Annotated in this window: 42 protein-coding genes and 1 pseudogene; 34 read left to right on the forward strand and 9 right to left on the reverse strand. The window is 71.6% G+C overall.

What is annotated here, in order from left to right; all coding sequences use genetic code 11:
- The first annotated feature begins 286 nt into the window (after positions 1-286).
- The 3 genes and pseudogenes from CRP51_RS27060 to CRP51_RS27070 form a co-directional block, all read left to right on the forward strand.
- Positions 287-2251 carry a DUF4158 domain-containing protein gene (locus CRP51_RS27060; protein ID WP_097233997.1) on the forward strand — a complete coding sequence of 655 codons (1965 nt, stop codon included), beginning with the start codon at positions 287-289 and terminating at the stop codon, positions 2249-2251.
- Positions 2252-2267: 16 nt separating this feature from the next.
- Entirely contained in the window at positions 2268-2753 is a 486-nt protein-coding gene (locus CRP51_RS27065; RefSeq protein WP_097234031.1) for a hypothetical protein, read from the forward strand.
- Between the two features lie 133 nt (positions 2754-2886).
- Positions 2887-3138 (forward strand): annotated as a pseudogene (locus CRP51_RS27070) (Tn3 family transposase); the annotation flags it as partial.
- A gap of 3 nt (positions 3139-3141) precedes the next feature.
- On the opposite strand, the gene CRP51_RS29835 reads toward CRP51_RS27070, so the two are convergent.
- Both CRP51_RS29835 and CRP51_RS27080 read right to left on the reverse strand, forming a co-directional pair.
- On the reverse strand, positions 3142-3690 hold the full coding sequence (locus tag CRP51_RS29835) for a DUF3072 domain-containing protein (RefSeq protein WP_245880834.1): 549 nt from the start codon (positions 3688-3690) through the stop codon (positions 3142-3144).
- A gap of 168 nt (positions 3691-3858) precedes the next feature.
- Positions 3859-5646 carry a protein kinase domain-containing protein gene (locus CRP51_RS27080; RefSeq protein WP_097233999.1) on the reverse strand — a complete coding sequence of 596 codons (1788 nt, stop codon included), beginning with the start codon at positions 5644-5646 and terminating at the stop codon, positions 3859-3861.
- A gap of 528 nt (positions 5647-6174) precedes the next feature.
- Here CRP51_RS27080 and CRP51_RS27085 point away from each other — a divergent pair.
- Positions 6175-7182 carry a recombinase family protein gene (locus CRP51_RS27085; RefSeq protein WP_097234000.1) on the forward strand — a complete coding sequence of 336 codons (1008 nt, stop codon included), beginning with the start codon at positions 6175-6177 and terminating at the stop codon, positions 7180-7182.
- 199 nt (positions 7183-7381) lie between these two features.
- Entirely contained in the window at positions 7382-7693 is a 312-nt protein-coding gene (locus tag CRP51_RS27090; RefSeq protein WP_245880835.1) for an endonuclease domain-containing protein, read from the forward strand.
- 13 nt (positions 7694-7706) lie between these two features.
- On the opposite strand, the gene CRP51_RS27095 is transcribed toward CRP51_RS27090, so the two are convergent.
- The gene (locus CRP51_RS27095) at positions 7707-8174 is read right to left on the reverse strand and encodes a hypothetical protein (RefSeq protein ID WP_097234002.1); all 468 of its coding nucleotides are present in this window, start codon (positions 8172-8174) and stop codon (positions 7707-7709) included.
- 107 nt (positions 8175-8281) lie between these two features.
- On the opposite strand from CRP51_RS27095, the gene CRP51_RS27100 reads away from it, so the two are divergent.
- Positions 8282-8518, forward strand: coding sequence for a hypothetical protein (locus CRP51_RS27100; RefSeq protein ID WP_245880836.1), 237 nt, complete (start codon positions 8282-8284; stop codon positions 8516-8518).
- 102 nt (positions 8519-8620) lie between these two features.
- Here the strand turns inward: CRP51_RS27100 and CRP51_RS27105 are convergent, their stop codons facing one another.
- Positions 8621-8965, reverse strand: coding sequence for a hypothetical protein (locus CRP51_RS27105; RefSeq protein ID WP_141514680.1), 345 nt, complete (start codon positions 8963-8965; stop codon positions 8621-8623).
- A gap of 32 nt (positions 8966-8997) precedes the next feature.
- Here CRP51_RS27105 and CRP51_RS28595 point away from each other — a divergent pair, with 32 nt between their 5' ends.
- The gene (locus tag CRP51_RS28595; RefSeq protein WP_141514681.1) at positions 8998-9207 is read left to right on the forward strand and encodes a hypothetical protein; all 210 of its coding nucleotides are present in this window, start codon (positions 8998-9000) and stop codon (positions 9205-9207) included.
- A gap of 364 nt (positions 9208-9571) precedes the next feature.
- On the opposite strand, the gene CRP51_RS27110 is transcribed toward CRP51_RS28595, so the two are convergent.
- Positions 9572-10597, reverse strand: coding sequence for a C40 family peptidase (locus CRP51_RS27110; protein WP_245880837.1), 1026 nt, complete (start codon positions 10595-10597; stop codon positions 9572-9574).
- Between the two features lie 364 nt (positions 10598-10961).
- On the opposite strand from CRP51_RS27110, the gene CRP51_RS27115 reads away from it, so the two are divergent.
- The 11 genes from CRP51_RS27115 (at position 10962) to CRP51_RS27165 (ending at position 21416) form a co-directional block, all read left to right on the forward strand.
- Positions 10962-11333 carry a hypothetical protein gene (locus CRP51_RS27115; protein WP_141514682.1) on the forward strand — a complete coding sequence of 124 codons (372 nt, stop codon included), beginning with the start codon at positions 10962-10964 and terminating at the stop codon, positions 11331-11333.
- An 11-nt stretch (positions 11334-11344) separates the two neighbouring features.
- Positions 11345-11650: a hypothetical protein gene (locus CRP51_RS27120; RefSeq protein ID WP_245880838.1), complete on the forward strand. Its 306-nt coding sequence runs from the start codon at positions 11345-11347 to the stop codon at positions 11648-11650.
- A 10-nt stretch (positions 11651-11660) separates the two neighbouring features.
- Entirely contained in the window at positions 11661-12464 is an 804-nt protein-coding gene (locus CRP51_RS27125) for a hypothetical protein (RefSeq protein ID WP_097234005.1), read from the forward strand.
- A gap of 257 nt (positions 12465-12721) precedes the next feature.
- Positions 12722-14041: a hypothetical protein gene (locus CRP51_RS27130; RefSeq protein ID WP_097234006.1), complete on the forward strand. Its 1320-nt coding sequence runs from the start codon at positions 12722-12724 to the stop codon at positions 14039-14041.
- Complete coding sequence (locus tag CRP51_RS27135; RefSeq protein WP_097234007.1) at positions 14031-15473, forward strand: SCO6880 family protein; 1443 nt, start codon at positions 14031-14033, stop codon at positions 15471-15473. The genes CRP51_RS27130 and CRP51_RS27135 overlap by 11 nt, the downstream gene beginning before the upstream one ends.
- A 24-nt stretch (positions 15474-15497) precedes the next feature.
- On the forward strand, positions 15498-16967 hold the full coding sequence (locus CRP51_RS27140) for a putative type IV secretion/conjugal transfer ATPase (protein ID WP_097234008.1): 1470 nt from the start codon (positions 15498-15500) through the stop codon (positions 16965-16967).
- A complete protein-coding gene (locus CRP51_RS27145) occupies positions 16964-18709 on the forward strand; it encodes a type IV secretory system conjugative DNA transfer family protein (RefSeq protein WP_097234009.1) in 1746 nt (581 codons plus the stop codon). Before CRP51_RS27140 ends, CRP51_RS27145 begins: the two co-directional genes overlap by 4 nt.
- Positions 18706-19404 (forward strand): DUF4913 domain-containing protein, encoded by a 699-nt coding sequence (locus CRP51_RS27150; RefSeq protein ID WP_097234010.1) that lies wholly within the window; start codon positions 18706-18708, stop codon positions 19402-19404. Before CRP51_RS27145 ends, CRP51_RS27150 begins: the two co-directional genes overlap by 4 nt.
- Positions 19401-19961 carry a DUF4913 domain-containing protein gene (locus CRP51_RS27155; protein WP_097234011.1) on the forward strand — a complete coding sequence of 187 codons (561 nt, stop codon included), beginning with the start codon at positions 19401-19403 and terminating at the stop codon, positions 19959-19961. The genes CRP51_RS27150 and CRP51_RS27155 overlap by 4 nt, the downstream gene beginning before the upstream one ends.
- A gap of 112 nt (positions 19962-20073) precedes the next feature.
- Positions 20074-20379: a hypothetical protein gene (locus CRP51_RS27160; protein WP_097234035.1), complete on the forward strand. Its 306-nt coding sequence runs from the start codon at positions 20074-20076 to the stop codon at positions 20377-20379.
- A complete protein-coding gene (locus CRP51_RS27165; RefSeq protein ID WP_097234012.1) occupies positions 20376-21416 on the forward strand; it encodes a zeta toxin family protein in 1041 nt (346 codons plus the stop codon). Before CRP51_RS27160 ends, CRP51_RS27165 begins: the two co-directional genes overlap by 4 nt.
- 223 nt (positions 21417-21639) lie before the next feature.
- On the opposite strand, the gene mobF is transcribed toward CRP51_RS27165, so the two are convergent.
- The 4 genes from mobF to CRP51_RS27185 form a co-directional block, all read right to left on the reverse strand.
- The gene (gene mobF / locus CRP51_RS30065; protein WP_170970702.1) at positions 21640-25656 is read right to left on the reverse strand and encodes a MobF family relaxase; all 4017 of its coding nucleotides are present in this window, start codon (positions 25654-25656) and stop codon (positions 21640-21642) included.
- Positions 25657-27040: 1384 nt separating this feature from the next.
- Positions 27041-28453, reverse strand: coding sequence for a replicative DNA helicase (locus CRP51_RS27175; RefSeq protein WP_097234014.1), 1413 nt, complete (start codon positions 28451-28453; stop codon positions 27041-27043).
- A gap of 94 nt (positions 28454-28547) precedes the next feature.
- The gene (locus CRP51_RS27180) at positions 28548-29819 is read right to left on the reverse strand and encodes a hypothetical protein (RefSeq protein WP_097234015.1); all 1272 of its coding nucleotides are present in this window, start codon (positions 29817-29819) and stop codon (positions 28548-28550) included.
- A 334-nt stretch (positions 29820-30153) separates the two neighbouring features.
- Positions 30154-30876, reverse strand: a complete 723-nt coding sequence (locus tag CRP51_RS27185) for a GntR family transcriptional regulator (protein ID WP_097234016.1) — start codon at positions 30874-30876, stop codon at positions 30154-30156.
- Between the two features lie 343 nt (positions 30877-31219).
- Between CRP51_RS27185 and CRP51_RS27190 the strand changes: the two genes are divergently transcribed.
- The 16 genes from CRP51_RS27190 (at position 31220) to CRP51_RS29055 (ending at position 43112) form a co-directional block, all read left to right on the forward strand.
- Positions 31220-31408, forward strand: a complete 189-nt coding sequence (locus tag CRP51_RS27190) for a hypothetical protein (protein ID WP_097234017.1) — start codon at positions 31220-31222, stop codon at positions 31406-31408.
- 174 nt (positions 31409-31582) lie between these two features.
- Positions 31583-32119, forward strand: a complete 537-nt coding sequence (locus tag CRP51_RS27195; protein WP_097234018.1) for a hypothetical protein — start codon at positions 31583-31585, stop codon at positions 32117-32119.
- An 81-nt stretch (positions 32120-32200) separates the two neighbouring features.
- Positions 32201-32965, forward strand: a complete 765-nt coding sequence (locus tag CRP51_RS30070) for a hypothetical protein (protein WP_097234019.1) — start codon at positions 32201-32203, stop codon at positions 32963-32965.
- 88 nt (positions 32966-33053) lie between these two features.
- Entirely contained in the window at positions 33054-34790 is a 1737-nt protein-coding gene (locus tag CRP51_RS29050) for a DUF2637 domain-containing protein (protein ID WP_097234020.1), read from the forward strand.
- A complete protein-coding gene (locus CRP51_RS27210; RefSeq protein WP_097234021.1) occupies positions 34790-34993 on the forward strand; it encodes a hypothetical protein in 204 nt (67 codons plus the stop codon). Before CRP51_RS29050 ends, CRP51_RS27210 begins: the two co-directional genes overlap by 1 nt.
- 124 nt (positions 34994-35117) lie before the next feature.
- The gene (locus CRP51_RS27215) at positions 35118-35591 is read left to right on the forward strand and encodes a hypothetical protein (RefSeq protein WP_141514683.1); all 474 of its coding nucleotides are present in this window, start codon (positions 35118-35120) and stop codon (positions 35589-35591) included.
- Positions 35588-35812 carry a hypothetical protein gene (locus CRP51_RS27220; protein WP_097234023.1) on the forward strand — a complete coding sequence of 75 codons (225 nt, stop codon included), beginning with the start codon at positions 35588-35590 and terminating at the stop codon, positions 35810-35812. Before CRP51_RS27215 ends, CRP51_RS27220 begins: the two co-directional genes overlap by 4 nt.
- 1202 nt (positions 35813-37014) lie before the next feature.
- Positions 37015-38229, forward strand: a complete 1215-nt coding sequence (locus tag CRP51_RS30075) for a hypothetical protein (protein ID WP_141514684.1) — start codon at positions 37015-37017, stop codon at positions 38227-38229.
- 14 nt (positions 38230-38243) lie between these two features.
- Positions 38244-38711 carry a hypothetical protein gene (locus tag CRP51_RS27235; protein WP_097234026.1) on the forward strand — a complete coding sequence of 156 codons (468 nt, stop codon included), beginning with the start codon at positions 38244-38246 and terminating at the stop codon, positions 38709-38711.
- A gap of 78 nt (positions 38712-38789) precedes the next feature.
- Positions 38790-39611 carry a hypothetical protein gene (locus CRP51_RS29250; protein WP_097234027.1) on the forward strand — a complete coding sequence of 274 codons (822 nt, stop codon included), beginning with the start codon at positions 38790-38792 and terminating at the stop codon, positions 39609-39611.
- Entirely contained in the window at positions 39608-41101 is a 1494-nt protein-coding gene (locus CRP51_RS27245; protein ID WP_141514685.1) for an ATP-binding protein, read from the forward strand. The genes CRP51_RS29250 and CRP51_RS27245 overlap by 4 nt, the downstream gene beginning before the upstream one ends.
- 5 nt (positions 41102-41106) lie before the next feature.
- The gene (locus CRP51_RS27250) at positions 41107-41538 is read left to right on the forward strand and encodes an NUDIX domain-containing protein (RefSeq protein ID WP_342749125.1); all 432 of its coding nucleotides are present in this window, start codon (positions 41107-41109) and stop codon (positions 41536-41538) included.
- Positions 41538-41780, forward strand: coding sequence for a hypothetical protein (locus CRP51_RS27255; protein WP_097234028.1), 243 nt, complete (start codon positions 41538-41540; stop codon positions 41778-41780). The genes CRP51_RS27250 and CRP51_RS27255 overlap by 1 nt, the downstream gene beginning before the upstream one ends.
- Before the next feature lie 68 nt (positions 41781-41848).
- Positions 41849-42412 (forward strand): DUF6197 family protein, encoded by a 564-nt coding sequence (locus CRP51_RS27260; protein ID WP_097234029.1) that lies wholly within the window; start codon positions 41849-41851, stop codon positions 42410-42412.
- A 24-nt stretch (positions 42413-42436) separates the two neighbouring features.
- Positions 42437-42916: a Pycsar system effector family protein gene (locus CRP51_RS27265; protein WP_097234030.1), complete on the forward strand. Its 480-nt coding sequence runs from the start codon at positions 42437-42439 to the stop codon at positions 42914-42916.
- A gap of 22 nt (positions 42917-42938) precedes the next feature.
- Positions 42939-43112, forward strand: a complete 174-nt coding sequence (locus tag CRP51_RS29055) for a hypothetical protein (protein WP_170970703.1) — start codon at positions 42939-42941, stop codon at positions 43110-43112.
- Positions 43113-43238 lie beyond the last annotated feature (126 nt).

Here is a 43238-nt window from a genome sequence, read left to right on the forward strand (position 1 = left end):
GAAACTGCGAGACCGAGTTCACCCTACATAGCCTCCCTCAATGCCGTCACTCTGTGTATCCGCAAGCGGAGGGGACCTACCCAACAACACCCCCATGAGGGCTTTGGAGGAGATACGCGCGGTAGCGCCCGAGGCATGCCTCGGGCGCTACCGCGCGTATCTCCTCCAAAGCCCTACCAGGCCCTCGGGGAGTATCGGAACGGGTTTTAGCGGTAGCGGGACGATCTTGATTCCGGTTCAGTGACGGGCCTGTTTTGGCTGGTCAGCGGGCCGTACGGTCCTCGCCATGCCTGTCGAGTACCTGTCTGCTGAGCAAGAGGCCCGCTACTGCCGGTTCGCCACGGAACCGTCGCCCGGCGAGCTGGAGCAGTTCTTCCGCCTGGACGCCAAGGCGCTGGAGCTGGCGCGGGTGAAGCGCCGTCCTGCGACGAAACTCGGGTGGGCGGTGCAGTGGGGCACGGTGCGGATGCTGGGCACCTTCGTGACCGAGGAACCCGCGGCGGTGCCGGCTTCGGTGGTGCGGTTCGTCGCCGAGCAACTCGACGTCGAGGAGGAGCGCTTCGCCGAGTACGGGACGCGCCCGCAGACCGTCTACGAGCACACGTGGGAGATCCGCGACGTCTACGGCTACCGGGACTTCGCCGCGGGCGAGGAGGAGCTGCGGGCGTTCCTGGCGGCGCGGGTGTGGTCGTCGTTGGAGGGGCCGCGGGCGTTGTTCGACCGGGCGGTGGTGTGGCTGGTGAACAACCGGGTGCTGCTGCCCGGGGTCACGACGCTGGCCCGGATGGTGGCCACGGTGCGGCAGGAGGAGAACGACCGGCTGCACGCCGCGCTGTATGAGGCGGTGCCGTCCGGGCTGCGGACCGAGATGGTCAGGCTGCTGGAGGTGCCGGAGAAGAAGCGGGTCTCGGAGCTGGAGCGGTTGCGGTTGGGCCCGATGCGGGTGTCGGGCAAGGCGATGGAGGCGGCGCTGGAGCGCACTCGCGAGGTGCGCGAGCTGGGCGCTGGCGCGGTCGACGTCGAGCCGGTCCCGGCCGCGCGGATGACTGGGCTGGCGCGGTACGGGCTGACGTCGAAGGCGCCGACGCTCAAGCGGCTGGAGGTCACGCGGCAGACCGCGACCCTGCTGGCCACGGTGCGGCACCTGGAGACCGCGACGGTGGACGACGCGCTGGACCTGCTGCACGCGCTGATGGCCACCAGGCTGCTGGCGAAGGCCGAGCGGCTGGGCAACGACGCCAAGCTCAAGGCGCTGCCTCAGCTTCGCCGGGCGGCGAAGAAGGTCGCCGCGGCGGTCGATGTGCTGATGACCACGCCGCCGGCGACGGAGAGCGGCGAGATGGTCTCGGTGGTGGACGCGTGGTCGGCGATCGAGCGGGTGGTGCCGCGCGAGCAGCTCGCTGCCGCGCTGGCCACGATCGCCGCGGTGGTGCCGGAGGAGGGCGGCGACGACGAGGCGGAGTGGCGGGCCGAGTTGGTCGCCCGCTACGGCACGGTGCGCGGCTTCATCCGCCTGCTGGTCGAGGTCATCGACTTCCAGCGCCGCTGCGGCCCGGAGGACCGGGCCATCCCGCGCAACTACATCTACACCTGCCTCAACGAAGCCCTCGCCGCGAGCGGGCTGACCGGGCCTGGCAACGAGCAGCTGCGATACACGCCCCACGACTTCCGAAGAATCTTCGTGACCGACGCCCTTCGCTCCGGCCTGCCCCCGCACATCGCCGCCCGCATCTGCGGCCACCGGACGGTCGACACGACCCTCGGCTATGCCGCGATTTATCCCGAGGACGTCATCAACCACCACCGGTCTTTCATCGCCCGCCGCCGGGCGCTGCGACCCGGGGAGGAGTACCGCGAGCCCACCGCCCAGGAGTGGCAGGACTTCCTCGCCCACTTCGAGCTGCGGAAGGTCGCCCTCGGCGTCTGCGCCCGTGACTTCGGCACCCCCTGCGTCCATGAACACGCCTGCATCCGCTGCCCTGTCCTGCGGCCCGATCCCGAGCAGATGCCCCGCCTGGAGGAGATCCACGCGAACCTGCTCGACCGGCTCCAGGAGGCAAAGGAACAGGGATGGCTCGGTGAGGTCGCCGCGATCGAGGCCAGCCTCGCCGCCGCCGAGCAGAAGCTCGCCGCCATGCGCGACCTCGCGGCCCGGGACACCACCGTCCACCTGGGCATGCCCGATCTCCGTGGCGTCGTCGCGCGCATCGACTCCGAGCAGCGAAACGAAGATGCGAAGCAGCAGCCCTGAGCACTACAACGAGGGGATGACCGTCTTCCTCTGTTCCAAGTGCGGCACCGCGATCACGCCGGAGCTGGCCGAGCTTGCCGCCGTCCCTGGCGTCTCAGACGACGAGCGCGACCGGGACAAGGAGACGCGCCGGGCGCCTTCCACCGTTCCGCAGGGCCACTACGCGATCGATCCCGAGCCCTGGGGACCTCCCTACGTGGTGCAGGACGATCAGGAGGACCCGAAGCCGGCTCAGTCGCGCGGACCTGTGGTCTGCCGCGAAGAAGGCTTCGTCATCTCGGCCGGCAGCCGACACACAGTGCTGGTGCACCCTGATGACGCCGCCGGTCTTCAGCCACTGCCCAACTGGGAGAACAGCAGTGGGTGCTGCGGACCGACAGGCGACGAGGGACTCAACCGAGCCTGCCCCTGCGGCGCTCCGGTCGCGACCCTCGCGGCCGACTGTTTCGGGCCCTTCGAACTGCACCTCGACCCCGTCCGGACCTACGCGTTCTCCCAGTAGGACCGCAAAGCGCGCGGACGACGTCCACGACACGCCCGACGGAACCCGTCCACCCAACTTCTTCACGACTACTTTCCGTGGTGGACGACGGCTCTCAAGCGGACCTGCCGCCGAGCTGGGCTAGTTCGGATAAGACCAGCTCGGCGCCCTCGGCCTGGCGCTGAACGCCGTGGTGCTGTTCAACAGCCTCTACATGGACGCCGCCGTCAAGCAGCTCGCCGCCGACGGCTTCCCCGTCACCGACGACCTGCTCGCCCGGCTCTCTCCGCTCCAGTACGACCACATCAACTTCCTCGGCCGCTACGCCTTCACGCGGCCGGCCGCGCCGGGGCTGCGGCGGCTGCGCGACCCGCACACCGACGATGACGACGGCGGGCGGGACTGAGCGTCAGGAGCCGGCCAGGGCGCTGATGAGGTTGCGGGCCGCCGCCTTCGTCAGCCGCTTGGTGGCGGTCGCGGTCCGCTCCCGGGGAGCGCGCGGCTCGATGCCCGTGCCCTTGACCACCTTGGTGAACTCGGCGTCGAATCGTTCCCGGCCGGCCTTCTCCGCGAGGGTGGCGAGGTACTTCAGCTGCGCAGCGGTGGCCGGTTCAGTCTTCGCCTTCGCCGCCCGCTCACGGCGCGGACCGTAGATCCGCTCGTTCTCCGCCTTGCGGGCCGCCTCGGCTTCCAGGCTGCGGCAGGTGACGTGCACGCGCTCGTACCAGGTCTGGGTGCCCGGTTTGCCGGTCACCGCCTCCCACAGTGCGTTCGTCGTCAGCGCCGACTCGTCCACGCGCTCGGTCAGGCCGGGCCCGACGAGCGCGTAGTAGCCGGTGTTGCCCCGGGGGAGGACGGTGAACCCGGCCGGGATGGCGTGCGCGGTGAGCCAGTCCCGACCGCACCCGCAGTGGCGGGCGTGGTAGCGGGACCACTTGCTCTCCAGCGGGGCGTACACCAGCCGATCACCGTAATACTTCGCATCTCTCTCGAATCCAGACACAAGCCGCAGTGTGCCATCGGTGCCCCGGGCACGACGTACCCGCGTCACTGGATGCCTGCTGACCCGCTCAAATGGCCTCGGAGCCCTAGGTAACGGAGGCTCTTACGCCCTCACGCAGCCGAATCACCGGGGTGGGCGACCGACGGCCTCCGGCCTAAGCGTCCGCTGCAAGGCGGTGAGTCTTGAGACGTACATGGCAGTCGCCACGACGGTAGCGAAGGCCAGGAGACGTAGGAGCATCGCCCACCAATCGTTCGGCTCCAGCGCGTACACCTCTTCTCCGTCGCCCACCCTGAACCCGGGCGAGCGCGTGTAATTGATGTGGTCTCGGGTCGCCCAGTTGAAGGCATCCCAGTACGCGTAGAGGGGAGACGTCAGCAGGGTGACGAGCCACAAGCCCCACCACGCATGGAGCCAGTAGGCCGGCGCCATCACGCCAGTTGCTGAGGGTGGGCTGGAGGCACGCCAGACGTCGTTGGCGATCTGTTTGGGCAGATAAAGGTTGCCGAAAGGGATGAACCACGAAACGGCGGCCATCGCAGGGGGGTAGCGCAGTCGTCCGGGGGCGAGCTTCTCGGTGGTGGTGCGCATCCGGACGAACCAATTCAGCCAGGCCACGGCCAAAACGACCGCGGTGCCGAGTTGGAAGAAGCCCCAGTAATGATCCTGATTTTCGTAGATCAATCGGTACTCGAAGCCGCCACTGTACGTGCCCATCATCAAAATGAACTGCGTGACGACGGGGCCGAGTACGGCCAGCGTGTACAGCACCAGGGCGACGTACACGGCGATGGTGGAGTTGCGCGGGCCGTTGCTCCCGTTGCGTTCCTCGGCCAGGGTGCTGGGTGACACCGGGGTTCCGCGCTGGGGCTGCCCCTGGTGGTCCGGTAGATCCGTGGCCGTGACGGGGGCGGTCACGGAGGCAGCGGGGCGGTGGCCGGGGGCGGTCAGGGTTTCGTCCTGCGGCGGCGACGCGGGGGACCGGACACCACTACCGGTCAACCCCGTGCGTGGGTCCTCTTGTTCAAGCAGTTGAGCCGCGTCCTGTCCGAGTCGGGCCAGGACTGGGGCGGGCAGCCACGGCCCCAAGTGCTGGAACTGTGTCTCATCCCGTGCCCGCAGCGCTGTGAGAGGCGGCCGGGCGGCAGGGTCCTTGATGAGGCAGTCCCGTATCAGGGGGAGCAGCGGCTCCGGGATGCCGCTGAGGTCCGGTTCCTCGTGCACCACCCGGTACATGAGGGCGTGCGGAGGCGCCTCGGATATCCCGAAGGGCAGGCGTCCGCTGGCGGCGAAGGCGAGGACCGAGCCCAAGGAGAAGATGTCGCAGGCGGTGGTGAGACGTTCTCCTCGCACCTGCTCGGGCGCCATGAACCCTGGGGAGCCGACGATCACGCCGGTGGAGGTCAGTCCGCCGTGGGTCGGGCCGTCCAGGGCGCGCACGATGCCGAAGTCGATCACCTTGGGGCCATTGATGGTGATCATGATGTTGGAGGGCTTCAGGTCGCGGTGGATGAGCCCGGCGTCGTGAATGTCGGCGAGTGCGTCACAGAGACCGGATGCCAGCCCGCGCACCGAGCGCTCCGGCAGCGGCCCATGGCGGGCAACCACTTCGGCGAGGGTCGGGCCTGGCACGTATGCGGTGGCGACCCAGGGCCGTTCGGCGTGCGGGTCGGCGTCCAGCACCGCCGCAGTCCACTCCCCGCCTACCCGCTGGGCGATGGCGACCTCCTCGGCGAACCGGAGGCGGAAGTCCGGCGACGTTGCCAGCTCCAGGCGGATCGACTTGACCGCCACCATCCGACCTCGTGGAGACCGAGCGAGGTACACCACGCCCATTCCGCCCTCACCTAGCCGACCGAGTAGCCGATAGCCCGCCACACGTACTGGGTCATCCTCACGCAGGGCCTGCACAGCGCACAGCCTCCCTCGGCAGAGCAATCTTGGCGCGCTAAGAACGCATCAGCTTAGACGAGACAGCTCACCACCACCTGGATAACCAAGGCCGAGGTGGCGATGATTCGGCTGATGTTTGTCAGACTGCCAAGCCGAACGACTCACCTCCCCCGGCTCCGCCTGCGCCCGCACACCCTGGCTTCGGCGGCATTACTTGCCTAACTTGCCTCAAAGGTTGAAACCAGTATGACCTGCATGAATGCTCGATAACACTAGATAAACCCATAGACCAGGCATGACCCACCTGTCCTACGAGCGCGACCTCGGGGCCCTCTACCTAACCGCCACGTCGGCCCACTGCTGGAGCGGGAACTCACCGGCACCCACCCGAGCGACACCGACCCCGACGCCGAGTGACTCTCACAAATGACCATCTGTGAGAGTTCTGCGACAGCCCCGGCCCCGCCACGTTTCCCCAGGTCACCGTTCGCAGAAGTCCCCTCAAAACCCGAGCATTGTGCGACGGGGTTCTGAGAGACTGCCGCCATGGATCTCACGCCCGATCAGGCCGCATCGGCGGTAGAACGTCACGACTGCCCGAACTGTGACGCGCCCGCCGGCAGCGCCTGCCGCACCCGGGGCGGGAAGACCGCCGCGAAGTACCACACCCCCCGCTTCGTCCTCGTCCCCGCACTCCGCGAGGAACTGGAGATCCCCGTCCCCACCGACCGGCTCCCCGGCCGACCCTGGCGGCAGGGCCCTGCGCTCGCCGCCGTGCCCGCGCCCCGCACCGAGCAGCCAATCCGGATCGGGTACGCCCGCACGTCCACCGCCCGCCAGGAGCTGGCCAGCCAGCTCGAAGCCCTCCGCCGAGCGGAGTGCCACAAAGTCTTCTCCGAGCAGATCAGCACCCGCGTCAAGGTCCGGCCCGAACTGGAGAAGGCCCTCGCACTGGCTCAGCAGTTCAAGGAGGCCGCGCCCCAGACGCCGGTCATCTTCACCGTCCACGAGCTCAAGCGCCTGGCCAGGAACGCGGCCGAGCTGATGACGCTGTCCGCCGAGCTCCAGGCCGGCGGCATCCAGCTCGAACTCCTCACCGGCCCGCTCACCGGCATCTACGACCCCAACGGCATGGGCGCGATGTTCTTCGCCGTGCTCGCCGTCGCCGGGCAGATCGAGCGCAACTACATCCGCGAGAAGACCCTCGAAGGCCAGGTCACCGCCGCGGCCAAGGGCAACCACGGCGGACGGCCGAAGGTCATCGACGACGACATGCTCACCTTCGCCATCGCGCTGAAAGACAAGGGCGTCCCCGTCCCCGAGATCGCCAAGAAGCTCACCATCAAGACCGGGAAGAACACCGGCAAGCACCCCTCGGTCGCCTCGCTCTACCGAGCGCTCGCCGAAGCCGACCAGGCCGCGGCGGACGACGGCCTGCCACGGCGGCCCAAGCCCGTACGCATCCGCCGCCCCGAGGACCCGCTCACCGCAGAGGAGATCGACCTCCGAGAACGCCTCCAGACCCAGCCCCACCCGAACACCGGGCTGCGGTAGCCGCGGTGGTCAGCGCCCAGGCACGGCGAAGGGCCCGCACCCTCAAGTGCGGGCCCTTCGCCGAGGGCCTTTGGGCCCCCGCCCCCTCCGAATTTGCCGTGCGCCGATGAGCCCTGGCCCCTCCGACTACCGCTAATTCCCGTTCGGATACTCCCCGAGGGCCTACCAGTGGCGCGGAGAGAAGATCCCCAAGTGGTTCGTGTGGTGGTGCCTGTTCGACCTCCAGGACGGCCGGTGTGCCTGCTGCCCCGCCCCCGCCCAGAGCATCGACCACGACCACCGCACCGGCGCCGTGCGCGGCCTACTGTGTATCTCCTGCAACCGGCGGGAACCCGAGTGCGCCGACGCAGAACAGCGATGTGCCTACCGGCACTTCCGCTGTCTGCGCGCCTACCGACAGGCCCCGCCCGCCGCTGGGCTCGGGTGGATCAGGCTCGGGCCCGAGAAGTTCCGCCACCGGGCCGACTCGGAGCGACCTAACCCCTCTCTGGGCAGCGGGTTCCTGTTCTGAGCACCTCGCTGGGTCAGCGCTGCTCTCCCAGGGCACGGCGCAGAAGGGCGACGAACGAAGACTGCAACGGCTTGTGCTCGTTCAGAGAGGCGATCAGGTCGGTGACCGCCGCGGACTGGATCGCGGGAGCCCACCGACTCAACAGTTCCATAAGCGCCGGTGTGCTCTCGGCGTAGACGACGTCATAGGTGTCGGGCCCCGACACTTCGATCCGGTACTTGGGCAGCTGAGGCTCCAGACGATCGTCCACCCAGATCTCCAACCACATCGGAGCCAGGTCGCGCCTCGGGTAGCTGGTCCATGGGGAGTAGCCCGCCTCCTTGACCACCTTGTCGCAGTCGTCGTGGGGGTCGACACCAGGGCGGTCGAACACCGGGTCGGACTCCAGCGAAGTCCAGGTTCCCTTGGTCGTGAACAGGAACGGCGATGAGGTCATGGCTGCACGGTAGAAGCTGAAGAGCAGCGTGGTGGCTTTGTTCACGACTTCCGACGGCAGATGTCGACGACTCCGGGAGGCACCCGCTGACCGGTGAAGCCGATGTTCACGAGAACGGGAGACACCTGCCGGCACTGCCGGTCACCCTCGACATGCCCGGCAAGATCGCCGACTTCCTCCGCGCCGCCGAGCGGGCCGCCCTCGACTCCGGCGTGACCGTGCGGCGCGGCCAGGGCTACACCCTGCGCGTCAGCACCACCCCGGCCATCCACCGCCAGCTTCTCGCCCACTGCCAGCCCTTCGACGGCGCCCAAGGCACCCCGGCCGTCCCCGCCCAGCGCAAGGCCCGCCGCGAGTACGAGAACCGGGTCAGCACGCTCACACCCTGACCATGATCGTTCTCAGCGCCAACCGCTGTACCGATGTTCCCCGAGGCCGTACACGATGGGGCCCGCACCGGTCGGTGCGGGCCCCACTACTTTGCTGTCGAATCAGTCGGCGATCAGTGCGGCGGTGACGAATCCCTGGGCCTGCTCGTATGTCCACTCCCCGCCGACATCGCGGGTCATCGAGTGGCGCAGGCACTCAGCCGCGTCTTGCAGGGGTACCGCACGCTCAATCATCACGTCTGGAGTGGAGACGTTGCGCAGAGCATGGGCTACGAGGCTGACGGCGATCTCGGGGCTCGCCTCGTAGACGCTCTTGAGCGCCTGAACGACGTCGACGTAGAGGTCGCACAGCGGCAGATCCCGAGGAGAGATCTCGTGGTAGTAGCGGAGGTTGGCCTCCAGGGCGATACGGATAGCCCCGGTCACACCGGGCGGCAAGCTGCTCATGGACCGATCCCATCAGTTCCCACGAACGTGTGATGGGGGATCAGCCAAGACTCCCGGCCTCGGGGCCGGTGACCCCGCCGGCGGCCAAGAGCACCGCCCACGCCACCATCGCCCGCGCCCTCAACCGGCGCCGGGAACCCGCCCTCGCCGACGAGCACCGCGAGGATGCTGAGCGCTACCGCTGCCTCGCCCAGAGCGGACGGTCCTACGCGGCCGCACTGCGCGGCGAAACCAAGGACTGACCACACACACCAACCCAGTGGGCCCTCGGGGCCGGCGTAGTGCCGGCCCCGAGGGCCCACCGCCGTTGATCAGGCCGCACGTTCGACGGGCGCGACGTAGGCCGCGGTCACATCCTCCTCGTCGGTCGGCTCGCGCCACGGCCCGGTGTCCTGGCCCCGGTGCTGGCCGGCGCGCGCGGCGCCCAGCCCTCGCGATACCAGACCGCGCCGGACAGTGCCGGGGGGCGCGGGGTCTGGGGGCAAGGCCCCCAGCAGCCACCGGGCTCAGTTTCGATAGTCAGCGATCAGCGCGGCCAGTACGCGCGACTGTCCTCCGTTGGAGGGGGCCCTCTTGGTGCTGCGGAGGTGGTGGGGATTGCGCCGATCAGACTGGGCGGGTGGCCCCGTAGAAGTCCGCAGTTGGCATGGCATCGTCGAGCGGTTGCACGGAGACATCGCGGCCGGTGCGGGGCGCGTGGAGGACGTGGCCGTCGCCGTAGTAGAGCGCGACGTGGTAGATGCCGGTGGTTCCGCCGTTGGTCCAGAAGACCAGGTCGCCGGGTTGGAGTTGGTCGCGGGACACTGGAGTGCTGGCGGTGGCGGCGTACTGGTCGGCGGCGACCCGGGGGAGTTGGGTGGCTGGCCACCAGGCCATCTGGACCAGGCTGGAGCAGTCGAAGCCCTTGGTGATGGAGGCCATGCAGCGGCCGTTGGTGTAGCCGTTGACCCCGTCGCAGAATCCGTAGCCGGGGCCGGAGGGGGTGCCGCCGCCCCAGGAGTAGGGGGTGCCGAGGTAGGCGGCGGCTCGCTGTACGGCGCCGGTGCCGGCACCGTTGCCCGAGACGGGCGGGACCGTCCACTCGGATGCCTTGGCCAGGATCTTCTCGATGTACTCCTGGGTCTCCTGGTACGGCGGAACGCCCCCGTGGTCTTGGACGGCGCCCCATCCGGCGTTGTAGCCGGCCAGTGCCAGGGCGAGTGGGTCGCCCGCCAGCCCGGAGTCGTGTGCCTGGGCGAGGAGGGAGCACATCAGCCGCCCTTGGGCCATCACGGCATCGCCTGGGTCGTAGGGGGAGACGCGGCCGTTGCCGTCGTCGTCTCGCCCCCAGGTCGCCCACGTCCCGGGCATGAACTGCGCCGGCCCCTCGGCTCCAGCGGGGGAGACCAACGGGTTCTCCAGGCTGAAGCCGGACTCCGCCCAGAGCTGGGCAGCCAGGACAGCAGCGGGCAGACCGTCGCACTGCTCGGCCGCCTGTGCAAGCCACGGCTCGAACGGTGCGGCCTCGGGTGGAAGCTGTGGAACGCCACCGAGCGAGGAGGGCGGCCCCGAAGCGGAAGCCGCGACGGCGCCCACACCGACGACCACGCCGACGGACGCCAGCATGATGCCGGCGGCACCGACGGCGGCCATGCGGTTTGCTCTCCCCATGCTTACCCCCATTTCAGGTGAAGCGCCGTTACCTGGCCGTCAAGTCGCTTGACGGCCGGCTCTGTTGGCGGGTTGTCTCCTCAACCTGACACCGGTCGCGCTCGGTTCAATGCACGTGCAGTGAACCGTCGCAAGCGGCCAGTGGATTCGACGACACCAAGGCGCACCACTTGTGACACAGAGGCATGGTAGCGTCACGCTCGCGAACACTTGAACTATTTGGGGGGATGGGGGAATGGCCCCTTTCGCGCCATCCAATGCGTCATCGGCCCACCCTCAGCCGCAGGCAGCCGCACCCGCGAGTTACTGCGTCATCGGCGCGCACGGCGGCGCGGGTGTCAGCACGGTGGCGTGCTGGCTGAGGGGGGACCAGACGACGGTCTACGAGTTCAACGTGGCCGGTGGAGTACCACCGGGCTGTATGCCGGTGGTGGTCTGCCGCTACACCGCGCAGGAGATGCTGCGGCTGACCACCTACCTGGCCTCGTGGCCGACGGGGGGCGTGCCGCGGCCGTGGCTGGTGCTGATGCGGGACGCCCCGTTGCCGCCACCTCGCCCCGCGCGTTTCCGGCGCCGGGCCCTGGGCGCGCGGGTGCTGGGGGTCACCGAGGTCCCGTACCTCGTTCCCCTCCGTTCCGTTGATTCCCCCGAAGAGGGGCTGACGTTTCGAGTTGTGGCACAGGCCGCGGTGAGGCTTCGCCGCGACCTGGGTCTGTAGGGAGGGAAACCGTGGAATTGCTCGCATCCGTGGCGTCGGCGGTGGCCGACGCCACGGTCGCTGCCGAGGACTGGGACCCGGCGCCCGAGGCCCCCGAGGGGTTGGAAGGGCTGATGCCCCAGTGGATCGGCTGGGCGAAATGGCTGGCGATCGGCCTAGGCATCATCGGCCTGATTGCCTGCGGAATCATGATGATGATCGGCCGCCGGAATCGCTCGCACCTGGCCGCTGAAGGCGCCTCGGGCCTGCTTTGGGTCGTCGGCGGGATCTCCGTCGTCAGCCTGGCCGGCGGCGTCGTCCCGTTGATGCTCAGCTAAGGGGGACGAGATGGCGTTGGACTTGCAGCGCACCGCCCGCCGGCGGATGCGCATCGTGCTCATGGTCGCGGCCGGCCTGGTCGTCCTCACTGGCGGTGTCGTCGTCGGCGTGATCGCCGGCTCCTCCAGCGGAGACAGTGACTCTGGTAAGGCTGGCGCGGAAGCCAGTTCTCACGACGAAGGTGGTCAGGAGACTGGCTCGGATGATCAGCCGGAACCTGGTCCGACCCGCACAGTCGAACCATCGGAGGACTACACCGCGCCGGACGAGTGGGTGCGGCTCCCAGCTGCCAGTGGGGAGACTGACGGGCTGCCGACCGGCTGGCCACAGACTCCCGAGGGCGCCGTGGCCCTGGTGGCTGCCAGCAGCCGCAATTCGTGGACGTGGGACGAGGAACAGATCGCTCGTGGTATCAGGGCGTATACGAGTGATCACGAGCAGGATGCCTTGCTGAGCATGGTCGACGGCAGCGCAGCTGGTATTCGTGAACTGGTGGGTCTTCCTCCCTCTGGTCGGCCTCCCGAAGATGCCTCGTTGTCGGCCACGGTCATCGGCGTGCAGTGGGAGGAGATGTCCGAGGATGAGGTACGCGTGAGCGCGCTCGTCCGGATTGTTTTCACTCCGGGGGGAGGGGTCGACGTTCGCACTCAGGTGCACTCGACCGTCAACGATGCCGTGTGGGAGAACGACGACTGGAAGGTACGCACGGTGTCACCCGAGGTGGTACAAGGTGCCCCTGAAGCCGCGGAGTTGGGTAGTCAGGAGTTCATCGACGCTGGGTGGATCGCTCTTCAAGAGGGTGATGTGCGGTGAGGCGCTGCGGCGGCCTATTCACCCTCTTCGTCCTCGCCTTGGGCCTCGCACTGTGCTCGGTCCCTGCTGCGGCATCCACTCACGCCTCGCCAGTTCATGAGGTAGCCAGGCCCGCTGATCTGGATGTCAGTGCCTGCGCCCAGGCAGTCCTCCCCGGGTGGGGGCTCATTTCCGGTTCTGCGGCTGACTGTGTGGGAAGCGGCCTCGAAAGCGGTGCCGGCGCCGCTGGAGAAGCCGTGGTAGATGCCGTCTCAGGCGTGCTGGGACCTGCTGCCGAGTCCCTGCGGCAGTTCACGGCGGAGCTGATCGTCGAGGGGTTGACGTGGTGGCTGGAGGAGGAGTCGATCTCGTTGACTGGTCTGAGCTATCTCGGCGACGCGGACGACCCGGGCCCTCTGTACGTGATTTGTCTGGGGATCGGAGTGGTGATCGCGACGCTGCTGGCCATCGCCCAGGGGTTGCGCATGATCATCACTAGGAAGGGCGCGCCGCTCCTCCAGCTGGTCAAGGGTCTTTTCCTGCACGCTGTCGTCGTGGCGGTGGGGGTGGCGGTGATCGACAGCCTGTTGACCGCCTCGGACGCCGTGACGGAGGCCATCGTCGACACGGCGTTCGTCTCGGCGGAGGAGGCTCCCGAGCAGGTCACGGCCGTGCTGCTGCCGCAGATCAGCAACCCGATCGGGCTGTTGGCCGTCGCGGCGATCGTCCTGTTGCTGGGCCTGTTGCAACTGGTCGCGCTGTTCTTGAAGCAGTCGGCGCTGCCCATTATCGCCCTGGTGCTGCCGATCGCCTCCTCCGGCCAGGTTGGGGAAGGCGCATCCCGTCAGTGGCTCCCGAAGCTGGTCACGTTGCTGTTCGGGATCATCCTCTACAAGCCGATGGCGGCGCTGATCATCGCGTTGGGCTTCGCGCAGCTGACGGAGGAGGGGGACGGCTGGGCGGGGTGGGTGCGTGGCCTGGTGACCCTGACCCTGTCGATCCTCGCCCTGCCGACGCTGCTGGCGGTCTTCTCCAACTTCGGGGTTCAGGTGGGGAGTTCGGTCGCGTCGGCCGGCGGGTTGGCGCCGGCGGTGATGTCGGCGGTGTCGATGGCTGGCTCGCGCGGCGGCGGTGCCCCGGTGGGCGGCGGTCCGGTGACGGCCGTCGATCATGCCGAGCGGATGGGCCGCGACGGGCCGGCGGCCAGCGCTCCGGCCGCCGGCGGGCCTGCGTCGCCTCCTGGTCGTGACGGAGGTCCGGGCCGGGACGGGTCGGGTCGGGATGGTGCGGCCGCCGTGCAGCAGGCCAACCAACCACATCAGGAGAACGGGCCCCGCAGCGGCCAGGAGAACGGCGCTACCGTTCCTGGCCAGCAGACCGGGGACGCCTCGACGCCGGCGGCGCCGCAGCCGCCCGGTGGGCAGCCCGGCGCCCCGGCGAGCGCCGGGCCGGCCCCGGCCCCGGCTGCCGCCGGCGGTGGAGTGCGGGTCGCGATGATCGGCGCGGAGGCCGCGAAGTCGGCCGTCGACAGCGCGGCGCGCGACGCGTCTGGCGCGGGGAACGACGGGAACGGGGGCGGGGCGGATCGTGGCCGTTGATCAGCAGCACGGGCTGTACGGGGGGTGGCGGCGTGCCACCGGCGGCGGGATCGGCTCTCTGGGGCCGGGCCCGTCCGCCGCGGTGGTCGGCGCGCTGTTGACCCCACCGCTGGCCGTCACCGTCCTGGGCCCGACGTCCCTGTTGGTGACGCTGCCCGTGGCGCTGCTTCTCCTGGCGCTGGTGGTGTGGCGCCGGCATGGGATGCCGGTGCTGTCCTACCTCGCGGCGCGGGCGCGCTGGCAGTTGGGGGCGTGGCGTGGGGAGACGGACTACCGCGCGACCTATCTGCCGGCCCTCCAGGCGCTGGATCTGCCGGGCGTGGCCGCGCCCACCCGCCTGCTGGCGGTCGAGGGCGTGGCCGGCGGCCGGCAGAGCGTGGGTCTGGTGTGGAACCAGCGCACCGGAACGATGTCCGGCACGCTCCTACTGTCCCCGGCGGGGATGCTCCTGGCTCCCTCTGCGGACGTGACGTCCTCGGTCTCCTCCTGGGCCAGCACGTTGGCCCGGCTGGCGGAGGAGGACATGATCCAGGCCGCGAGCGTGACGGTGCAGGTCACCCCCGCCAGCGGCCGGCCGGTGGCCGCCCATGTCGCCGGCCGGCTCGACAAGGGGGCCCCGACGGCGGCGCGGCAGGCGGTGACCGAGCTGGTGCGCCAGTCCCCTCGGGCCAGTGCGCAGCTGTTGGCGTGGATGACGCTGGTGGTCGACCCGGCCCGCGCCGCCGACCGGCCGGACGGGCCGGAGTTGGCGGCCGCCGAGACGCTGCGCGCGATCGACGCGGTGGACCTGACCGGCACCGGGGCCGACGTGCTGCGGCAGGCCACGCCGGATGACATCAAGCGCCTGGTGCTGGGCGGCTATCGGCCGGCCGAGGCGGACGCGCCGGCCAGCCAGATCGCTGAGCTGATGTGGCACGAGGTCGGGCCGGCGGCAGCGACGGACGGGTGGACGACCTACCAGCACGACGGCTCGATCTCGGCCTCGTGGGTGCTGCGGGAAGCACCAAGGCGGCCGGTCCCCTACAGCGCGCTGCTGCGGCTGCTGGCCCCGGGCCGCTACGCGCGCCGGGTGACCCTCGCCTACCGGGTGCTGCCCACGGAGGAGGCGGCCAGTGTGGTGGAGCGGCAGGTCAACGCGACGGAGGTGCTGGCGGAGTACCGGCGGCGTACGCAGCGGGCGGCCACGCACCGCGAGCGGGTCGACGCCGAACACGCGGCCCGCACCGCGCGCGAGGAGGCCGTGGGCGCGGGGATGGTGCAGTGGTCGATCTACGTGACCACCACCGTCACCGACCCGGCCGACCTACCCGCCGCCCGCAAGGAGGTCACCAAGGCCGCGGGCGCCGCCGTGCTGCGACTGCGGCCGGCCTACGGCGGGCAGTCCGCCGCGCTCGCCCTGGGCCTGCCGCTGGGCATCAACCCGCTGCTCTGATCTGACGACGAAGGGGGAGCCGCCGTGGGGGACAAGAGGAAAGAGGAGACGCCCGGGTGGCGGTTGAACGCCCGGGTCATCGCGCCTCGACGCGGTTGGCCGGGGGCCGGCCGCGGGCGGGCCAGCCACCTCGATCGCGGCAGCGTCTACCTGGGCACCACCAGTCAGGTCGCCGGCCTCAACCCGTATGTGCTCGGCTCGGGCCTGCCGCCGGAGGGGGTGCCGATCGGGCCGGACCTCCTGACGAACGAGTTGGTGTGCATCGACCCGGCCGGCTGGGTCGGCTCCCTCATCACCAACCCCGGCGTGTGGATCATGGCGCAACCCGGCGTCGGCAAGTCCGCGGTCTCCAAGCGGCTCGCACTGGTCTACTGCGCCTACGGCCACCGCATCGTCGTGCCGGGAGACGTCAAGGGCGAGTACACCGGCCTGGTTCAGGCGTTGGGCGGTCAGGTCGTGCGCATCGGGCGCGGCCTGGACAAGCTCAACCCCCTCGACTCCGGCCCGCTGCGCACCCGGCTCCCCGACCTCGGCGCGGCGCAGCGGGAGTCGCTGCTGGCGGAGATCACCGGGCGGCGCGCGGAGCTGCTCCAGGCGCTGCTGGCCACCCACGTCGGGCTGGGCCGCCGGCCGACCGCGCCGGAGACCCGCGTCGTCCAACAGGCCGTCCACCTGGTCTCACAGCGGCTCCTGGGCGGCCAGGACCCGATCGTCCCGGACGTCGTCGCCGCCCTGCGCGACGGGCCCGACGAACTGCGCGGCGCGCTGCTGGTCGACACCGAAGAGGAATACCGGGCCCTGGCCCGCGAGGTGACGCTCGCGCTCGAAAACTTGTGCTCCGGGCCGCTGGCCGGCCTGTTTGACGGACCCACCTCTCACCCCCTCGACCTACGAATGCCGGCGCTGAGCGTGGACCTGTCCTCGCTGCTGACCGCCGGTGACACCGTCGTCTCCGCCGGCCTCCTGGCGACCTGGGCCTACTCCTACGCCGCCGTCGACTCCGCGCGCGCCGTCGGCATGATGGACCAGCCCCTGGTCCTGCCGCTGGATGAGATGTGGCGCGCGCTGCGGGCCGGCCCCGGCATGGTCGACGCGTTCGACGGCATGACCCGCCTCAACCGCTCCAAGGGCGAGGTGTCACTGATGATCACCCACTCGCTGCGCGACCCCGAATCCCTCCCCACCCCCGAGGACCGGCAGAAAGCCGCCGGGATGATGGACCGCTGCGACACCGTCATCCTCGGCGCGCTCTCCAAGGGCGAGCTGGAGAGGGTCAGCGCCCAACGCCCCCTGACCGACGCCGAGATCGCCCTGATCTCCTCGTGGTCCTCCAGCTCCAACACCGGCCTGGACGGCACCAGCCAGCGGCATCCCGGCCGGGGCCGGGTCCTGATCAAGCTCGGCACCAGACCGGGCACCCCCGCCCAGCTCCATCTCACCCCCCGCGAGCTGGAGCTGTTCGACACCGACGCGGCCATCCGGAGGCGGTCATGACCACCAACCAGCCCGGCCCGGGGGCAGCCGGCAACGGCGCCCCCATCGCCATCCTCGCCGTGATCTTCGGCGGTGGCGCGCTGTTCGCCGGCGGATGGCTCGGCGGCACCCTGGGCGCTGCTGTGGCCGGCGGCGGCTGGGACCCGCCGCCGTTCTCCCTCGCGTCCGCCCGGGACTTCGTCACCGGCGGCCCGTCCCAGCTGTGGCCCGAGGCGCCGGGCGCGGCCGTCGGCGGCGCCGTGGTCCTGCTCCTGGCCGTGCTCCTCGGCGGCGGCCTCGCCGCGTGGCGGATCTACCAGCGGTTCTCCCGGCCGCGGGGTCTGGCCAACCGGCGCGACGTCCAGGCGCTCACGCCACGGCAAGCGGCGAAGCGGGCGCGCTCCCTGCGGCCCTCCTTGAAGGGGGTGCGGGAGGTCGCGCCGGCCGACCGGGGCCTACTGATCGGTGACCTCGACCCGGGCGGGCCGGAACTGCGGGCCAGCGACGAGGACACGGTGCTCGCGGTGATGGCGCCGCGCGCCGGCAAATCGAGCGCGGTGGCGGTGCCAGCGGTGCTGGAGGCTCCGGGCGCGGCACTGCTCACCTCGAACAAGGCGGACGTCTTCGCCATCACCAAGCGGGCGCGGGGGAAGGTCGGCACCACGATGACGCTCGACCCGCAGGGCGTTGCCCACGTCGAGCGGGAGATGTGGGTGGATCTGCTGGCCGACGCCCGCCACATCGAGGGCGCGAGCCGGCTCGCTGGTCACTTCACTTCGGCGGCCGCCGACGCCCAGGCGAAGATGGACTTCTGGTCCCAGGCGGCCAGGAACACGCTGACCGCGTTGTTCCACAGCGCAGCGATCTCCGGCGCCACGGTGAACGACGTGCTGGCCTGGCTGGCGACACCGAGCGACCGGGCTCCGGTCAACGCCCTGAGAGGCCACAACGACGCGCTCGCCGATCAGTTGGCCTCCACGGTCGCTGGCGCTCCGGAGACCCGGGACGGCATCTACGAGACGGCCCGGCAGGCGGTGGCGTGCCTGCTCGACCCGCAGGTCGCCGCGTGGGTCACCCCGGACAAGCACCGTCCGCAGTTCGAGCCGCACAAGTTCGTCGTCTCGCGGGACACGCTCTACCTGCTGAGTAAGAACGGCGGGGGGAGCGCGGCCGGCGTCATCGCCGCCGTGACCGACATGCTCTTCCGAGCCGGAGTCGCTGCCGGGGAGGCAGCCGGGGGCCGGCTGCCGAACCCGATGCGCGCCATCCTTGATGAGGCCGCGAACGTCTGCAAGATCGACGACTTGCCGGACCTGTACTCCCACCTGGGCTCTCGGGGCATCACCCCGGTCACCATCCTCCAGTCCTACCGCCAGGGCGTGCGGGTGTGGGGGGAGCCGGGCATGGACTCGCTGTGGTCGGCATCCACGGTGAAGCTGGTCGGCGCGGGCACGGACGACGCGGCCTTCGCGGAGAACATCTCCAGGCTGATCGGTGAGCACAAAGTCCGGGAGACCTCTGTGTCCTACGGCTCCAGCGGCCGTTCGACCAGCACGCAGCGGCAGCGGGAGCGCATCCTCGAAGCTGCCCAGGTCCGCGCGCTGCCGAAGGGCCGGGGCCTGCTGCTGGCCACCGGCGTGCCCGTGGCCATGGTGAAGCTGCGGCCGTGGTACGCCGAGCCGTACGCCTCGGAGATCGGCCCGGACGCGGCCGCCGAGGAAGCTGCCATCGCGGAGCGCGCGGGGAAGAAGGCGCTCGCATGACCGTGGAGTCGCGCACCGGCGAGCAGCTGGCCGAGGACGTGGCGGACCTGACGGCCACCGTGCACGGGCTGGCTGCCCAGCTGGAGGAGACACAGCGGCTGGCCGAATCCCTCCAGGGACAGGGCGCGTTGCCGGCCGGCAACGCTGGCGGCGGGGCGGAGCAGCCGGCGGCGCCGCCGCTGATCCTCAAGCTGTCCGGGGAGAAGTACGACCAGGAGCTGGCCTCGCTGAGCATCTGGGTCGAGTACGTCCTGGTCCCCGTCTACCTGGCGGAGGTGTCCACCGCCGCGCCGTGGTGCGAACGCTGGTGGGAGCATGTGCCGGCCGTGGCCCGGCTGCACGCCCTGTGGCTGGCCTGGCAGGAGCTGACCACGCCGGAGGTCGGCGGCTACACCGGCCCCTCGGTGTGGGCGCGGGACCACCTGCGGCCGACGATGGATGACTTGCGCTCGCCGTCCGGGCCGTTCGCCGCGTGCACCACCAACACCTCCCGACAGCGCGAACGCATCCTCGAAGCCGGCCAGATCCGCGCCCTCCCCAAGGGCCGCGCCCTCCTGCTGGCCACCGGCACCCCCGTCGCCATGGTCAAGCTCCGCCCCTGGTACACCGAGCCCCACGCCAGGACTGTCGGGCCCGAGGCGGCCGCCGAGGAAGCCGCCATCGCCCAGCGAGCAGCGAAGAAGGCCCTCACATGACCGATACACCGCCCACAGCCGAGCAGCTGGCCGAGGACGTCGCCGATCTGACGGCCACCGTGAACGGACTGACCGCCCAGTTGGAGGAGACGCAGCGGCTGGCTGAGTCCCTCCAAGGGCAAGGCGCGTCGCCAGTCAGCAACGGCGGCGGAGCGGAGCAACCGGCGGCGCCGCCGCTGATCCTCAAGCTGTCCGGGGAGGAGTACGACCAGGAGCTGGCCGCCCTCGCCATCTGGGTCGAGTACGTCCTGGCCCCCGCCTTTCTCAACGAAATCTCCAGCAGCGCGCCCTGGTGCGAGCGCTGGTGGGAACACCTCCCTGCCGTGGCCCGACTCCACGCCCTGTGGCTGGCCTGGCAGGAGTTGACCACCCCGGAGGCCGGCGGATACACCGGCCCCTCGGTCTGGGCACGCGACCACCTGCGGCCGACGATGGACGAGCTGCGCTCACCCACCGGCCCGTTTGCGGCCTGCGCCACCAAACCGGGCAGCGCCAACCACTCCCCCCTCCGCCAACCCACCGTCCAGCCCCTCTCCCAATCCTCGACCTCTGGCTGACCAGCGCATCGCCCCCGACCCGGCACCGGATGGCAGCTACTGGATCGCGGACATGAACAGGAATGACAACGCGACCCATGCGGACCTATCATAATTTCCGAGGAGGGGAATGATGAAGAAACCGCACGAAGTGTCATCCATTGTAGATCAGATCCCGGCTGGAGAATGGTCTAGCGAAAGAGCTGCATCGTTCGAAGCCGCACTGGAGGCCATCAATCACGCGTTTGGAGCATACTCTGCGCTGATCGCAAAAGCCGAAGCACACGGAGCAGACGAAGCGCAAATCTCTCAGTTGAAAGCGGGCCGAGAGAGTTGCATCAGGGATCGAGAGGCGCTGTCGCCTGACGATATCGCCGCCGTGGCAGAAATTCGTCACCGGTACACGGTACTCACCCGCCGACTGAGAAGTGAAACGTGACCGACCCTGAAGCCGCCAGGTACATTTTACCCGAGGAAGAGAACACTCGGATATTTCGGGAACAGATTACGCCGGAGCTACTGAGTGGGCGAGAGACTCTCCCCACTCCGACCTTGGTCGTCCTCATGGCGCAACATGGGGCTGGGAAAACGACCACTGCCTCAGGCGTGGCCGATGTGCTCAATAAGCGCGGTGGTTTCGTAGACAACGACAGCGACGTCTACAAGCCCTACCACCCGCAGTACGCGTCCCTGCTGGAAGAAGACGACCAGAGGATGGCGCTCTACACAGGGCCCGACGGGCAACGCTGGACTCGCCAAACTCACGACTACGTCCTGAGGGAGAAGGTGAATACCCTCCTTCAGGAGACCGCGCAGTCGCCCGAGTTCCTCCAGGGGGTGTTCTCTCGGTATGGGGAGGCAGGATTCCGACGAGAGGTGATTGGACTGGGGGTACCGCTGCCACTGAGTCAGCAGGGAGTCTTCAATCGCTATTTCGAACAGGTGCAGGAGCGAGGCAGCGGCCGCCTCCCCGTACCAGAAAAGATGGAGCGCTCCTTCCAGGGAATTCTCGTAGTCGCCGAAAAGATTGACGAACTAAAGCTCGCAGAGCAGACAGTTGTTCAGCGTCGAGGCCCCTCTGCGCCGACGTACGCGAACACACGTGGCGCTGATGGCGAATGGAAAGAGGCACCCAATTTTCGGGGCGCCATAGAGAGGGAGCGCAATCGCCCCCTCTCAAATACTGAGGAAGCGGACTTCCTGCGCACACAGAGCAAACTCCGGCAGGGAATGGGGACACAGTGGAACACTGCACTTTCCCGCATCGAGGATCTCGCACTCCCCATCTTGAGCCACAAAGGACAGCAAGCGGTTGAGAAGATGCGCTCTGACCAGCAGCGAGCTGCGGCAGCGCACATACGCTCCACCACTACCGGTGAGCCCGCTCCACAGAAGTCGATCGCGCCCCAGGCAGGGAACCCGACCACGGGGCCCTTTCGCCCCAGGCCGAACGAGGGGCCTTCCAGGGGGCGATGACTTCATTTGAGTGATGCAACATGATGGGCCGCGCTTGCGAGTGCGGGCCATCACAGTCTGCGCGGCTGGGGTTCGAGCGGTTCTACGAACCCCGCACGCCCACGAACATCGAACTCGCCGCATAACCCCAACAACCCCGAACCACCCCAAAGCCGACAGAGATGCCTTGACGGAAGACATAGAGGCACCCCCCCCAGGATGCAGTCCGCTTGCTGACCGGTGGTCATAGACCGATGGACGGCCCGTCGCGGCGCTGCGGAGGCGGCTGGAGCGGTGGCCGGGTCTGGACACGGTGCAGCTGCTCCTGGCGCTGCCGCGCGAGGTCGTCGGCCGCCCGTCGGCGTTGGGTGTCCTCGACGGTGGCGCGGGCCGGGTCGTCGACGGCCAGGCGTCGGCGGGCGTCGTACTCCCGGCGTAGGGCGTCGGCGGTGGCGCGGTGGCCGGCGGCGACCTGACGGAGGTGGGCGGCCCGCTGCTGATGGTCCGCCACCTGCTGGGCGTCGGCGGCCTCCAGGGCCTCCCGCAGGACCGGGAGGCGGCCATGGAGGGCGGACACGGTCTCGGGGGTGAGTGGGCCGACTGGGCGAAGCGGATCAAGGAGGTCGCGGGCAGCGGCGCGGGCCTGCCGGTCGTGGTCGGCGGCGGCGGCGCGGGCCTGGGCGGTGTGCTGGTCGGCGGCGGTGATCTGGTGGGTGAGCCAGTCGGCGACCTCGCGCAGTTCCCCGCGCTGTCGGAGCAGTGCGGAGCGGCGGCGGGTCAGGCGGCGGGTGATCGGCTCCAGGCGGGCGCGGTAGAGCGCGGCCTGGTGGGCGTGCTGGTCGGCGGCGCGGGCGGCGGCGGCCGCCGCGTCGACCAGGGCCTCCAACGTCTGGAGTTGGGTGGTGGCGGCCGCGAGCTGGTGGGCGGCGGGGGCCTGGTCGGTGCCGGCGGTGGTGGCCAGGGTGCGGGCGCGGTCGGTGGCCGCGGCCGCGAGCTGGTCGGCGCGGTCGGCCTGCTCGGTGGCGGTGGCGGCGGCGCGGGGCAGGTGGGCGGTCGGCATGGCGCCGTGGGGCCGGCGCCGCCAGTGCGGCAGCATGCCCTCCTCCTGGTCCTGCTCGCCGACCGGGGCGGTGCGGCTGCGGGGGAGGGAGATGGCGCGGGCGGCGGCGGCGCGCAGCGCCTGGTCCTCGTCCGCGCGCACCGTCGGCTCGTGCGCATCGTCGGCGGGCATCGCCATGGGCGGCGCCGCCTCGGACACCGCGGCCACCATCTCGTCTGTGACCATGCTGTCGCCGGTGTCGCGGGCCAGGGTGCGGCCGTAGGCGGTCACGGCGCGCTGGAGCAGCTCCTCACCGGTGCGCGGCGTGCCGAGGCGGGCGGCCGCCGCAGCGTCCTCTGCCTCGGCGAGGGGGAGGAAGAGGTGGGAGGCGCGGCGGGCGCGGGTCAGCTCGGGGTAGAGGGTGTGGGCGTCGGCGTGCGCGCCGTAGACCAGGGCGACCTCCGAGGTGAGGCCCTGTGCGGAGGCGGCGGTCATCGCGTAGCCGAGGGTCAGGTGGCCGGCGGCGAGCTGGCGCGGGGCGATCCAGGCGGCCTCGGTCGTGGGGCCGTCGGGGGTGCGGCGGCGCCATTCCACCCGCGCCCCACGCCGCGCGTCGACCTCCCGGACGATGCCGCGGTAGCCGTTGAGCACATCCGGCCCACCCCCGCCGCCGGGTTGGCGGGAGCGGTAGTCGTTGCGGGTCACGCGCACCAGGTCGCCGACGGCGAGGGTGAGGTGGCCGCCGCCGGCGGTCCGCCCGAGGGCCCAGGTGCGGGCCGGCCCGAGTTCGCCGGCCGCGCGACGGCGGGCCTGGGCGGCGGCGTTGAGGGCGTCGACGTCCGCCCGGCGGGGGGCGAGGAGGAGCAGCTCGTCGACCAGGTCGTGTGGATCGGCCCACTCCTGGCGGGCGGTGTCCCAGGCGGCGACCATGCCGGCCAGCGCCTCGGTCGCGGTGGTGGTGGCGTGGACGTGGCCGTGGTCGGCGAGGCGGGCCAGGGCGGTGGTGCGGGCTCCGGTGCGCCAGTCGGCCAGCGCCGCCCGCTCCACCAGGTCCCGCTGCCGCCGGTTCTCCGACAGCTCCAGCCCGCCGACCAGCTCGTGGGCGCGCGCGAATCCGCCGCCGACACCCACCGCCTGGAGCTGCTGCGGGTCGCCGATGAGCACGAGTTTGGTGCCGGTGGTGGTGGCGTGGGTGGCCAGCGCGGCCAGCGCGCGGTCATCCACCATGCTGGCCTCGTCCACGACCAGGACGTCGACGTCGTCCAGGCCGGCGCCGCCGGTGATGGCGCGGGTCCAGGCCGCGACCGTGGCGGAGATGATGCCAGCCTCGGCTGCCAGGTTGGCCGCCGCGACGGCGGCCGTGGACGCACCGGCCACGCGTAGGCCGGCGGCCGCCCAGCCGGCCCGCGCCGCGTTCATCAGCGTGGTTTTGCCGGCGCCGGCGACGCCGATGACGGCGTCGACCGCGTGGCCGGTGGTCAGCAGCCGGGCCAGCACGGCGCGTTGCTGGGCGGACCAGGTCCAGCCCTGGGCGGCCTCGGCTGTCTCAATCGCCAGCTCGGCAGCGTCGGGGGTGAGCTGAGCGAGGCCGGCGCCCACGCCGGCGGTGGCGGCGTCCTGAAGCGCGGTCTCCGCGCCGAGGATACTGGTGTGGGTGTAGCGGGCCGGGTGGGACTCATGCGCCCGCGAGGAGTCCGGCAGGCGCACCGCGTGCCCCGGCACCGCGAGGACCTCGTCGACGAGCCGCTCCAGGTGCTCGCGGCTCTCCAGAGCCGGGACGGCGGCCGCGACCGCCGCCATCACCTGCGGATGCGAGACGGTTTTGCGGCTGGCGACCAGGCCGTGCTCCTCGTCCGTCCAAATCTGGGCGGCGATCTCCCCCGGCGACGGCACCCGCGGCCCGCCGTCGATGCCGGCACCCACCGCCGGCGGCGGGGGCGGGCCCGGCAGCGCGGCCGCCACCACCTCGTCGACATCGCCCACCACGGCCTGCCCCCGGGCCCGCCACGCCCTGCGGACATCCCCCGGCGCCACCTCCGGTTTGCTCTGCGCGGTGCGCGCGGCCGCCGCCTTGGCCTGGGCCGGCGTAGCGCTCTCGCCGGCGGCGGCCACCACCTGGTGGTGCCGGCGGGAGTAGGTCTCGCGCAGCTCCTCGGAGATGCCGGCCAACTCCCACACCCCCGACTCCGGATCACGCGTGAAGCGCGCCCCGAGCCGCTCACCCAGGAGCGCGCGGAGTCGGCCCTCCGCCAGCTCGTTGACTACCCTCGCGTGCCGGTGCAGGTCTTCGGCGCCGGCGGCGATCGTGCGCCACCGGCCGTCCTCGCACCGGGCCAGGTGCGCGAGCGTCACGTGGACGTGCAGGTGCGGGTCGCCGGGCGCCAGGGCCTCGCGCAGCGCCGGATCGCCGCCGGCGGGGACGGGCACGGGGCGCGCGGAGCGGTGCACCGTCGTCCACCCCAGCAGACCCGACGTACCAATCCGCTCAGCGCGCCGGCCGTCCCCGTGATGCCCGGTCATGCCGTAGGCCGTCCACTCCTCCAGCGCCCCGACGGCCTCCCGGACGGACTCCATCCACGCGGCCTCGATGGCAGCCGCGGTCGCCGGGTCGGCCAGGGCGTAGGCCACGCTGATGCTCTTGGGGAGGTCCAGGGTGACGTCGACGCCGCGCAGCCCGACGTCGATCCGGCGGCCGCGGTTGGCGCGGGCGTCGGCCAGCTCCTGGTCCTCGTAGACGACCGCGAGGTCGACGCCGGCGGCCGCCGCCAGGCGCTCGATGTCGCCGATCGGGATGCGGTGGGCCTCCCCATCCCGCACCACACCGCGCTCAGCCCGCGCCACACGGGCCGCCAGCCGCTCCCCGAGCAGCTCCTCCGGCGTCGCGTCGACGGTCTCGCACGCGGCCGTCACGGCGTCCAGCAGCGGCCGCGCCGGCAGTTTCGCGCGCGGGTCGACGGCCTTCTTGCGGGTGACCAGGCGCTCACCGGTGCCCGGGTGCACGCCGTCCATCAGGGCGCGGGCCGCCGCCGCGTCCACCGGCGTCCCAGGGGTGATGCCGACCTCGCTCAGGCCCGACCCGATCCAGACGAGGTCCCCCGCCGCGAGGCGGTAGTCGACCTGCCGATCCACCCCGGCCGGCTCCAGCTCCTCGTGCTCGGCATCGCACCCGCACTGGGCGGTCAGCCGGTAGTCGACCTGCTCCGGAGCGCGGATCGCCGTCACCCACCCCACACCCGCACCCCCCATCCCGTCTGTCTCGGGCGCCCCAGGCGGCCGCCGTATCGGAGATACCTGGGTACTACCACGCATGATCATGATCCTCAGTGACCGTAGCGGGTGATCCCTGCCTGACCAACCCTCGCGACATCCCTGATCCACTGGCGTCAGGCATCAGCCATTCATGCTCAGTAACTAGACACTGAGGGACGGTTTTTCGTGCGCGGAACGTGATCAGACGGATACCGTGCCGGGCATACGCCGCCCGCGCACAGGCTCGCCAGATCAACAAAAACGGAGATCAGGAACATAAAAAGCAGGGCCACGAAGGACACGTCTGGCTCGTCAAACCGCACGCTGATCATGCGATGAAGTGGGGGCCCAACTACGTTTCGGCCGCAGGACATCAGCGCTGTCCTCGTTGTCCGGACCGCATCTGTCCGCCCGGACAACGAGGACGCCCGTCCTGGACCTCGTGTCCGAGGTTCGCGGTTCGGTACGGTTCAGGGCTCGGTACGGCCCCAGCCCTGGTGTCCGGACACTACCCGGACAGTGTCCGGACAGTGCAGGGACACTGTCCGGACAGAGAGGACACGGGCTGTCATTCGGTATCCGGTTCGGTACGCGGTTCGGTTCGGTACGCGGTTCGGTTCGGTACGCGGTTCGGTTCGGTACGCGGTTCGGTTCGGTACGCGGTTCGGTTCGGTACGGACGGCGGTGTCCGGACTTCAGGACAGAAGGTTCCTCAAAGCAACACTCATTTTTCACCCGCCGAATCATTCTGCATTTTTAGAGCCAAGTTCAATCGCGGCACCGGGCAATGCTGAGTGATAAAGTGGGAGTGATAAAGTGGTAGCCTTCCATGGAAGCGGTGAGCTTCGCGCTCACTGGCGCGGTCCACATGACTGGACCCCCGTGCCCACCGTTCGGAGGGGGGACACGAGGGTCCGCCGACGTCACCGGACCTCAGTGGGCCTAACCCTGCCGGGGGTTGGGCCCACAGCTTCTACTCCCAGAACCACAGGCGCACCGCGTAGTACACGGCCTGTGCCCCCCGGGCAACGAGCGTGAGAACATCCCCCGCCCGCTGAAGCCAGGTCCTTGCCGGCACCGGACGCCCCTCATCCGAGGCGTGGTGACCAGTAGGCAACGTGCGTCACCTCCTCTCCTCAGTGAACCCGGCCGGAGTCCACCCGGGCGGCGAGGAGTGACGCCGTCGACATTACCACGAGAATGATCGGGGAAAGCCCGCAGGCGCCCCTCTCGAAACAGCCTGGCTTCCTATCTAGCTAGATATTCGTGTCGCCTGACCTGACAAACCCTTTTAGCGCCTTGCCTGTCTTCATTTGACTTTTGCTAAACACGCAGGCCAGGCCCCGCACGCGGCGGGTTAGCGCATGGGGAAGTCGCGGATGCGGGAGAGGTGGCCCTGCCACAGCAGGTCTACGACCCCGGTCGCGCCGTGCCGGTTCTTGGCGACGATCATGTCGATCTCGCCGACGCGGGGGGACTCCTTGTCGTAGTAGTCCTCCCGGTGCAGCAGGATCGCCGAGTCGGCGGCCTGCTCCAGCTCGCCCGATTCCCGCAGGTCAGACAGTTGCGGGGTCTTGTCGTCGCGGTTGGTGGTGGCCCTGGACAGTTGGGCGGCGGCGACCACCGCGATCTCGTACTCCAGCGCCAGGTTCTTCAGGCCGCGGGCGATCTCGTCCACCTGGTTGGTGCGGTTGGCGCCCCGGGTGGTGCTGGCCGGGGTGATGATCTGGGCGTAGTCGACCAGCAGCATCTCCGGGAGGCGCTGTTCCATCTGCCAGCGGCGCATCTGGGCCCGCAGCTGCGGCACGGTGATGCCGCCGGGCGGGACGACCAGCCGCAGCGGAGCCGCGACCACCCGCTCTCGCGCCTGGGTGTAGCGCTCGCGCTGGGTGGCGTCCATCCGGCCGGCGCGCAGGATGTGCTGGGGAACCTCTGCCTCCGAGGCCATCAGCCGCTCCAGCAGTTGGTTCTTGGTCATCTCCAGCGAGACCAGGGCGGCGGGGCGGCCGCAGGTCACCGCCAGGTGGCTGGCCATGGTCAGCAGCGCCACGCTCTTGCCCATGCCAGGCCGGCCGGCGACCAGGACCAGGTGGCCGGGCTGCACCCGGAGCATCTGGTCGAGGTCTCCCCACGGCAGCGGCAGCGGCGGCGTACCGCCGGCCTCCAGCGCGGCCTCCCATTCCCCCAGGGCGGTGCCCACCGGCTCATCCCAGCCGGCCGGGTCCGCCCCGACGTCCAGCGCGGGTAGCAGATCGAGGAGCTGACCGGCCGCGTCCGTCATGAACTCGCGCAGGTCGACGCCGCTGCCAGCGGCGCGATGGGCCATGCCCGCCACCCGGGTCGCCGTGGTCAGGGCCTGCCGGTACAGCCCCAGGTCACGGACCCGCTCCGCGTAGAACTCGATGTTGCCGGCGGACGGGGTCTCCCACGCCAGCTGGTGGACGTAGCCGGCCCCGCCGACCTTGGCCAGGTCGCCGCGCCGCTCCAGCTCAGCGGTCACCAACAGCACATCCGGCTGCCGCCCCTGGAGGTAGAGAGCGGTGATCACCTCGTAGATCGTCTGGTGCGCCGGCCGATACAGAGCCGCGCCCCCCAAGGGCTGGAGCGCGTCCAGGGCGGTGCTGACGGCGTCAGCCGCGCTCGCGCCCGGCTGCATCATCCCTCCGAGCATCGCGGCCTCGGACGCCTCGTCATACGGCGGCGCCGCCATCGGGTCGACCTGCGGAGACATCGAGTCGAACGGATCAGCCGGCATCGGTACGGTGGCCATGACACTCCCGTCTGTCACATATCTGGATGGTGGGTGTCGCGCGGGTCGTCTCGGGCAAGGAGACGGCCCGCACCTCGTTCAAGCCGCGGACTGGTCAGCCCACGTAGGCGTGCGCGGTACGCGCCTGACGCGGCCGGCACGCCCCACACCGGTAGGGCCGCAACCCCTCAGGATCATCCGGCGCATAGACCATGCCCGACCCATCACACTGGGCCTCCGGGCACACCCCACGACGCGCCTCCGCACCCTCCTTCGGAGCGCGCGCGGCCGCCACCGCCCTCCGGCACGCCGGAGCCGTGGCCGCCCGCCCGAGGTCATACCAGGACTGAGCCCCCGCATACCCCGCGATCACCAGCGCCGCCTCCAACCCGTAACTCGCCACCAACTCAGCAACCTGAGGCGCGAGCTGACGCCGCACAGTCGCCGGCGGCCGCCCCGCCGGCACCCCCGCACCAACCGCCCACGCCCCCAACACCTCGTCCTCGTCCTGGACGTGCCCCTGCTCCTGGTCACCGGACTCAGCAGCAGCGGGAGACTCGCCCGGCACGTCCTGCCGCTGCCCCGGCACCCCAACCTCAGCCAGCTGCTCGCCCTCGCGCGCAGCGCCCATCTCTCTCTCGCCCTGAGTCGCATGTGACGACGGAGCACCAGAGAGGGAAGAGCTTGTTAGAGAGACTTCTTTGGGGAGAGTGTTTTCGCTGGTCAGCGCCCTAGTCGCGCCGGATTTCCGTCCGGGTGGGACGGATTTCCGTCCGGGTGGGACGGATTTCCGACCATCGAAGCGACCTGGGGTTTCATCCTGTCGCCCCTGGTCGTTTCGATGGTCGGATTTCCGTCCGGGGTCATCTGTCGAGGTCTGCTGGACCCCGGCGTCGGTCCGGACGTGGGTGGGGGGAGTGGGTGGGTGCTCCCGCCAGTCCGGGCGGTAGGCGTCGAGCTTGTCCCAGACGTTGCGCCACCCTGTGTAGGTGTCCGGTGGGAGGTCGTTGACCTGGTAACGCCGGTAGGTGTTTTGGATGGAGCTGCGGCCGCTGGAGGTGACCAGGCGTCCCTCGTCCGGGTTCAGGACCAGGCCGTGCCTCGCCAGCAGCCGGAGGGCGTCCTTGACCATGGTGGGGCTGGCCGGCTTGCCGTTGACGCCGGGCAACAGCCAGCACAGCTGGTCGAGCGACATGCGGCGCAGGCCGCCGCCGGATCGGCGGGCGCTCTCCGTGACCATGGACCGGATCAGCAGGTAGAGGTGCAGCGCGGTGCGGGTCATCTCCGGGTGCAGCAGCACCCAGTCCCGGACCTGGGTGTAGGTCCAGTAGTCGGTGATATCGCCGACGAACTCAACCAGCTCGTCCTCGTCGGGCGGTGTGCTCATGAGGCCACCGCCTGGTGACGACCGAGGCGGACGATAACGGGGTAGGGCATACGAGCCTCCGGAGGCGGTGTCCTCCGGGGTCGGCCCGTAACCAGCAGCCCCGTAGTGGTGGTGGAGCGGGTGGGCATGGAGTCCTCTCCAGGCCCGGACGCGCCGGTCAGCATGGTGCGCAGGGTCACCTGGGCAGATCGCCAGGCATCCCGTAGCATCATGACGACCGGCACACTGCCGGACCAGCGTGGAGCCCGACCCCCAGATCTTGCCGGATGCGGGGGGTCGGGCTTTCGGGTGTTTTGGGCCATGATCGTAGCCCCTGGATCGGCTGGCGGCATGGCTAGGCGTTACTGATCTGCCAGGCGCCGGGGCGATAGACGTCCTCCATCACCATCAGCGGGCCGTCATCGTCGTGCCAGGTCGTCTGGGTAACCAGTACTGGCACGGCGACATCCCCCTCAGGGACGTTTACTTCGAGGGCAGCCAGCTCGTCGGCTCTGGCGTGCCGTGCCGACCGTCGCTCGGGAGACCGGGCGACGGTCTTGCCGGTCCTCTCCTGGTACATGGGCCTCCAGTCACCGAGAGGCCCGTCCGTCATGATCTCGGGAACGTAGTCCAGCGCCCTGGTGTGGATGTAGGTCAGGGCATAGGTCGCCGGGACCTCGTCCGTGCGGAAGACGCGACGTCGTAGCACAGCTTGCTCCCCAGGCTCCAGGCCCAGTTCGACCGCCACCGCAACATCGGTGCAGGGCACGACAGCAACAGACCGTCCGGAGACGGTCTCGCCATCGGCGAGATCGGGCCCACCTGAATCGAGTCGCGCTGCTCGCTGGGCTCCGGTGACCACAACCTTGGGTCGTGCTGTCACGACGGTGCCGCGACCGACGTGCGTCGTGATTAGCCCCTCGCGTTGCAGCACCTCGTACGCGCGGATCACCGTCGTCAGGTTGACCTGGTGCAGCCGCGCAGCTTCTCTCTGCGACGGCATACGAGCCCCAGGTTTCAGCTGGCCGTTGGCGATCTCCCCTCTGTAATGCCCAGCAATGTCCATGTATCCGGTCATTGCTCTACCTCCTCTTGCTGTGCAGCCAGAAAGCTTGATCCGACGCTATGTGTGTCAAGCAATCTAGTCAAGCGCTTGACGAGCGCCTGACGAGTGTCCTACCTTCCTGGAGTGGCCCCCGGGACAGAGCGGGGGGAGGTCGCCGGCGCCTTGGCAGTCCGGACGGTCCAGCTCCTGGGCCTACAACTGCTGGCTCGTGTCGGCGGAACGCGGCTCTTCGCCGCGAGGGGGCAACGGGCGGGTCTGAGTAGACCTCCAGTCGGGTGGCTCCGGCTGGGTGAGGGTGCGAGTCCCTCGCCGCTCGCGAGCGCCGCCACCTGGTGGTGCGGATAGGGAGATCGAGATGGGCGTCACCGTGCAGGACCGGCAGGCCGCCGCCACGGCGGCTGAGCGATCGAGGGCGGCGGCGGCCGCGTGGGACGCGCAGGTCGGTATCGCGCCGGCTGGCTCGACGCCGGACCCGGCTGCTGCGGCCCGGTTGTGCCGTAGCAACGCGGCCGCTTACCAGGAGATCGCGGCCGGTCAGGTCTGACGGGCCGGCGGGTTGTCTGGCCACCCCGCGTGGCGGGGTGGCTGGAGAGCTGGTCGAGCCGGATGGCCGCCGCTCTACACCATCTGTCACCTGCCCAGACATGGGCGCAGCCCCACGCGACTGGCACTCGCTGTGGGGCTGCTCGGTGACCCATCTACTAGGGAGACGATCACCGTGGACATCACGATGCACTACACGGGGCCCGAGGTCACCACCGGGGGCCTGATCCCGAGGCCGACGGCTGAGGACGACGCGTGCGTGCTGTGTGGGTACTGGCGCTGCCGGTGCGTGCAGCAGGTGGCGGACGTGGCGTGGGAGGAGGCGCTCGCGGCCCTCGCCGCCGACGTCGATGGCGAGCTGGAGGAGCTGGTCGAGGCGGCCCGGGTCGAGGCGCTGGTCGATTACGGCCGCCGGGTGCTCGGCACCGAGGTGGACGTCGCCGGCGTGGACGCGCTGGGCGACATGGTCGAGGCCGGGCTCATCAGCCCCGGGGAGCTGGCGGTGCCCGCCCCGGCCGTGCGGCTGCTCACGGCGGCCACGGCCTGGATCGGCGAGGACCTGGAGGACGAGGACGACCGGCGCGGCTACGAGCCGGAGGACGTGGTCGGGGCGCCGCGCTGCGGGTGGTCGACGGCCCCGGTCGGGCAGCGGATGCCGGACGACGAGGACGACGCCTGCCCCGGCTGCGGCTACTGGCAGTGCCGCTGCTGACCACCACCCCCACAGCAACCCGGATTTGACCTGGTGAGGGCCCCCGGCGCGGGGGCCCTCACCCGCGTGAGGAGGGACGAGATGAGCGAGACGCAGGAGATGACGACGGCGGTGCCGGCGGTGGCGTCCGGTGCCTGGACGGAGTGGGAGAGGGGGCCGCGTCCGGCGCGGGCGGGGTGGCTGCCGGTGGTGACGACGCGGGCCGCGCAGGCCCGCGCGGTCGACGCACTGGAGGACGCTCGCGAGGCCGCCGGCCGCTACCAGACTTGGTACGAGGACCAGGTGGCGCGCACGGCCCAGGAGCGGGTCTGGCGGGAGATGGCGGAGGAGCAGGCCGACCGCGAGGAGACGCGGGCGGAGCACGAGGGGACGTGGCGGGCGCGACTGGCCGCCCGCGTCGCCGATCTGGAGGCGGAGGCGGCGGACCGGCAGGCGGAGGTCGCCCGGCTCCAGGAGAGCGCGGTGGAGATGCTGCGGGAGCGGGACACGGCACAGGCCGAGGTGGCCGAGGCGCGCCGGTGGGTGGAGCGGATGATCGGGCTCCAGGCCGACCGGGCCGGGGAGCACGACCTGGTGGTGGTGCTGCGCTACGGCCGGCCGGTCGGCGTCTATCGGTCCACCAGCGAGGCCCAGGCCGCTGTCGACGCCGTGCGGAGCGAGACGGGCCCCTGGACGGACGGGGCCCGGGGCGACGACCTGACCACCCTGTCCTGGGCCACACGGAGCCTGGATCGGTGGCTGCGGGAGCAGGCGGGGCCGGAGACCTGGCCGCTGCTGGTCCAGGTGCTGCTGGGGCAGGCAGCCGGGGTGGACCTGGCTACCCGGCAGAGCTGGGGAGCGCTGTAGGGCCCGGTTCGGGGGCGCTGGTTCGAGTTTCGGAGACGCCGGTGCCCCGGTTCGGGGGCGCCGGCGTCCGGTCGTGAGAGGACTGGATGTGAGCATCACGCAGGCTCGTCCCGAGGTGCCGCCTGGGGACGTTTACGAGGAGACGCCCGAGGGCGTTTCGGGAGTGCCGGAGCCCGTTTCGGAGACGCCCGCCGTCGTTTCGGGGGCGCGGCTGGAGCGGGACGGCGAGACCGGGGCGACGGGGGTGGGAGGCCCGCCCGCCGGCCGCTCGGGGGCGGTCGTTTCGGAGACGCCCGAGGGCGTTTCGGGAGCGCCGTCCGCTGTTTCGGAGACGGCCCCGGCCGCTTCGGGGGCGGGGCGGGATCGGTCGCGTACCGCGCTTCAGTGGGGTGGCGGGATCGGCGGGGCGATCGTCGGCGCGATCGGGTTCAGCGGCTCCTACGGGGCGCTGCGGGACCTCGCCGAGCGCAAGGGGTTCGGCGAGTTCGCCCGGTTCTTCCCTATCGGGATCGACGCGGGCATCGTGGCGCTGCTCGCCCTGGATTTGTGGTTGGTGCGGGCGGGCCGGCCCTGGCCGGCGCTGCGCTGGATCGCCCACCTCATGACCCTGGCCACGATCTACTTCAACGCGTCCGCGGGTGAGCACACGATCCGGGAGGACCCCACGGCGGCCGCCATGCACGCCGCGATGCCGCTGTTGTTCGTGGCGGTGGTCGAGGCGTTCCGGCGCAGGCTGCTGCACGGGGATGACCGCCCGGAGGGCGTGCCCCTCTACCGGTGGCTGCTGGCTCCGTGGCGGACCTGGCGGCTGTATCGGCAGATGCGGCTGTACGGCCTGACCAGCTATGGCGCGTCGGTGGGGCGCCAGCAGGAGCTGGATGTCCACCGGGCGATGCTGGAGCGGGAGCATGGCGCCGCCACCCGCAAGCGGGTGCCTCAGGATCAGTGGGATCTGCTGCTGCCGCTGGAGCTGGCCCGCTACGGGCTGAGCGTCCAGGAGGCGCTGGAGCTGCCGGCCCGGGCCGCTGAGGACGCCCGGCGGCGTCGTGAGGCGGCTGCCGAGCGGGAGCGGCTGGAGCGTGAGGCGGCCGCGGAGCGGGAGACGGCGGAGGAGATCGCCGCCGCTGAGCGGGCCGCCGCGCGCGAGGAGGCGCGTCTGGCGGCCGATGGGCGGGTCCAGGCGGCTCAGGCCGCGCAGGCCGCTCAGGCCGGGCAGGCCGAGGTCGCCGCGCGGTCTCAGGTCGCGGCCGCTGAGCGCGCCGCTACCGCTGAGGTGGCCGCCGCTGAGGCCGCCGCCCAGGCTGCCGCCCAGGCCGCCGGAGCGGCGGACGTGGCCCAGGCCGAGGCGCGGCGTGAGATGGCCGCGCGGGAGGCTGCCGAGGCGCGGCGGGCCGCTGCCGAAACGGCTCGGGCCGCTGCCGAAACGGAGCAGGCCGCCGCCGAAAAGGCCCAGTCCGCTGCCGAAATCGCGGCCCGAGCCGCGCGGCTGGAGCGAGACCGGGAGCTGGATCAGAAGGCCGCTGCCGAGGCGCGGCGAGCCGCAGCCGAAGCGGAGCGGGACGCCGCCGAAGCGCGGCGGGACGCTGCCGAAATCGAGCTGCGGGCCGCCCGCCTGGAGGACGCCGCGCGGCTGTCTCCCCGGGAGCGCACCGTGCGCCGGGTGGCCCGGCTGATCCTCACCGAGGCCGGCGGCGCGCCCGAGGGGCTGCCCCTGGAGCGCATCGCGCAGGAGACCGGCGTGTCCTCGTCGGCGACCGCCAGCGAGTACCGCCGTGAGGCGGCCGCGCTCCTGGACTCCGGCTACCAGCCCGGGGAGGACGCCTGATGGCGCGTCGGCCGATCACCAGCCTGCGGGAGCCTGTGCCGGGCCAGATGGCCTGGGACAGCTCCGAGCCGCTGGTGCTGACCCGGTGCCCGGACCCGGAGCACCGGGACCGGGCCTGCGGGCACTGCCGGGAGTGCGACACGTGCGCCGACTGCCGGCGGTGCGCCGGCCAGGGGTGCGTGTGCGCGTGTGAGCGCGAGTGAGAGGTGGCGCCGGCGCCACCGGTGAGGGCCAGCCCGCTCGTATCGGGCTGGCCCTCGCCGCAACCGCCGGAGCCTGTGACCAGCGTAAACGCGCTGGTCGACTACGAGAGATCGGGAGTACATGATGACGGATCAGCAGCAGGGGCGGTGGACGGCGGACCATCTGGCCGACGCGTCCACGCGGCAGATGTGGCTGGAGCAGCGGCTCATGGCCATCCAGGCGTCGGCTGAGGGGCTGATGCGGCTGGCGCAGGAGACCGAGGCGGACCTGCGGGAGATGCCGCTGGAGGGCGACCGGATGGGCCAGGCTCGGGTGCGTGCCTGGCGGACGGTGCACCCGCTGCGGTCGGCCTACCGCCACCTGCGGTCCGCGAGCAGCGCGGTGCAGCGGTTCGAGGCCCGATACGTGCAGGTCACGGAGGAGCTGCCCCAGCGCAGGGAGATCGCGGCCAGCACGAGGGCCCGCCGCGCGGCGGCCCGTCGGCGGCGCCTGGAGCTGGCCGCCGGCAACGTCGAGCGGCTGGCGGACCGCCAGGGCGCGACCGAGCAACAGAGCGCCGGCGCCGGCGGGGGCTTCTTGCAGAAGAAGGCCCAGTGACCGGCGGTACGCGGCGGCAGCGGTCGGCCGCGAAGTCGGCGGCCTTGAGGGCGGCGAACTGGCAGCGGCAGCTGGAGGCGGCCGCGCAGACCGGCGACAACCGGATCATCGCGGCCGCCTACCTGTCGGTCGCCCGGGCCGCGCTCCCGGCCGATCACCCGCTGTGGCCCCACCTCGTGGAGTTGCTGCGGGCGGCCGTGGACCGGGCGATGGACGACTGAGCGTCGTCACTGTGCGTGACTCACATCGGGTGTGAGAGGTGGTGAGACGTGCGACAGACGCGCGCGTCACGCGCGCGTGTATCTAACAACAGGCCGTCACGTCAAGTGACGGCCGCGAATTCTTCAGAGAGCCAGAGAGAGGGTGATCGGGTGTGGGTGTGGTGCCTCGTATCCATCTGCCGGGACCGCTGAGTCCCCCCGGGGGCGGGGGCCCGGAGCCGCCGCCGAGGTTGGCGCCGGGGCTGCCGACGCTGACCCCGGGGGCGGGCGCGACGCTGCCGGCGCTGGTGCCGCCGCCGATCCCGCCGGTGCGTCCGGACCCGCCAGCGCCGCTGGCACCCGGGGGGCCGGCCGGTCCGGATGGTGGGCCGGTGGGAGGTGGGGACGGTCCGGGGCGGCGGGGGGCCGCCGGGGTGGGGATGGTCGCGGCCGCCGGGATCGCGGTGGCCGCCATGAGCGGCCTGGTGTCCACGGTGGAGCATCTGCGGGCGCGTGCCGAGCACTGGCGGGCCGCCCGCGCCAAGGCCGCCGCCGGCACCGGTGGGACGTCCAGCGGTGCCGGCGGTGGGGCGGTGGGGCATCGCTCCCCCGCCCTGTCCGGGGGCGTGCGTCTCCCCACCGCCGGCGGCGGTGGCGGTGGCCGGGGCGGTTTCGGGGCCGGCTCCGGGGGCGGGCGGGTGCCGTCTGGTCCGGAGTACGGCCGGTCCCGCACCGGCCGGAGCGGCTCGGGCGCCACCGGCGCTGGGGGTGGGACGTTCGGCCTCGGACGCGGCGGCGGGGGTACCTCGCCCTCGCTGGCCTCCGGTGGTGGCCGTGGCCGAGGGCCGTCGTCCGCGACCGGCCTGGGCTCGGTCGGCGCCGGGGCCGGCGGTGGTGGGCGGTCGCCCGCCACCGGGTCCAGGAGCAGCGGCTCCTCGTCCTCGTCTCCGTCCTCGCCCTGGTCCGGGGGGCGGGGTGGTGGCCGCACCGGCACCGGCTCGGGGGCTGGTGGTGGGTGGGGGGATCGGTCTCCGGTGGGGCCGCGCTCTCCTCACCACCACGGTCTGGGTGCCGGCGGTGGCCGGGTGGGGCTGCGGGAGTCCGGTCTGGGTGCGGTCGGGTCGGGGGGCCGGTCGGGGGCGCTGGCCGCTCTCGGGCGCCGCCTGGGACCCACGGGCCGGGCTGAGGCCGCCGGGGTACGGGCGGATGCTCGTGCTGATGCGTTGGATGCTCGGCACCGGCTGCGGGAGGCCCGTCACCGGGCCCGGGACACCAGCCGCTGGACGCGGGCCGGCCGGGCTGAGGTGGTCGACCGCCGGGCGGCGTCCCTGGAGAGCGCGACGGCCGCGTCGGCCCGGATGCGGGCCGCCCGCCAGGCGGCTCGGGAGCACCGCCGGACGGTGTGGTCTGAGCGGATGGACCGCTGGCGCGGCCGGCGGACCACGACCACCGCCGCGGCTCAGGCGGCCGGCCGGACGGCAGGACGGACGGCCGGCCAGGTGCGCACCCGCTGGACGACCACCCGCATGTCCTGGCAGTCCCGAACCCGCCGCTACACCACCACCGGCAGCTACGCCGGCGCGGGCGGGGGTGAGTCGTGGTGGGCGCGGCAGGCCCGCCGGGAGCGGTGGCAGGCCACGGCCCGCCAGCGCCGGGAGCGTCGGGCCCGCTCCCGGGCCCGTGCCTGGTACCGGCGCCACCACAACGGCGGCGGTGGGGCGTGGGGCGAGGGGGAGGGGTTGCGGCCGCCGCCCGGCTGGACCATGCGCGCCTCCTACGCCGCCTCGCAGGCCGGCCCGGCCCGGCGTCCCCGGCCGGAGCGGGCCGGGATCACCCGAGGGGTAGCGGCGCTGCCCCGGGTGCCGGAGCGGGCGGCCGGCCCCCGTCCCGGCACCACCGCACCCCAGCAGCACGATCAGCCGCCGCGTGAGCGGCACGACCAGGAGGAGCACGGCATGACCGCGACGGCGGTGGACCTGACCACCCCCACCACTCCGGCCCCGGCCGCCGCCGGCGGCGGCGTGTTGGGGGTGGTCGGCCAGGTGGACTCGGTGCAGTACGAGGGCGAGTCGGAGTTGTCGATCTACGACGTGATCGAGGCGGACGCCTCGATGGCTGAGGAGATCGAGGCCGGGGCTGAGCACGCCCGCCTGGTGGCGGAGCGGTGTGAGGTACTGATCGGCCACCTGGAGCGGATGCGCGAGGAGATCATCGCGCTGCGCGTCCCGGGCCTGCTCCTGGGCTGGGTCGAGCGCCTGATGGAGCGTGCCCAGACCGTGCAGGCCGCGATGGAGGCCGTGGCCGCAGGGGTGCCGGCGGCGGCGGAGGCGATCCGGGAGGCCGGCGAGCAGGCGGCCGAGGTCTACCAGCCGTCTGCGGATGTGACCCGGGACCAGGGCCACGCCGCGCCGGCGGCCGCCGACTACCACGACGACTGAGGAGAGAACACCACATGCAGATCGAGGAGAGCAGGGCCAGCCTCGTGGTCGAGCACCACACGGTGGAGATCACCCAGCACCCCAGCGGAGGCGGGGGTGAGGTGGGGGTCATGCGGGAGATCGGCCGCTACGCCTCCCTCACCGGCCAGCTGACCATCGCCTCCGGCGCGATGCTGTGGCTGTCGTCCGACCTGGACGGCGCGGTCGCCTACCTGGAGGACTGCGCTGAGGGCGTCGACGAGCTCGCCGAGCGGATGGCCGCCCTCGGGGTGACGGAGTCCATCGGCGCGCACCACGAGGCCGCCGAGATGATGCGGCAGGTCGTGGACGCCGTGCAGGCCGCCGCCGCCGAGGCCGCCGAGATGAGCCGCGAGCTCCAGCTAGCCCGCGAGGACCACGAGGCCGACTACGGCCCGGTCCACGACGAGATCCAGCGGATGCCGGCCCCCATGCCGGACCGGGGATTCCTCGCCAACCGCTAACCCACCCCGTTGAGGGCCGTCACCAGCAGCTGGTGGCGGCCCTCACCCACGACCAGGCCGAGAGGCTGGGAGGACACCATGATCGAGGAGCTGCGGGACGGCGCGGGCCGGCTCGCGACCATCACCACCGCCACCGCCCTGACCGTCGGCGCAGCGACCGGCGACCCCATCGACCTGACCGCCGTCACCGGCCTGACCGTCGCCGCCGGCACCACCCTCGGGGCACTGGTCACCTGCCGGGGCGAGGCCACCCCCCGCCGCGCCATCGCCCGCGTCGTCTACGCCATCCCCGGCGCCAGCGCGCTGGCGCTGCTGGTGGCTGGTCAGACCGCCACGGCTGTCCGCTGGTGGGAGCCGGTCGCGGTGCTGGTGTGGGCGGCCGGGACTTGGGTCCTGCGGCCGGGCATGGTCGCCCGCCGCATCCTGGGGCGCGGCCCCCAGGTGCACGAGCAGCTCCAGGAAGAGCTGGAGGATGTCGGCGGGGAGCTGGCCGTCCCCGAGCCGGACGGCGCCGATGTGCTGGGCCCGGACGCGGACCACCCCCTGGCCGCCTGGTGGCGCGAGCACGCCCTGGACCTCGCCCCGGGCACGTACCTGATGGCCCCGGCCCAGACCGGCCCGGACACCGCCCACGCCATCATCGCCTCCGGCGTGATGGGCGAGCCGGTGCCCGAGATCCCGGTCCCGAGGCTGTCCGCGCGGATGGACATCCCCACCGAGCGCATTCGGATCGGGCCCGTGGCCGGCCGGGGCGCCGGCGTGCGGCTGCTGGAGATCCTCCCCGAGGACGGCGGCCCGGTCGACGCGATCGACGAGTGGGCGCAGCTGCGCACCGGCCTGGTGCTGGAGGACATCACCGTCTACGAGGAGACCACGACGACGAGGGAGGTGACCTCATGATGGGCATCACCGCCACCTCGGGCGTGCGGCCGCGCCGGCTGACCGACATCGGCGAGTCGGAGCAGGTCGTCGAGCTGTCCCTGACCGCCCCCAAGCCGGGCACGAAAATGGACGCGGAGGCCCTGGCGGAGACGCTGGGCGTGGACGACCCGACGCGGCTGGTCATCCAGACCGAGCGTCGGCAGGTCCTGGTGCGGGTCTACCCCCGCTCCCCGCTCCTGGAGACGGTGCCGGCCACAGTCGAGGACCTGACCATGGACGCCCGGGGCCGCATCCGCATCGGCCGGTACTACGACGAGTCGCCCGTCACCTGGCGCCTGTGGGACCCGATCACCGGGTCCGCCCAGCGCGGCATCATCTTCGGGACCACCGGCGCGGGCAAGAGCCGACTCGCGCACGCGATCCTCATCGGCTGCAAGCGCTCGGGTATCACGACCCACCTGGCCGACCTCAAGAGCGGTCAGAGCGTGCCGGAGGCGGTCGGGCAGGTCGCCACCCACGTCACGACCCAGACCGAGACCATCCACATGCTGCGCGGTCTGGTGGCCCGCGCCCAGGAGCGCGAGCGCCGCTACGGCGTCGAGGGCATGGGCCGCAGCGGCTTCGTCCGCGATCACCCCGACCCGCTGGAGTACGGGATCGTGGAGGAGGCCAACCGCCTCCTGGAGCGCGGCGCTCCGTACCGGCGCGAGGCCGCCCAGCTGATCCGTGAGCTGGGGCGCACGGGCCGCTCGGTCGGCATCGGCATCATCCTCCTCGCCCAGGCCGGCCACCTGGAGGAGCTGGGCGGCAGCGACACCCTGCGGGCCATGCTCCGTGAGGGCGAGGTCATCCTCCTACGGTGGTCCAGCGGCATCATGTCGGGCATCGTCTCCGGCGGTCTGCTGCCGCCCGGCACCCGCCTCACCCTCATCCCCAAAGTGCTGGGGCGGGTCCCGCGCATCACCCGCTACGGGCAGACGGCCCCAGACGACGACACCGACGCCAACAGCCAGGGCTGCGGCTACCACCTCACCAGCGCCCGGCCGGAGGCGATGATGCGCGCGCTGATGATCGGCTCCCTCACGCCCCACCCCGGACACGACCCCGCGATCCTCGCCCTCTACGGGGATGGGCCGCCCCCGGGCCGCCCCATCCCCATCCCGGACACCCCGGTCCGGCCCACCCCAGGGGAGATCCCACCCGACCCCGACGAGGACCACGACGCGGACGAGGCCGGCTACGACGAGGAGGACCAGGAGCAGGAGCAGCCGGCGACGGCGGCGCCTCCTCCGGTGCCGGCCGGGCCCCGCACCATCGCCCAGCGCATCACCACCGCACTCGCCGCCGCCGGCGGCACCGCCACCACCGGCGACCTCCTGGCCGCCCTCGCCGCCGACGGCGGCCGGGAGGTCGGCCGAGGCTCCCTCGACAACACCCTGCGGGCCATGCGCCGCAAGAGCGCGATCACATCCGCCAGCGGCACCCACACCCTCACCAACAGGAGCTGACCCTCATGCCAACCGAGACCATCCACTACACCGCCGACGTCGTGCTCATCGCCGACGGTCAGGTGCTGCTGATCCAGCGGGGCTGGCCCCCGCACCAGGGCGCCTGGGCGCTCCCCGGCGGGCACGTCGACCCCGGGGAGACCTCCCTCCAGGCGGCCGTCCGGGAGCTGGCCGAGGAGACCGGCATCCAGCTGGCGCCCACCCAGCTGCGCGAGCTGGGAGTGTGGGGCGCCCCCGGCCGCGACCCGCGCGGACGGTACGCCACCACGGCCTACGTCGCGATGCTGCCGGAGCCGATCCAGCCGACCGCCGGGGACGACGCCACGGCCGCCGCCTGGTGGCCGCTGGACGCCCTCCCCACGCTGGCCTTCGACCACGCCGGCATCATCGCGGCCGCCGCCGGCGGCATCGACACCCTCACGACGGAGGACAGCTGATGGCCACTCACTCCTACGACACCGTGACCAGCACCATCCACCGCTGGCGCGTGCCCGCCCCGGAGGGCCGGGGCGCGGCCTGGCAGGACATCGACACCGCGCTGGAGATGGCCTGGCAGGTCTATGCCGAGCACCACGGCCTGGACCCCCGGGGGGACAGGCCCGGTGACTACTGCCGTCTGGCCGTCGTCGACGACGACATCGTCATCACCGTCGTCAGCGACCAGGTCACCGGCCACTGAGCCCCCGCTGCTGAGGCCGCCACCGACCTACCGGTGGCGGCCTCAGCCGTACCCCAGAGAGGACCGCCGTGGCCACCACGCACTCGCAGGCCGCCGCCACGGCGGCCGCACCCACCCCCACCACCGCCGCCGCCGCCGGGCCGGTCGGCGAGCTGGACCTGGAGACCCGCCTCGCCCTCACGGACGCTGGCATGACCGTCCGCCTCCAGGACGCCCTGCTGCGCCTCGGAGTCGACGCCGCCGCCCCGGAGACGGACGCCCGGCTGGAGGATGCCGGCACCGAGGCCCTGACCGCCTACGTCGCCCGCGCCCAGCCCACCCCGGCTTTCACCTACCGCACGCCCGTGGCCGCGCTCCTGGACCGCGCCGCCAGGCGCCTGGAGGCAGACGGCTGGTGCCGGGACGCCACCCGGGACGCGTCCGGGGCCCGCTGCCTCTACGGCGCCATCCACGCGGAGGCGAGCGCGGCCGGCGAGGAGGACGACGCCCTGGCGCTCCTCCTGGAGGCCATCCGCCGCCGCGACCCCCGCGCCCAGACCATCCCGGCCCACAACGCCGATCTGGCCGGCGCGGCCGCTGCCGTGCAGCTGCTCACCCAGGCCGCGCGGCTGGCCGACGCGCGCGGCCAGTAGAGACCCGATCTGAGAGGACCGACCATGACTGCGACGATCCGATCCATCACCCCCCAGCCCACCGACGTCCAGTGGACGGCCGCCCACGAGTCCGTGACCGTGGACCTGACCCGCGTCGAGGCCAAGGCCGGCGCCGTGCTCAGCGCGGTGAGCCTGCCGCTGGCCGCCGCCGCTGTGGCCGCGCCCGCGCTGGACCTCGCCGGCCCCGCCCTCGCCATGACCCTGGCCGGCCTCGCGCTCCTGGCGGCCGCGATCCTCCTGGTCCTGGTCGTCATCCGCCCCGCCGGCATGGTCGGCCGGCCCCCTGGCGGCTCCTGGCTCTACTGGGCCACGGTGGACGACCCGGACATCGCCCGCGACGTCGCCACCGACCACCGCGCCCTCCAGCTCGGGCGCCGCGCCCGCATCCTCGCCCACAAAATGAGGCGGCTCAGGCAGGCCGTCACCCTCCTCATCGCCGGCGTCGCCATCCTCACCGGCGCCGCCCTGCTGTCCCTGATCTGACCCGACCACCGAGAGGCCCCCGATGACCGACCCCACCACGAACGAGCTGACCGGCGTCGACGCCGACACGGTCGTCCAGGCCGGCACCATCGCCGGCGACGTCACCGTGCACGCCCCCGTATTCGAGGGCACCACCAGTGGCGTCACCATCGTCCAGGGTGACAACCACGGCACCATCAACCAGACGATCCATTGACACACCAAGGCCCCGGCCACCCCTCGCGAGGCTTGGGTTCTAGGGGTCGTCGCAACACCGCCTGGTTTCAGGTGGTGAGTAGATCACGTAGACGCTCGGCTGGGGTATCCCAGCCGAGCGTTTTGC

The sequence above is a fragment of the Streptomyces zhaozhouensis genome (assembly GCF_900230195.1).
In the GTDB taxonomy this organism is placed as follows: Bacteria; Actinomycetota; Actinomycetes; order Streptomycetales; family Streptomycetaceae; genus Streptomyces; species Streptomyces zhaozhouensis.

Coding starts and splice junctions, on each gene's coding strand:
- CRP51_RS27155 (WP_097234011.1), top strand. CDS start 19,401: ATGACCGATACACCGCCCACAGCCGAGCAGCTGGCCGAGGACGTCGCC.
- CRP51_RS27245 (WP_141514685.1), top strand. CDS start 39,608: ATGATGGGCATCACCGCCACCTCGGGCGTGCGGCCGCGCCGGCTGACC.
- CRP51_RS27180 (WP_097234015.1), bottom strand. CDS start 29,819: ATGAGCACACCGCCCGACGAGGACGAGCTGGTTGAGTTCGTCGGCGAT.
- CRP51_RS29250 (WP_097234027.1), top strand. CDS start 38,790: ATGATCGAGGAGCTGCGGGACGGCGCGGGCCGGCTCGCGACCATCACC.
- CRP51_RS27150 (WP_097234010.1), top strand. CDS start 18,706: ATGACCGTGGAGTCGCGCACCGGCGAGCAGCTGGCCGAGGACGTGGCG.
- CRP51_RS27125 (WP_097234005.1), top strand. CDS start 11,661: ATGGCGTTGGACTTGCAGCGCACCGCCCGCCGGCGGATGCGCATCGTG.
- CRP51_RS27190 (WP_097234017.1), top strand. CDS start 31,220: ATGGGCGTCACCGTGCAGGACCGGCAGGCCGCCGCCACGGCGGCTGAG.
- CRP51_RS27215 (WP_141514683.1), top strand. CDS start 35,118: ATGACGGATCAGCAGCAGGGGCGGTGGACGGCGGACCATCTGGCCGAC.
- CRP51_RS27175 (WP_097234014.1), bottom strand. CDS start 28,453: ATGGCCACCGTACCGATGCCGGCTGATCCGTTCGACTCGATGTCTCCG.
- CRP51_RS27265 (WP_097234030.1), top strand. CDS start 42,437: ATGACTGCGACGATCCGATCCATCACCCCCCAGCCCACCGACGTCCAG.
- CRP51_RS27145 (WP_097234009.1), top strand. CDS start 16,964: ATGACCACCAACCAGCCCGGCCCGGGGGCAGCCGGCAACGGCGCCCCC.
- CRP51_RS27210 (WP_097234021.1), top strand. CDS start 34,790: ATGGCGCGTCGGCCGATCACCAGCCTGCGGGAGCCTGTGCCGGGCCAG.
- CRP51_RS27235 (WP_097234026.1), top strand. CDS start 38,244: ATGCAGATCGAGGAGAGCAGGGCCAGCCTCGTGGTCGAGCACCACACG.
- CRP51_RS27060 (WP_097233997.1), top strand. CDS start 287: ATGCCTGTCGAGTACCTGTCTGCTGAGCAAGAGGCCCGCTACTGCCGG.
- CRP51_RS27185 (WP_097234016.1), bottom strand. CDS start 30,876: ATGACCGGATACATGGACATTGCTGGGCATTACAGAGGGGAGATCGCC.
- CRP51_RS27100 (WP_245880836.1), top strand. CDS start 8,282: ATGCCCGGCAAGATCGCCGACTTCCTCCGCGCCGCCGAGCGGGCCGCC.
- CRP51_RS27160 (WP_097234035.1), top strand. CDS start 20,074: ATGAAGAAACCGCACGAAGTGTCATCCATTGTAGATCAGATCCCGGCT.
- CRP51_RS28595 (WP_141514681.1), top strand. CDS start 8,998: ATGGGGGATCAGCCAAGACTCCCGGCCTCGGGGCCGGTGACCCCGCCG.
- CRP51_RS30070 (WP_097234019.1), top strand. CDS start 32,201: ATGAGCGAGACGCAGGAGATGACGACGGCGGTGCCGGCGGTGGCGTCC.
- CRP51_RS27085 (WP_097234000.1), top strand. CDS start 6,175: ATGGATCTCACGCCCGATCAGGCCGCATCGGCGGTAGAACGTCACGAC.
- CRP51_RS27110 (WP_245880837.1), bottom strand. CDS start 10,597: ATGGCCGCCGTCGGTGCCGCCGGCATCATGCTGGCGTCCGTCGGCGTG.
- CRP51_RS29055 (WP_170970703.1), top strand. CDS start 42,939: ATGACCGACCCCACCACGAACGAGCTGACCGGCGTCGACGCCGACACG.
- CRP51_RS27105 (WP_141514680.1), bottom strand. CDS start 8,965: ATGAGCAGCTTGCCGCCCGGTGTGACCGGGGCTATCCGTATCGCCCTG.
- CRP51_RS27250 (WP_342749125.1), top strand. CDS start 41,107: ATGCCAACCGAGACCATCCACTACACCGCCGACGTCGTGCTCATCGCC.
- CRP51_RS27255 (WP_097234028.1), top strand. CDS start 41,538: ATGGCCACTCACTCCTACGACACCGTGACCAGCACCATCCACCGCTGG.
- CRP51_RS27065 (WP_097234031.1), top strand. CDS start 2,268: ATGACCGTCTTCCTCTGTTCCAAGTGCGGCACCGCGATCACGCCGGAG.